This is a genomic window from Catellatospora paridis, from assembly GCF_009720365.1.
GTDB lineage: Bacteria > Actinomycetota > Actinomycetes > Mycobacteriales > Micromonosporaceae > Catellatospora > Catellatospora paridis.
Genome location: NZ_ML769312.1, coordinates 345331 through 401902, shown reverse-complemented (window position 1 = coordinate 401902; position 56572 = coordinate 345331). Strand labels below are relative to the sequence as shown.

General features: G+C 72.3%; 52 protein-coding genes and 1 pseudogene (2 of these 53 running past the window's edge). 23 read left to right on the top strand and 30 right to left on the bottom strand.

Annotated elements, in window-relative coordinates:
* Positions 1 to 645, top strand: the 3' portion of a protein-coding gene (locus F9C41_RS01675; protein ID WP_155384782.1) for an NAD-dependent epimerase/dehydratase family protein. 276 nt of this gene lie to the left of the window's left edge; only the last 645 of its 921 coding nucleotides appear in the window; its start codon lies off the left edge, out of view; it ends in the stop codon at positions 643 to 645.
* On the opposite strand, the gene F9C41_RS01670 is transcribed toward F9C41_RS01675, so the two are convergent.
* Positions 642 to 1601 (bottom strand): helix-turn-helix transcriptional regulator, encoded by a 960-nt coding sequence (locus F9C41_RS01670; RefSeq protein WP_155384781.1) that lies wholly within the window; start codon positions 1599 to 1601, stop codon positions 642 to 644. The genes F9C41_RS01675 and F9C41_RS01670 overlap by 4 nt on opposite strands.
* 89 nt (positions 1602 to 1690) lie before the next feature.
* Between F9C41_RS01670 and F9C41_RS01665 the strand changes: the two genes are divergently transcribed.
* Entirely contained in the window at positions 1691 to 2245 is a 555-nt protein-coding gene (locus tag F9C41_RS01665) for a mycothiol transferase (protein WP_155384780.1), read from the top strand.
* A gap of 13 nt (positions 2246 to 2258) precedes the next feature.
* Here F9C41_RS01665 and F9C41_RS40565 read toward each other — a convergent pair whose 3' ends face one another.
* Positions 2259 to 3827 carry a hypothetical protein gene (locus F9C41_RS40565; protein ID WP_196279582.1) on the bottom strand — a complete coding sequence of 523 codons (1569 nt, stop codon included), beginning with the start codon at positions 3825 to 3827 and terminating at the stop codon, positions 2259 to 2261.
* Between the two features lie 40 nt (positions 3828 to 3867).
* On the opposite strand from F9C41_RS40565, the gene F9C41_RS40560 reads away from it, so the two are divergent.
* Both F9C41_RS40560 and F9C41_RS42115 read left to right on the top strand, forming a co-directional pair.
* Positions 3868 to 4299, top strand: a complete 432-nt coding sequence (locus tag F9C41_RS40560) for a GNAT family N-acetyltransferase (RefSeq protein WP_196279581.1) — start codon at positions 3868 to 3870, stop codon at positions 4297 to 4299.
* A gap of 44 nt (positions 4300 to 4343) precedes the next feature.
* A pseudogene (locus tag F9C41_RS42115) lies at positions 4344 to 4568 on the top strand (transposase); the annotation flags it as partial.
* A gap of 144 nt (positions 4569 to 4712) precedes the next feature.
* On the opposite strand, the gene F9C41_RS41035 reads toward F9C41_RS42115, so the two are convergent.
* On the bottom strand, positions 4713 to 5258 hold the full coding sequence (locus F9C41_RS41035) for a hypothetical protein (protein WP_230689204.1): 546 nt from the start codon (positions 5256 to 5258) through the stop codon (positions 4713 to 4715).
* Positions 5259 to 5681: 423 nt separating this feature from the next.
* Between F9C41_RS41035 and F9C41_RS01645 the strand changes: the two genes are divergently transcribed.
* The 3 genes from F9C41_RS01645 to F9C41_RS01635 all read left to right on the top strand — a co-directional run bounded on the left by F9C41_RS01645 (position 5682) and on the right by F9C41_RS01635 (position 8853).
* The gene (locus F9C41_RS01645) at positions 5682 to 6659 is read left to right on the top strand and encodes a LacI family DNA-binding transcriptional regulator (RefSeq protein ID WP_155384776.1); all 978 of its coding nucleotides are present in this window, start codon (positions 5682 to 5684) and stop codon (positions 6657 to 6659) included.
* A 68-nt stretch (positions 6660 to 6727) separates the two neighbouring features.
* Entirely contained in the window at positions 6728 to 8290 is a 1563-nt protein-coding gene (locus F9C41_RS01640; protein WP_155384775.1) for an FGGY-family carbohydrate kinase, read from the top strand.
* Positions 8284 to 8853 carry a DUF1349 domain-containing protein gene (locus F9C41_RS01635; RefSeq protein ID WP_155384774.1) on the top strand — a complete coding sequence of 190 codons (570 nt, stop codon included), beginning with the start codon at positions 8284 to 8286 and terminating at the stop codon, positions 8851 to 8853. Before F9C41_RS01640 ends, F9C41_RS01635 begins: the two co-directional genes overlap by 7 nt.
* 45 nt (positions 8854 to 8898) lie before the next feature.
* Here F9C41_RS01635 and F9C41_RS01630 read toward each other — a convergent pair whose 3' ends face one another.
* From F9C41_RS01630 to F9C41_RS01605, 6 genes are all read right to left on the bottom strand, one after another.
* Positions 8899 to 9300 (bottom strand): GNAT family N-acetyltransferase, encoded by a 402-nt coding sequence (locus F9C41_RS01630; protein ID WP_155384773.1) that lies wholly within the window; start codon positions 9298 to 9300, stop codon positions 8899 to 8901.
* A 22-nt stretch (positions 9301 to 9322) separates the two neighbouring features.
* Complete coding sequence (locus F9C41_RS01625; RefSeq protein ID WP_155384772.1) at positions 9323 to 10411, bottom strand: phosphotransferase family protein; 1089 nt, start codon at positions 10409 to 10411, stop codon at positions 9323 to 9325.
* Positions 10412 to 10509: 98 nt separating this feature from the next.
* On the bottom strand, positions 10510 to 11136 hold the full coding sequence (locus F9C41_RS01620; RefSeq protein WP_155384771.1) for a response regulator: 627 nt from the start codon (positions 11134 to 11136) through the stop codon (positions 10510 to 10512).
* On the bottom strand, positions 11133 to 12167 hold the full coding sequence (locus tag F9C41_RS01615) for a sensor histidine kinase (RefSeq protein WP_155384770.1): 1035 nt from the start codon (positions 12165 to 12167) through the stop codon (positions 11133 to 11135). Before F9C41_RS01615 ends, F9C41_RS01620 begins: the two co-directional genes overlap by 4 nt.
* Positions 12157 to 12729: a hypothetical protein gene (locus F9C41_RS01610; protein WP_230689203.1), complete on the bottom strand. Its 573-nt coding sequence runs from the start codon at positions 12727 to 12729 to the stop codon at positions 12157 to 12159. The genes F9C41_RS01615 and F9C41_RS01610 overlap by 11 nt, the downstream gene beginning before the upstream one ends.
* A gap of 94 nt (positions 12730 to 12823) precedes the next feature.
* Positions 12824 to 13672 (bottom strand): alpha/beta fold hydrolase, encoded by an 849-nt coding sequence (locus tag F9C41_RS01605; RefSeq protein ID WP_155384768.1) that lies wholly within the window; start codon positions 13670 to 13672, stop codon positions 12824 to 12826.
* Between the two features lie 100 nt (positions 13673 to 13772).
* On the opposite strand from F9C41_RS01605, the gene F9C41_RS01600 reads away from it, so the two are divergent.
* Complete coding sequence (locus F9C41_RS01600) at positions 13773 to 14219, top strand: YybH family protein (protein WP_155384767.1); 447 nt, start codon at positions 13773 to 13775, stop codon at positions 14217 to 14219.
* Between the two features lie 6 nt (positions 14220 to 14225).
* On the opposite strand, the gene F9C41_RS01595 is transcribed toward F9C41_RS01600, so the two are convergent.
* A complete protein-coding gene (locus F9C41_RS01595; RefSeq protein ID WP_155384766.1) occupies positions 14226 to 14801 on the bottom strand; it encodes a DUF3159 domain-containing protein in 576 nt (191 codons plus the stop codon).
* A gap of 256 nt (positions 14802 to 15057) precedes the next feature.
* Here F9C41_RS01595 and F9C41_RS01590 point away from each other — a divergent pair, with 256 nt between their 5' ends.
* The 5 genes from F9C41_RS01590 (at position 15058) to F9C41_RS01570 (ending at position 22957) form a co-directional block, all read left to right on the top strand.
* Positions 15058 to 16635, top strand: coding sequence for a right-handed parallel beta-helix repeat-containing protein (locus tag F9C41_RS01590; RefSeq protein WP_230689202.1), 1578 nt, complete (start codon positions 15058 to 15060; stop codon positions 16633 to 16635).
* A 218-nt stretch (positions 16636 to 16853) separates the two neighbouring features.
* Entirely contained in the window at positions 16854 to 18101 is a 1248-nt protein-coding gene (locus tag F9C41_RS01585) for an SGNH/GDSL hydrolase family protein (RefSeq protein ID WP_155384765.1), read from the top strand.
* 191 nt (positions 18102 to 18292) lie between these two features.
* On the top strand, positions 18293 to 19336 hold the full coding sequence (locus tag F9C41_RS01580) for a sulfotransferase family protein (protein ID WP_155384764.1): 1044 nt from the start codon (positions 18293 to 18295) through the stop codon (positions 19334 to 19336).
* Between the two features lie 112 nt (positions 19337 to 19448).
* Positions 19449 to 21191: an ABC transporter ATP-binding protein gene (locus F9C41_RS01575; RefSeq protein WP_230689201.1), complete on the top strand. Its 1743-nt coding sequence runs from the start codon at positions 19449 to 19451 to the stop codon at positions 21189 to 21191.
* A gap of 14 nt (positions 21192 to 21205) precedes the next feature.
* Positions 21206 to 22957: an ABC transporter ATP-binding protein gene (locus F9C41_RS01570; protein WP_155384762.1), complete on the top strand. Its 1752-nt coding sequence runs from the start codon at positions 21206 to 21208 to the stop codon at positions 22955 to 22957.
* A 147-nt stretch (positions 22958 to 23104) separates the two neighbouring features.
* Here the strand turns inward: F9C41_RS01570 and F9C41_RS01565 are convergent, their stop codons facing one another.
* From F9C41_RS01565 to F9C41_RS01545, 5 genes are read right to left on the bottom strand one after another with little or no spacing between them, the layout of a single operon-like run.
* Positions 23105 to 24280 carry a macrolide family glycosyltransferase gene (locus tag F9C41_RS01565; protein WP_155384761.1) on the bottom strand — a complete coding sequence of 392 codons (1176 nt, stop codon included), beginning with the start codon at positions 24278 to 24280 and terminating at the stop codon, positions 23105 to 23107.
* Entirely contained in the window at positions 24273 to 25589 is a 1317-nt protein-coding gene (locus F9C41_RS01560) for a condensation domain-containing protein (RefSeq protein WP_155384760.1), read from the bottom strand. Before F9C41_RS01560 ends, F9C41_RS01565 begins: the two co-directional genes overlap by 8 nt.
* Positions 25586 to 25819 (bottom strand): acyl carrier protein, encoded by a 234-nt coding sequence (locus F9C41_RS01555; RefSeq protein WP_230689200.1) that lies wholly within the window; start codon positions 25817 to 25819, stop codon positions 25586 to 25588. The genes F9C41_RS01560 and F9C41_RS01555 overlap by 4 nt, the downstream gene beginning before the upstream one ends.
* Entirely contained in the window at positions 25816 to 28683 is a 2868-nt protein-coding gene (locus tag F9C41_RS01550; protein WP_230689199.1) for a non-ribosomal peptide synthetase, read from the bottom strand. Before F9C41_RS01550 ends, F9C41_RS01555 begins: the two co-directional genes overlap by 4 nt.
* The gene (locus tag F9C41_RS01545; protein WP_155384759.1) at positions 28680 to 30173 is read right to left on the bottom strand and encodes a class I adenylate-forming enzyme family protein; all 1494 of its coding nucleotides are present in this window, start codon (positions 30171 to 30173) and stop codon (positions 28680 to 28682) included. Before F9C41_RS01545 ends, F9C41_RS01550 begins: the two co-directional genes overlap by 4 nt.
* Before the next feature lie 143 nt (positions 30174 to 30316).
* Here F9C41_RS01545 and F9C41_RS01540 point away from each other — a divergent pair, with 143 nt between their 5' ends.
* Together F9C41_RS01540 and F9C41_RS01535 are read left to right on the top strand one after the other, a co-directional pair.
* Positions 30317 to 31873 (top strand): condensation domain-containing protein, encoded by a 1557-nt coding sequence (locus tag F9C41_RS01540; protein WP_155384758.1) that lies wholly within the window; start codon positions 30317 to 30319, stop codon positions 31871 to 31873.
* Between the two features lie 210 nt (positions 31874 to 32083).
* Complete coding sequence (locus F9C41_RS01535; RefSeq protein WP_155384757.1) at positions 32084 to 33400, top strand: cytochrome P450; 1317 nt, start codon at positions 32084 to 32086, stop codon at positions 33398 to 33400.
* 64 nt (positions 33401 to 33464) lie between these two features.
* On the opposite strand, the gene F9C41_RS01530 is transcribed toward F9C41_RS01535, so the two are convergent.
* The gene (locus F9C41_RS01530; protein ID WP_230689198.1) at positions 33465 to 35096 is read right to left on the bottom strand and encodes a pectate lyase family protein; all 1632 of its coding nucleotides are present in this window, start codon (positions 35094 to 35096) and stop codon (positions 33465 to 33467) included.
* Positions 35097 to 35476: 380 nt separating this feature from the next.
* On the opposite strand from F9C41_RS01530, the gene F9C41_RS01525 reads away from it, so the two are divergent.
* Positions 35477 to 35845, top strand: coding sequence for a YciI family protein (locus F9C41_RS01525; RefSeq protein WP_155384756.1), 369 nt, complete (start codon positions 35477 to 35479; stop codon positions 35843 to 35845).
* Between the two features lie 91 nt (positions 35846 to 35936).
* Positions 35937 to 37283, top strand: coding sequence for a family 43 glycosylhydrolase (locus tag F9C41_RS01520; RefSeq protein ID WP_155384755.1), 1347 nt, complete (start codon positions 35937 to 35939; stop codon positions 37281 to 37283).
* 55 nt (positions 37284 to 37338) lie between these two features.
* Here the strand turns inward: F9C41_RS01520 and F9C41_RS01515 are convergent, their stop codons facing one another.
* A complete protein-coding gene (locus F9C41_RS01515; protein WP_155384754.1) occupies positions 37339 to 38730 on the bottom strand; it encodes a M1 family metallopeptidase in 1392 nt (463 codons plus the stop codon).
* Between the two features lie 74 nt (positions 38731 to 38804).
* Positions 38805 to 38993, bottom strand: a complete 189-nt coding sequence (locus F9C41_RS01510) for a hypothetical protein (protein WP_155384753.1) — start codon at positions 38991 to 38993, stop codon at positions 38805 to 38807.
* Between the two features lie 177 nt (positions 38994 to 39170).
* On the opposite strand from F9C41_RS01510, the gene F9C41_RS01505 reads away from it, so the two are divergent.
* Entirely contained in the window at positions 39171 to 40112 is a 942-nt protein-coding gene (locus tag F9C41_RS01505) for a hypothetical protein (protein ID WP_155384752.1), read from the top strand.
* A 52-nt stretch (positions 40113 to 40164) separates the two neighbouring features.
* Here F9C41_RS01505 and F9C41_RS01500 read toward each other — a convergent pair whose 3' ends face one another.
* Positions 40165 to 41088, bottom strand: coding sequence for an AraC family transcriptional regulator (locus F9C41_RS01500; protein WP_155384751.1), 924 nt, complete (start codon positions 41086 to 41088; stop codon positions 40165 to 40167).
* Between the two features lie 90 nt (positions 41089 to 41178).
* Here F9C41_RS01500 and F9C41_RS01495 point away from each other — a divergent pair, with 90 nt between their 5' ends.
* Positions 41179 to 42108, top strand: a complete 930-nt coding sequence (locus F9C41_RS01495; protein WP_196279580.1) for an NADP-dependent oxidoreductase — start codon at positions 41179 to 41181, stop codon at positions 42106 to 42108.
* Between the two features lie 63 nt (positions 42109 to 42171).
* Here the strand turns inward: F9C41_RS01495 and F9C41_RS01490 are convergent, their stop codons facing one another.
* Together F9C41_RS01490 and F9C41_RS01485 are read right to left on the bottom strand one after the other, a co-directional pair.
* Positions 42172 to 43152 (bottom strand): MBL fold metallo-hydrolase, encoded by a 981-nt coding sequence (locus F9C41_RS01490; protein WP_155384750.1) that lies wholly within the window; start codon positions 43150 to 43152, stop codon positions 42172 to 42174.
* A gap of 154 nt (positions 43153 to 43306) precedes the next feature.
* Positions 43307 to 44188, bottom strand: a complete 882-nt coding sequence (locus F9C41_RS01485; RefSeq protein WP_155384749.1) for a serine hydrolase — start codon at positions 44186 to 44188, stop codon at positions 43307 to 43309.
* Positions 44189 to 44210: 22 nt separating this feature from the next.
* On the opposite strand from F9C41_RS01485, the gene F9C41_RS01480 reads away from it, so the two are divergent.
* Positions 44211 to 45176, top strand: coding sequence for a LysR family transcriptional regulator (locus F9C41_RS01480; RefSeq protein WP_155384748.1), 966 nt, complete (start codon positions 44211 to 44213; stop codon positions 45174 to 45176).
* 98 nt (positions 45177 to 45274) lie between these two features.
* The gene (locus F9C41_RS01475) at positions 45275 to 46606 is read left to right on the top strand and encodes a sensor domain-containing phosphodiesterase (RefSeq protein ID WP_155384747.1); all 1332 of its coding nucleotides are present in this window, start codon (positions 45275 to 45277) and stop codon (positions 46604 to 46606) included.
* Positions 46607 to 46666: 60 nt separating this feature from the next.
* Here F9C41_RS01475 and F9C41_RS01470 read toward each other — a convergent pair whose 3' ends face one another.
* Both F9C41_RS01470 and F9C41_RS01465 read right to left on the bottom strand, forming a co-directional pair.
* Positions 46667 to 47614, bottom strand: a complete 948-nt coding sequence (locus tag F9C41_RS01470; RefSeq protein WP_196279579.1) for a methylenetetrahydrofolate reductase — start codon at positions 47612 to 47614, stop codon at positions 46667 to 46669.
* A 127-nt stretch (positions 47615 to 47741) separates the two neighbouring features.
* Positions 47742 to 48272 (bottom strand): hypothetical protein, encoded by a 531-nt coding sequence (locus F9C41_RS01465; protein ID WP_155384746.1) that lies wholly within the window; start codon positions 48270 to 48272, stop codon positions 47742 to 47744.
* 130 nt (positions 48273 to 48402) lie between these two features.
* Here F9C41_RS01465 and F9C41_RS01460 point away from each other — a divergent pair, with 130 nt between their 5' ends.
* Positions 48403 to 49803 carry a BTAD domain-containing putative transcriptional regulator gene (locus F9C41_RS01460; protein ID WP_230689197.1) on the top strand — a complete coding sequence of 467 codons (1401 nt, stop codon included), beginning with the start codon at positions 48403 to 48405 and terminating at the stop codon, positions 49801 to 49803.
* 13 nt (positions 49804 to 49816) lie between these two features.
* Here the strand turns inward: F9C41_RS01460 and F9C41_RS01455 are convergent, their stop codons facing one another.
* A complete protein-coding gene (locus tag F9C41_RS01455; RefSeq protein WP_155384745.1) occupies positions 49817 to 50737 on the bottom strand; it encodes an RNA polymerase subunit sigma-70 in 921 nt (306 codons plus the stop codon).
* Between the two features lie 136 nt (positions 50738 to 50873).
* On the opposite strand from F9C41_RS01455, the gene F9C41_RS01450 reads away from it, so the two are divergent.
* Entirely contained in the window at positions 50874 to 51575 is a 702-nt protein-coding gene (locus F9C41_RS01450) for a DUF899 family protein (protein ID WP_155384744.1), read from the top strand.
* A 19-nt stretch (positions 51576 to 51594) separates the two neighbouring features.
* Here the strand turns inward: F9C41_RS01450 and F9C41_RS01445 are convergent, their stop codons facing one another.
* The 6 genes from F9C41_RS01445 to F9C41_RS01420 all read right to left on the bottom strand — a co-directional run.
* Complete coding sequence (locus F9C41_RS01445; protein ID WP_230689196.1) at positions 51595 to 52413, bottom strand: hypothetical protein; 819 nt, start codon at positions 52411 to 52413, stop codon at positions 51595 to 51597.
* A gap of 82 nt (positions 52414 to 52495) precedes the next feature.
* Positions 52496 to 52909, bottom strand: coding sequence for a cupin domain-containing protein (locus tag F9C41_RS01440; RefSeq protein WP_155384743.1), 414 nt, complete (start codon positions 52907 to 52909; stop codon positions 52496 to 52498).
* Between the two features lie 72 nt (positions 52910 to 52981).
* Entirely contained in the window at positions 52982 to 54373 is a 1392-nt protein-coding gene (locus tag F9C41_RS01435) for a peroxidase family protein (RefSeq protein ID WP_230689195.1), read from the bottom strand.
* Positions 54374 to 54432: 59 nt separating this feature from the next.
* On the bottom strand, positions 54433 to 54690 hold the full coding sequence (locus tag F9C41_RS01430) for a hypothetical protein (RefSeq protein WP_155384741.1): 258 nt from the start codon (positions 54688 to 54690) through the stop codon (positions 54433 to 54435).
* 131 nt (positions 54691 to 54821) lie between these two features.
* Entirely contained in the window at positions 54822 to 55577 is a 756-nt protein-coding gene (locus tag F9C41_RS01425; protein ID WP_155384740.1) for an SDR family oxidoreductase, read from the bottom strand.
* Between the two features lie 147 nt (positions 55578 to 55724).
* A protein-coding gene (locus F9C41_RS01420; protein WP_155384739.1) for an RNA polymerase sigma-70 factor crosses the window boundary here: on the bottom strand, positions 55725 to 56572 show its 3' portion. Its footprint extends 94 nt past the window's final position; only the last 848 of its 942 coding nucleotides appear in the window; the start codon falls outside the window, past its right edge; the stop codon is at positions 55725 to 55727.

The following is a 56572-nucleotide window of genomic DNA, read 5'->3' as shown; positions in this document are numbered from 1 at the left end:
CTGTTCACCGCCGCCCGTGCGGAGGGCCTCACCCGCGGGGTCATCATGGGCTCGTACTACACCTACTTCGACCGGCTGCACCCCGAGTGGCGGCTCCCGCAGCGCCACGTCTACATCCGGTGCCGGGTCGAGCAGGCCCGCGAGGCACGCGCGGCCGCCGGGCCGCAGCTGCCGGTCGCGGTGCTCGAACTGCCGTTCGTCTTCGGCCGGGCCGGTGACCGCCTGCCGAACTGGGCCGGTCCGCTGGACGGCTGGGCCAGGTCCCGCGCACCGCTGGCCGTCCCCCTGGGCGGGACCGCGGCGACGTCGGCGCGTAACGTGGCCGAGGTCGCGGTCGACGCGCTGGAGCGGGCCGACGGCACCGACATCCCGGTCGCCGACGAGAACCTGACCTGGCACGACCTGATCGCGCGCATCGCCGACGCGGTCGGCCGACCCCGCCGGGTCCGTCACCTGCCTGCCGGGGTCGTCCGGGCCGCCATGCGATCCGGGGGTGTGCTGCAGGCCCTCGGGCGCAAGGAGTCCGGCATCAACCCATCCCACTTCGCCGGACTGATGCTCGCCAAACTGTTCGTCGACCCGCCGTCCGGCCGCCCGCTGGACGCGGCCCTGCGGGAGACGTTCGGCCGGCAGGCGGGCGATTAGCCCGGCTCGGCGGCGGCGAGCAGTCGTCGGCCGAGCACCTGGGCGGTGTGGCGGATCTCGGGGCCGCCGACGATCCGGAACGCCACGGGGACGGCGGTGAGCTGCTGGGCGTACCACCAGGGATTGCTGGTGGTGCCGACCAGCCGGCAGCTGTCGGCGTCGACGGGCTCGACGCGTCCCAGGTTCGGCGGCACGTGCCGCGCGGCGTCGGCCGCGGGCGCGTCGATGATCACCTCGACGGCGTACTCCCAGCCGACCGCGAGATGCTCCTCCAGCGTGGCGACCGGATCGAGGTCGGCCGGGGGGACGAAGCCGTCGTCGAGCACCTCGACGCCGCGGACCCGGTCGATCCGGTATGCCCGCCGCCCATCGGACGTGTGCGACCAGCACAGCAGATACCAGCGGCTGTGCCGCACGACGACCGCCCACGGGTCGACGTCCAGGTCCCGCTCCACACCGGCCTCGGAGCGGTAACGCAGCCGCACCCGCCGCCGGTCCGCACCGGCGCGCACGAGTTCGGTGGTGGTCTGCGGGTCGGGCCGGGCGGCCCCGCGGTCGGGCGCCGGGGCGGTGGCTCGGCGGACGGCTTCGGCCTGCGCCGCGACCTGCTCGGGCAGCGCCCGCACGATCTTGCCCAGGGCGCCGCCGACGGGACTGGTCGGGTCGCCCGCGTCGTGGTGGCCGTCGAGGACCGCCATGACCAGGCCCAGCGCCTCCGCCGCGCTGAACACCAGGGGCGGCAGCCGCAGGCCGCGGCCCACCCGGTAGCCGCCGTACGGGCCGCGCACCGACTCGATCGGGATGCCCGCCTCGCGCAGGATGCCGACGTAGCGGCGGGCGGCCCGCTCGGACACGCCCAGCTTGTCGGCGATCCGCTCGGCGGTGATGCCGGGGTTGCCCTGCAGCAACTCCAGCGCCATCAGGGCCCGCGCGGTGGGGCTCACGTCGGGTGTCACGGGGTGTCCTTCCTGCGCGTGCCGCATCCGGCGCGGCCGCCGTGCGGTTCCGGACGTAGAACGTCCGGAACCGAACTTAGCCTGCTCCCATGACCGACGACATCGTCCTGAGCACCGTGATCCACGAACCGTCGATGACCGCCGGCGAGGTCGAGATGCTGATGTTCGCCCTCGACCGCTCCCGCGCCACTTTCGCCTGGAAGTGCGGCGGGTTGGACGCGGCCGGGCTGAACCGGCCCCAGCCGCCGTCGACGCTGACCCTCGCCGGCCTGCTCAAGCACATGGCAGCTGTCGAGGAGCGGTACACCATCGACTTCACGGGCGAGGCGCCCGGACCGCCGCTGGACGCTCCCGAGGCGGCCGACCCGGGGTGGGTGTGGCGCAGCGCGGCCGATGACTCGCCTGCTGAGCTGTACGGGCTGTGGCAGGGTGCCGTCGAGCGCTCGCGGGCCGCGATGGCGAAGGCGCTCGCCGACGGCGGGCTCGACCAGCCCGCGAAGTACACGGCCGCCGCCGACGGCACGTCGCCGAACCTGCGCCGCATCGTGGTGGACCTGCACGACGAGTACGCCCGGCACGTGGGCCACGCCGACCTGCTGCGCGAGGCCGTCGACGGGCTCACCGGAGAGGACCCGCCGCAGTGACGGCGACCGGTGCTCAGCCAGGCAGCCGCGTGCCCGGCGGCACCCACTCGGGGTCGAGTTCGAAGACGAAACGGTAGCCGTCGCCGCGGTCGGCGGGGCCGAGCGTCTCGATCGGCCCCGCGGGCACACCGTCCACGAACTGTTGCCGGTACGCGGTCCCGTCGCGCCACTGGTACACGCTCACCCACAGGCTCAGCGCCGCCGCGACCCCTACCCCGTATGCCGGGCGGTAGTTGTACGGCCCCCAGGCGATGAGCTCACCGACATCGAGCCGCCCAGCCTCGACGCCCGTCGCGGCGGCGGAGAACCGCAACGGCCCTTCGACCTCCACTGCCACCTCATCGGACGACACGACGTCCAACAGCTTCCGCAGCAGATCCGGATCGGTCCGGGCCGCGCTGATGAACATGTGGGGACTGTTTCTGATCGACCAGGTCGGCATTGACAGCAGGATCCCGGCGGCGCTGTAGGTGGGACGGCCTGCGCTGTCGAGTGCAACGGGAACGCGCACTTCGCGCCACCGCTCGCGGTCGTGCGGCAGGTCGGCCGCGGCGAACATCTCGGCGACCCCGGCACAGGTCCCATCCCAGAGCTCGTCACGGTCCGCGACCACGCGGGCGAAGCGCTCCTGCTCGGTCGACGCCGTGTCATCGTCCACCAGCCCGGAGGGAAAGGCGTGGCGCAGGTACGGCCCGAACTCGGCCATCGGCCCCACGACGCCGCGCAGGCCTACCGCCGCCAGGGCGGCATGCACCAGCCGGCCGAAGTCGCCGGTCCGCTCGCACACGGTGCGGATGAGCACCCTGTGCGGCAGGTCGCGCAGCTGGGGAAGGGTCATCATGCGGTACGCCGGAGGCACGAACGGCTCGGTGAACGAGTGGTCGAATGCGCGTGGACGTTCGGCCGCCCGCACCAGCACCTCGGTCGCGTCCGGATCGTCGGAGAGCACCGGTGCGAGCGCGGCGCAGGTCCGCACGGCGAGTCTCGGATCGTCAAGCCAGTCCCGTGGCGCGACTCCCAGTTCGCCGAGCCCGAGGGCCAGACTCGCGCACTCACGGCGGTCGGCGGTCGCCTGCGCGGTCTGCTGGTGGTACGCGATCAGATCGGCGCGACGGGCGGCCAGCCGGGGATGCCTGACCAGCGTCGCCGCTGTGCTGGCGGCCATCGTCCGGGTCCACGACGGCCAGCCGGGCCGGATCGGCCACACCGCGTCGAACACCTCCGGCAGCAGCTCGAAGCAATCGGACAGCGCCCCGCGGGGCGGTACCTGCCCGGCGTCGGCGTGCGCGTCCCCCGCCACTCGCGCGATCTCGCGCATCAGGAACAGGACGCCTTCGCGGATGGTGGCGTCACCGGCGCCGAGCGCGGGATCGTCCAGCACTGCCACGAGCCGGCGGACGGCTGGAGCCGTCTCCGGGGTGAGGCGCCCACCGGCGAACAACCGTGGCCACAGCGAGGAGAACGCGTCACCGGCCCGGTCGGGGTCCGGGCCGCACAGCGCGGTGAGCATCGCCGAAAGGTCGGCCGCCGGGCCTTGCGCCGGGAAGTGCCCCGCCGCGCCGGTCTCGTCGGAGATCACCACGAGCGGAGGCTACCCGCGGCGCTGCGGCTACGGTAGCTGCGTGGACCTGACGGACGTCGCCGTGGAGCGGACCTATCGGCTGCGATCGGAGGTGCTGGGCTGGACTTCTCCTGAGACTCGGATCGACGACGGCAGCGCAGGTCATATGGCGCTGCTCGACGGTGGCACTGTTGTCGCCGCGGTGTCCCACGCGACCTGGCCGTGTCCTGATGAGCCGAATGTCCCGGCGCGCTATTTCTGGGCGATGGCGGTCGACACCGCCTACCAGGGGCGCGGGTATGGGCGGCGGCTGCTGGCCGCGGTCGCAGACCGCGCCCGGGCCGACCGCGAGCGGGTGGTGTGGGCGGACGCCCGCGAGACCGCCGTCGCCTTCTACACCGCCTGTGGTGCGCGCGTCGCAGGCGAGCCCTACGTCGACGACGGCACCGGCCTGCTCGTCCGTCACGTGGTGTTCACGCTCGGCGCGGCTTAGGGCGTGTCTCTTGGATCTGGACGCACGCGAGTATCACGTGTGTCGTGTCCGGACGCTTCGAGCTCACCGATGCTGAGTGGGAGATGCTGAAGCCGCTGCTGCCCGTGGATACGCAGCATGGTGGCCGGTGGCGTGATCATCGGACGACGATCTCGTGGATCTTGTGCCGGGAGCGGACCGGGATCACCTGGCGGGACCTGCCGGCACGGTTCGGCCCGTGGAAGACGGTGTACCAGCGCAAACGCCGCTGGGCCCTGGATGGGACCTGGGCGACGATCTGCGACGCGCTGCGCATCGACTGCTACACCGACGAGCGAAAGAGTTCATGTACCAGGCCGCGGGTCGACGTCGCCACGATGAAGATCTGGCTACGCGACCTCACCCGAGATCCACGACAGTCGGGGCGGCGCGGGTCACGCGTTGGGATCATCGTCGCTGGGCAGCCAGGCCCACCCGGGATCGGCGTCGAGCACCTCAGGGTCGGCCAGCGCCGCCTCATATGCGGCGCGATCGAAGGTGTACGGCCCGATCAGCAGCTCGCCCCACTGCTCGCGGCGCGGCTGAGCGAACTCCGACCAGGTCACGATGCAGTCGTCGGCGCTAATCACGGCAAGCAGCGGCCAGCATTCCCAGTGGCCGCACGAGCCGCAGCCCAACAGGGGTGTGCGGCCATCCCACAGGCCGTGTGTCCGCCGGTGGTCTTCGTCCGGCTCACCGAGCAGCAGCCTCGACGGCACGCTCAGCTCAAAGGCCCACAGGTCCGTGTACTGATCGAGCACGAACCGCCACAACTTCTCGCCGTCATACCGGCCAGAGAGTTCGGTCCGCCAGAGATCACGGGTCGCCTCGGCCGCGATGAGGCGCAGGTCCTCACCATTTACCTGGATTCCCAAGCGTCGTAGGGCTGCCCCCGGGCCGTGGGCACGGTTGGGGTGGGTGAAGAACACGGCCTGATCCACCCGGCAAGCGAACCAGTCTTGCCGGGGCGCTGTCGAACCCATATCGCAGCCCGCGGCGGAGATCCGTAGGCAGTCGATCGGCGGTACGGGAGCCGCTGTTGAAGTTCACCGTGACGCGGGTCCAGGCTCCCACAGCGCGGAAGTTGGTTTCGGCGATGAGGAACCACCTGCCGACCCGTCGAAGTCCTCCGGACTGATCGAGCGGGTCTGCACGGCCCGCAGCCGTGCGATCGTACTGGGGTCCACGGTGACCGCACACTCTCCTCGAAGATTCGGGGCAGGCTCGACTGCGGGCAGAGGACACCGCGTGCAATCGATTTCATTAGGGTACGGTGAGGGCGCCGCCGTGTCGACGGGTCGCCGATGCCCCGAGCCCGGACCCCAGCTCCACCGGCGGGCAGCCGGCCGATCGACGAGGAAGCGATGCCAACGATCTACGAGGTCGCCGCCGCGGCCGGGGTCTCCCCTGCCACCGTGTCGCGCGTGTTCAACGGCGCCAACGTGTCCCCCGAGAAGGCCGAGGCGGTGCGCAAGGCGGCCAAGGCGCTGGCGTTCACGCCGAGCCGTACCGCGCGCACCCTGCGGTTGCAGAGCTCCGAGGTGATCGCCCTGGTCATCCCGGACATCGAGAACCCGTTCTTCACCGCGCTGGCGCGCGGCGTCGAGGACGTGGCACACGCTGCCGGCTACTCGGTGGTGCTGTGCAACACCGACGAGGACCACGAGAAGGAACTGCGCTACCTCGACATCGCGCTGAGCGCCACCATGGCCGGCGTGATCATCGCGGCCGCGGGCGGCGACAGCGACCTGAGCGGCCTGCTCGCCCGCAGGTGCCCGGTGGTGGCGGTCGACCGCAGCCCGCACGGCGTGGACGTCGACGCGGTCACCGTCGACAACCGGGCCGGTGGCCGCGCGGCCACCCAGACCCTGGTGGAGCAGGGTTTCCAGCGCATCGCGTGCATCACCGGCCCGAGCGACGTCGAGACCGCCACCCAGCGCGCCGACGGCTGGCGCGACGCGGTCACCGGCGGCCGCCCTGCCGAGGCCGACGACCACTACCTGCGCTTCGCCGACTTCCGCGGCGACGGCGGCGCCGCGGCGATGAGCGAGTTGCTGGCCCTGCCGGAGCCGCCGGACGCGGTGTTCGTCGCCAACAGCCTGATGAGCGCCGGCGCCCTGCGGGTGCTGTCCGAGCAGGGCAGACTGCCCCCGGCCACCGGCGTGGCCGTCTTCGGCGACCTGCCCTTCCTGCCGCTGGCGCCGATCCCGATCACCGTGGTGCACATGCCGGCCCGGCACCTGGGCATCACCGCCGCGAAACTGCTGCTGGAGCGGATCGGCGGCGACGACCAGCCGGCCCGCACCATCGTGCTGCGCAACCAGCTGACCCGCGTCGGCTGAGACCGTGCGCGACACCCGCGGTGTCGTCGGTGCTTGACGGTGAAATCGATTTCTGCCAGGGTACGGGCATGTTGCGGCAAGCCTGTGTCCTCGGCGTCGACATCGGAACGTCGAGCAGCAAGGGCGTGCTCGTCACGCTCGACGGCACGATCGTCGCCACCGCAACCCGCGAGCACGACGTGCAGCGGCCTGCACCCGGTCACGTCGAGATGGACGCCCGCGTGTGGTGGGACGAGGCCGCGGGGATCGTCCGCGAGCTGCTGACCGCGCCCGAGGCCGGGCCGGTCCAGGCGGTCGGAGTGAGCGGGATGGGCCCGTGCGTGCTGGTCACCGACCTCGCGGGCGAGCCGCGCCGACCCGCGATGCTGTACGGCATCGACACGCGCGCCACCGCGCAGATCGAGCGGCTGACCGGGCTGCTCGGCGGGGCCGACGCGATCCGCGAGCGCTGCGGCTCGTCGCTGAGCACCCAGGCGGCCGGGCCGAAACTGGCCTGGCTGGCCGAGCACGAGCCGCAGGCCGTCGTAGGCGACTGGCGCTTCTTCCAGCCCAGCACATGGCTCGGCTGGCACCTCACCGGCGCCTACTACCTGGACCACCACTCGGCCAGCCAGTGCACCCCGATGTACGACGCGGGCACGCAGGACTGGTACGGCCCGTGGGTGGGCGAGGTCGCCGCGGGGCTGCAGCTGCCGCCACTGGTCTGGCCCGGCGACACCGTCGGCGGGGTGACGGCCGCGGCCGCCGCCGAAACCGGTCTCACGCCGGGCACCCCGGTGATCGCGGGCACGATCGACGCCTGGTCGGAGGCGATCAGCGTCGGCGCGCACCGGGTCGGCGACCTGATGCTCATGTACGGCACCACGATGTTCCTCATCAACACCGTGGACCGGCCGCTGACCTCGCCGACGCTGTGGGGCACCGTCGGCGCACTGCCCGGCACCCGCAACCTCGCCGGGGGTATGGCCACCTCCGGCGCGATCACCGGCTGGCTGCGCGAGCTGTTCGGCTCGCCCGGCTATCCGGAGTTGCTGGCGCTGGCCGAGCAGGCCGGGCCGGGCGCGCACGGGCTGCTCATGCTGCCGTACTTCGCCGGAGAGCGGACCCCGGTCGCCGACCCCGACGCGCGCGGCGTGCTCGCCGGGCTGACCGTCTCGCACACCCGCGGCGACCTCTACCGGGCGGCGCTGGAGGCGACGGCGTTCGGGGTGCGGCACAACGTGGCCGCGATCGAGCAGGCGGGCGGGCGCGTCGCGCGTATCGTCGCGGTCGGCGGCGGCGCGCAGGGCAGCCTGTGGACGCAGCTCGTGTCCGATGTGACCGGGCTGGCGCAGGCGATCCCCGCCCAGACCATCGGGGCCGCGTTCGGCGCGGCGTTCCTGGCCGCGGGCGCGGTCGGCAGCCCCGACATCGACCTGTGGAACCCGATCGTCGAATCGCGGACCCCGTCGCCGTCGGCCCACGCCGACTACGACGAGCTGTACGCGCTGTACCTCGCCCTGTATCCGGCGACCGCGCCGGTCGTGCACGCCCTCGCCGCCCGTGAGCGGCACGCTGCCGGTCTCGGCATGAGCGACGGTCCAGGGGTGATTGCGGATCGCGCCCTGCGGATACGCTCAGCACCGTGCTGACGGGGATGTCCTGGCTCAACGAGCCGGGTGAGTGGTCGCAGGAGGACGGTGTCCTGCGCGCTGTCACGGATCTGCGCACGGACTTCTGGCGTGAGACGTTCTACGGGTGGACCACCGACAACGGGCACTTCTACCACCGGCCCGTGACCGGGGACTTCACCGCCGAGGTCGTCGTGTCCGCCACGCATACGACACTGTTCGACCAGGCCGGCATGATGGTCCGGGCCGACGAGCGCAACTGGCTGAAGACCGGGCTGGAGGTCACTTCGGGGACGCTGCACGTCAGCACGGTCTACACGCGCGAGTTCTCCGACGTGTCGATGGTGTCGATGCAGGGACACCGGGGCGAGGTCGCGATGCGGGTCACCCGGTTCGGTGCAGCCGTGACCGTCCACTGCCGCAGCGCGGACGGCCCGTGGCAGCTGCTGCGGCTGGGACACCTCGACCTGCCGCCCACCGTCGACGTCGGGGTCATGTGCTGCTCGCCGGAGCGCGCCGGTCTGGAGGCCACGTTCCGGGACTTCCGGATCGGCCCGCCGATGTCCCGGGAGAACCTCGAGTAGCCGGCCGGACGACGGCAATCGGCGGCCCGCGATCCCGGCGGCGGGCTACAACGGCTTGGTGCAGAGGACGTCGGGCATGGGCAGGTAGCCCAGTCCCTGCCAGAATCGCAGTCCAGCCTCGTTGTCGGGCATGACCAGCAGGTTCACCCGCGGGCAGCCGAGCAGCCGGAAGCGCCGCTCCAGCTCGCTCACCAGCTGACCGGCTATGCCCCGGCGGCGGTGCTCCGGCCGCACGGCCAGCCGAAGGATCCAACCCCGCCGCCCGTCGTACGTGCCCATCACCACCCCGGCCACGTCCGCGTCCGTCTCCGCGACGAGGAACAGCTCAGGGTCGCGGGTCAGCTTCGCCGCCAGCTCGGCGCGCGGCACGACCTCCCGGCCCGCCGCCGCCCACACCGCCACGACGGCGTCGTAGTCGCTCCACCCGAACTGCCGAATCTGGATCACCGCACGATCTTCCCAGGCCACGTCAGGTTCGGAAGGCGCGGGCCGGCGCCAGCGGCACCTCGCCCCATCGGGCGACCAGGGCCGCGCGCAGCTCACCGGCGAACGCCGCGATCTCCGGCGCCGCCGACGTCCGGTCCGCGAGCTCGAGGCGGTGCAGCAGCAGCGCACGGCGGCGTGGGGAGTCCCGCCTGCCCGCCGCGAGCGGGTCGCCGGACAGCGTCAGCGGCAGGAACCACGACGAGTACAGCACCGCCCACAGATCCGTGGCCGCGCCCAGGTCGAGATCGAATTCCGGCGTGGCCACGTACGGCAGGCCGGTGGCGGCGGCCTGCCGGTAGCGGGCCACCGCGCGGTCGGCGACCTCGTCCGGCAGCCGCCAGGAGCACCAGCACGACGGCCACGGCACCCGCAGGTACGCGACATCCCAGGCGACGTGCCGCCACTCGGCGTGCTCGAAGTCGATGAGGGCGAGGCCGTCGGCGGTGAACACGTTGTTGTCCGGGCACGCGTCACTCGGCGACAGGGCCGAGGCGGCGTCGTCGTCGAGGCGGGCCGCGTGGGCCCGGAACGCGTCGGCCAGCGACTCCGGCACCGCGACGCCGAGCGGTCCGCACGCCTGCCGCAGGTCGGCGATGTTCTGGTCGAGGGTCGCCGCGACGGAGGTCAGCGGCGCCGAACCCGGCTGCGCCCGCGCATCCAGCTCGGCGCGGAACGTGTCACGCATCCCCAGCGTCGCCTGGTGCACGGCCGCGATGGCGTCGGTCCACGCGTACACGGCGGCTTCGGCGGCGGACGGGTCCGCACCGAGCAGGGCGTCGGCCACGTTCGTACCGGTGCCGAGGTCGGACATGACCACGACGGGCGGCGATACCCCGGCGGCCAGCAGCCGCGGCGCGGGCGTGCCCGCGGGCAGCACGGCGAGGGCGGCGGATTCGCGCGCCCAGCTCTCCGGATGGCCGAACGTCTTCACGATCACCGTCGTCGGCGCTTCGCCGGGGCGGGTGATCCGTGCACGGCGCACCGCCGAGCGGTCGCTGCCGCCGAGGGCGTCCACCGGGGAGACGGTCACTCCGGGCAGCAGGGCTCGGACTTCGTCCAGATCGTCGACCACCGCGCCAAGCTACCGCGTCCCCCGGACCGGGGCCGCGGAATTTCGGTGCGGGCGCTTCGCCCGTGCGGGCGGGAGTGGAACTGCTCCAGCGGCAGGCGTCAGGACGGCAGTCCGTGGTCGCGGGCGTAGACGGCGGCCTGAGTACGGTCGCGCAGGCCGAGCCGGTCGAGGATGCGCGACATGTGGTTCTTGACGGTGCCCTCGCTCAGGTGCAGCTCCCGGCCGATCTCGCGATTGGTCATACCTCGGGCGACCAGCCGCAGGATGTCGGACTCCCGGATGCTCAGGGCGACGGCCGGTGATCGCTGCGGCACGGCGGCGGTCAGCCGCGCCGCCACGACCGGGTCGAGCGGGAGCACGCCCGCGTGGGCGAGCTTCACCGCGGCGGCCAGGTCCCGTGACGGCAGGTCTTTGAGCAGGTACCCGGCCGCGCCCGCCTGCAGCGCCCGGACCACGTAGTCCTGATCGTCGAAGGTGGTCAGCATGACCACGCGGCACGCCGGCAGCTTCACCGACAGCGCGGCCACCGCCGCCACGCCGTCCATACCCGGCATGCGCACGTCCATCAGCACCACGTCGGGGCCGGTGCGCAGGGCGACCTCGACCGCCTCGCGGCCGTCGGCCGCCGTGCCCACGACCTCGACCCCGTCCTGGATGCCGAGCAGGGACGCGATGCCCTCCCGGATGAGCTGCTGGTCGTCGACGACCACCACCCGTGTCGTCACCGCGGCACCGTCACTGCGATCCGGGTGCCCGACGAACCCGCGCTACCCACCTCGATGTCGCCGCCGACCCCGCGGACCCGCTGCCGCATGCCGCGCAGCCCGTACCCCTCCCGGTCCGGGGCGAACCCGGGGCCGGTGTCGGTGACGATCAGCAGCGCCCGGTCCGGACCCAGCTCGGCGTGCACCTCGACGACGCCGTCCCCGGCGTGCCGGCGGGCGTTGGTGATGGCCTCCTGCGCGGCGTGGAACAGGGTGCGCAGCACCGGCTCGGGGTAGCGGCTCTCGTCGCCCGCGAACCTGAGCACGACCGTGTCGGTGCACAGCTCACGCAGCGCCGTGCCGAGGTGGAAGTCCCATGTGCGCACCGCGGTACGCACGTCGGCCAGCGCCCTCCGGGCCGACCGGGTCGCGTCGGCCAGGGCGCGCTGCGCGGCCTGCGGGTCGCGCTCACCGAACGCCTCCACCTTCTCCAGCAGCACGATGACGGCCGTCAGGTGATGGCCCAGGTCGTCGTGGAGGTCGCGGGCGAGCCGCTGCCGTTCGGCCGCGGCGGACAGCGCGGCGATGCGCTCACGTCCCTGGCGCTCCTCCACGGCGACCGCCGCCATCGCGACGGCCAGGGCGATGGCCAGGGCGAGCATGAGCAGGTCCGACACCTGCTCGCTGTCGGACGTCCAGCCGGGGCTGCGCAGCTGCAGGGTCGTGGCCACCCCGGCCAGGCAGCCGGCGCCGAGCGCGATGCCCGCCGTCCGGCCGAAGGCGAAGTACGCGGTGAACGGCAGCAGGGTGAACAGCACGCGGGACAGCCCCGAGCCGTCGGCCCACACGACGGCGACGATCAGCGCGATGCGGCCGAGCAGGGCGACCAGGTCGTGCCGCACGAACTCCAGCGCGAACAGCGCGGCCATCCCGCCGAGGAAGAAGGGCAGGCGGGTGTCGCCGATGCCGACCAGCCAGGCGTGCAGACCGGCGGCCAGGACCGCGGCGTACAGCACCGGCGACACCCACCGGACGGAACGGTCAGGATTCACGGGTCGAGGGTACGGGCCAGACGGCGGCGGACAGCCACACCAGCGACGCGGCGGCCGCGACGTGCACGGCGCTGCCGAGCAACGAGTCCGGCAACGACGCGAGCACGGCGAGCAGGACCAGCGAGACGGTGTAACCCACCGCCGCAACGCGGGGCAGCACCCGGGCTCGGATCATGGAGGATCCGAACAGGACCGTGCCGATCACGAAGACGGCCGCGCTCGCGAGGATCGCCCACCGGGTCGGCCCGTCGAGCACGGCGGAGACGGTGGCCTGGTCGAGGAAGAACAGGACCAGGTTCAGCGCGAACCCGACCCCGGCGAACAACCCGAGCCCGATGACGTTGACGGCGAACGCGAACGCGCCGAACCGGCCCGCCGCGTCCGCCTGGCGCAGCTGGTACGCGTACAGCGCGGGAGCGCCGAAGGCCGCGCCCAGGCCGATGACGAAGCTGGTCACCGCGGTCTCCCCGGTGAACGCCTCCACCACGCCGGGCACCCCCAGGGACAGGCCGAGCACGATGCCGCAGACCGCGCCGAAGCGCGACAACCATTGCATTGACATGCCGCGCACGCTAGGCATGCCATTGGTCACTGCGGCAGTGCCGACCGTCCACAACACCTGGACTCGCCGGGAGGGGCGGCGGCGGCTCGGCCGATCAGGCCTGGGCCGGGCCGGCCGGGTCTGCCAGCAGCGCGAGGACGAGTTCGACGACCTCGTGCGGGGTGTCGGTGATGGAGAAGTGGGCCGCGCCGGGGATGGTCTTGAGCGTCACGTGCGGGGCCCCCGTGATGGCGGCCTGTTCCTGCGCGGTGAACCCGACCTCGTCTCGGTCGCCGCGGGCGACCCACACCGTGTTGCCCGTGCCGGCCAGCCGCGAGGCGAGGTCGCCGTGCCGCCGCAGGTTGTCGAAGAACCCGGCAACCAGGCGCCGGTTGGCGGCATGCGGGTTGCGTTTCATCTGCGCGAACAGCTCGGTGAAGCGGTCCGAGGGCAGCCGGTCGCGCATGCCCTTCTTCAGGGTCGGGTTGATGCCGAGCCAGACCAACGTGCCTACCACCGGCACGTGTCCGGCCTCGTCGAGGGCGATGAGGTCGTGCTCCTCGTCGTCGCGGGAGAACGACGGTGACAGCAGCAGCAGGCGGCCCGGGTAGTCGCCACGCGCGGCGATCTCGATGCCGACGTTGGCGAAGTACGAGTGACCCACGATCACGTCGACGGCCTCCCGGGCGGCGAACTGCTCGACCAGGTCGGCGTACCGCTCGATCGTGTAGTCGAACCCGGACGGCACGGGGCGGCCCGCGAATCCGGGCGGGTCGGCGGCCATGGCGAGCACATCAGCTTCGGCCAGCGCCGGGTCGGCCAGCATGGCGGTGTAGAACTCGGCGGTGCAGAACAGGCCGGGCAGCATGAGCACCCGGTGCCGGACCGCGGCGGGCTCGTTCTCGATGATCGCCCAGCCGCCCTGCTCGCGCCGCCGCAGGGGCGGGTGCTGTGTCGCGGTCATGGCACTCCTTCCGCATACCCATGTTGATCATAATTTGATGCCGCGGTCAGGTGGCGCGTTTTCGCGGTTCCGCCGCAGCGCCCGGCCGTAGGCTGCGGTCATGGCCGGTTTCACGGGCAGTCCGCAGGACGAGGACGCGATCGGCGCGGTGATGGCGCGACTGGGGCACGCGTTCGGCAGCCTGTCCGCCGACGGGGTCGCCGACCTCTACACCGCGGACGCCGACTGGACGAACGCGTTCGGCACGACCCGCACGGGCGGCGCGCAGATCGCGGCATACCTGACCGAGCTGTTCGCCGACCGGCACTTCGCCGCGGGCCGGCCGCTCGGACCGCCACGGGCCGACATCCGCTTCCTGAGCGCGGACGTGGCGGTGGTGAAGACCTATCTCGAACGCGAGGGGCAGCAGCGCGCCGACGGGTCGGCGATGCCGGTGCGGCGCAACTTCTCGCTGAAGGCGTTCGTCCGCGAGCCGGACGGCTGGAAGATCGCGTCCGACATGTACATGGACGCCCGCGACGACACCACCCTGCCCGCCGGGGCGTGACCGCCCTCAGGCGGCAGCCGTCCCCGCGGCACGGGTATCGGCCTTCACATGCTCGGGATACCAGGCGGTGAACTTGAACGCGCCGACCAGCAGCGCGATCGGAATGATCCAGTTCAGCCAGGCGGAGCCGCCGTGATCGGGCTGCGCGAGCATGCCCAGCACCGCGCAGACGGCGAACGTCAGGCCCCAGACCAGGGTCAGCATCCGGTTGACGTGCTTGAACTGCGGCGTGGACCAGAACTGCTGCGGCACCTGCTCGCGGGCGTACTGCTCGGTGAACGGCACGAACGCCAGCGAGCCGAGCACGACCACGGCGAGCACGGCGCTGGAGATCGCCTGCGCGTACTCCTCCAGCCACATCAGTCTGCTGTGGTCGAGCACCAGCCCGGCGATGGTCAGCGCGCCGAAGAACAGCACCGACACGATCTCCAGCAGCTTGATCCGACCGCGCTCGTGCGACGGGATGAGCAGGATCAGCGCGGCCACCAGCGCGCCGCCGGCCGCGAACTCCCACGTGCTCGGCCCGCTCACCACCCAGAAGATGATCCACGGCACGAAGCCCAGGAACGTCTTAGCCCCCATTGTCCAAATTTCTCACACTCCCCCTGCGCAGGCGGTCGAATCCGGATCTGGGCGCCGTCCCGATCGGAGCCCGATCGGCCTGCAACAAATCTGCAACCGTCAACCCTTGCCTTTTGGCAAGCGCTTTCCAGAGACTGGGGTCGCATCGACGTTCCGGGTCCCCTCCGGGCGAGGACCCTCGCGCGTCACCCCGCCCCGCGGCGCGTGATCCGCACTGCCGTGCGCTCGCACCACGCCGCTCCAGCTTGGGAGACCCATGAGAGTCACATCATTGGCCGCAGCCGCCGCGCTGACCCTCGGCGCGGTGCTGGCGCTGCCCGCACCCATGGCGGCGGCCGCGCCGACCCGCCATGAGGCCGAGACCTCGCCCGCCGTCTGCGTCGGCACCGTCGACAGCAACTGGGCCGGGTTCTCCGGCAGCGGCTTCTGCAACGGCAACAACAACACCAGCGGCTACGTGCAGTTCACCGTCACCGCGTCGGCCGTGGGCACCGCCACCCTGGGCGTACGGTTCGCCAACGGCACCACGACGGCCCGGCCCGCCGCCCTGGCCGTGAACGGGGCCACGGTGCAGACCGTGTCGTTCGAGGGCACCGGCACCTGGGACGCCTGGACGACCAAGACACTGACGGTGAACGTCAACGCCGGCAGCAACACCGTCCGGCTCACCCCCACCACGTCGACGGGCCTGGCGAACGTCGACTATCTCGAATTCGAGACGGGCACCACCACCCCGCCCGCGACCGCGCTGTACGTCGCGACCACCGGCAACGACGCGAACGCGGGCACGCTCAGCGCTCCGCTCAAGACCATCCAGCGGGCGGTCGACCTGGCCCAGGCGGGTTACACGATCCACGTCCGCGGCGGGACGTACGCGCCGAGCACCAACGTGCAGTTGCTCAAGAACGGCACGTCGAGCCAGCCGATCACGCTGCGCAACTACGGCAGCGAGAAGGTCGTGCTGGACGGGGAGAACATGTCCTACACGCCGGGCGCGGTGGACTCCACGATCCCCCGCGCCGAGCGCGGCGCGATCCACATCGAGGGCGACTGGTGGCGCATCGTCGGCCTGGAGATCATCCACGGCCCGTACGCCGTCTTCGGGCTGGACACCAACAACAGCGTGTTCGAACGGCTGATCACCCGCGACAACTACGAGAGCGGCCTGCACCTGCAGGGTGCCTCCAGCAACAACCTGATCCTCAACCTGGACAGCTACGGCAACCGCGACCCGCGCAAGAACGGCGAGAGCGCCGACGGCCTGGCCATCAAGGAGGGTTCCGGCAGCGGCAACGTCGTACGCGGCGCGCGCCTGTGGAACAACTCCGACGACGGGCTGGACTTCTGGATGTTCTCCTCGCCGATCCTGCTGGAGAACAGCCTGTCCTGGGGCAACGGGTTCAACCGGTGGAACCTGCCGAACTACACCGGCGACGGCAACGGGTTCAAGCTCGGCGGCAACGCCGTGTCCGCGAGCCACACCGTACGCAACTGCATGACCTGGGACAACGCGGTCGGTGGCGTCATCGACAACAACAACCCCGGCCAGCATCTGATCGACCGCTGCACGGCCTGGGACAACCCCGGCACCGGGTTCAACGCCAACCGCTCCGACAGCACGCTGACCAGGAACCTCGCGGTGGCCAACGGGACCGCGGTCTCGCTCGGCGCGAACTCCAGCGGCTCGGGCAACTCGTGGGACCTCGGCGGGACCTGGTCGCTGCAGAGCACCGACCCGTCCACGATCACCGGAGCGCGGGCCGCCGACGGCTCGATCCCCTCCTCCACGTTCCTGCGTCCGACCAACGGCGCTGACGTCGGAGCACGCTTCTGACCGCGCTGCGCAGGTAGGCCGGCGGGCCGCCCGGTGCCCCTGGGCTGCCCGCCTCACCGCGCGACCCCGCCCGGCCGCCGGACGGCCGGATAAATCAACCGAACCGGCAACCACGACAGTAGATTCGCGTATCTACATATTACGTATTTATTGACATCGTGGTGCCGGTGGCGGAGCGTCCGCCCCATCCCCCTCGGGAATCGACGGAGGTTCCACCAATGATGATCAAACGTAGCCGCGCCGCGGCCACGCTCGCCGGGCTCTGCCTGGCCGCGACGACCATGGTCGCCGCGGCAGGCCCGGCCTCGGGCGGGTTGCCGCCACGCTGGGTGGGCACCTGGGGCACCGCGCTGACCGCGCCGAGCCTGGCCAACACGGGCAGCTCGCTCAACGGCTTCGCCGATCAGTCGATCCGCCAGCTGGTGCGGGTCTCGCTCGGCGGGCAGAAGGTGCGGCTGCGGTTCACCAACGCGTACGGCACCGGGCCGCTGAGCATCGGCCGGGCCAGCGTCGGCCTGCCCGCCGCGCCCGGCTCGCCCACCCTGCAGCCCGGCAGCATCCGGCCGGTCACCTTCGGCGGCAGCGCGTCGGCCGTGGTCTACAAGGGTGCCGAGGTGATCAGCGACCCGGTCGACCTGCCCGTCTCCGCGCTGCAGGAGCTGGCGGTGACGCTGTACCTGCCGGTCGCGACCGGCGCGACGTCCTGGCACTGGACGGCCCGGCAGACCTCGTACATCTATGCGGGCGACAAGGCCGGCGAGATCGACGGCAGCGGGCAGACCGCCGCGTACAACCACTTCTACTACCTGGCCGGCATCGAGGCCTTCACGCCGACGGGTCTGGGTGCCGTGGTCGTGCTCGGTGACTCGATCAGCGACGGGTCGGGCGCCACGCTCGGCGCGAACACCCGCTGGCCCGACTACCTCGCCGGCCGCGTGACCAGCACCTGGCCCGCACTGGGCGACCCCGGCGTGCTCAACGTGAGCCTCGCCGGAAACCAGGTCACCCGCGACGGCCTGGCCATCAACTCCCCCGCCCTGGGCGACAGCGCCCTGGCCCGCCTCGACGACGACGTGTTCAGCCAGCCCGGCGTACGCACGGTGATCGTCGAGCTGGGCATCAACGACGTGCACCTGTCGGGATACCCGGCCGACCGGATCATCGGCGGGCTGCGGCAGCTCGCGGTCCAGGCCAAGGACCGCGGCGTACGGGTCGTCGTGGCGACACTCGGCCCGTTCGAGGGCTACTCGTCCTGGACGCCCGAGAAGGAGGCCGTCCGCCAGGCGGTCAACACCTGGCTGCGCGGGAACAACGAGTTCGACGCGCTGCTCGACTTCGACCAGATCCTGCGCGACCCGGCCGCCCCGAGCAAGGTGCTGCCCGCCTACGACAGCGGCGACCACATCCACCCCAACGACACCGGCGCCCAGGCTCTCGCCGCCGCCGTGCCGCTCTGGCTGCTGTGAGCCGGTGACGCCGGAATTGGCGCTATCCACCCGCTTTGATGTCATGCAACAAATCTGCACATGCACATGCTTGTTTGCGGAAAGCGCTTGCCCTTAGCGTGGGGTCGCGTGGTTCGGTCTCGTACCGAGACCGAGAGGTGCAGACGGGGGCGGCCGGCATGCCGCCCCCGTCTTCTTCCCTGGACGGTGTGATGGCCCAGCTGCTCGCCCTCATGGAGAAGACCAAGCCCTACCCCCTCGCGGTGGCGGGCCCCGCCGACTTCCGCTGCGAGCCGACGGCCTCCGTCGACCCGCGGGTCGTCCTGACCGAACCGGGGCACAGCCTCTACTGCCTCGACCACGACACCCGCCGCGCCCTGTTCACCAGGACGGACGTCGACCCGGGCGGCGCGCCCTTCTACTTCCAGGCGCAGTACGCGCACGCGACCGAGGTCGTCGCCCTGTCCTACGACGAGCTGCACGCGCTGCCCACGCCCGAGCAGCCGAGCGGCGTGTTCCTCTACTCCACCGGGCGGTGCGGCTCGACGCTGGTCGCCGCCGCGCTGGCCGAACGCGGCGGCCTGGCCGGGCTGTCCGAACCGGACGTGCTCACCCAGCTGGTCATGCTCGCGCCACGGCTGAGCGGGCCAGAGCTGCGCGAGCTGACCCGAAGCTGCGTACGGGTGCTGTCGCGGGGACGCCCCGTCGTGATCAAGCCGCGTAGTTTCGTCATCGAGCTCGCCTGGCTGCTGCACGAGGAGTTCCCGCAGTTCGCCTCCGTCTTCCTGTACCGGGAGCCGCTGTCGTGGGCACGGTCGACCGCGCGGGCGTTCGCCGGGTACGACCCGGCCCTGAACACCGACCCCGCGGCCGTGCAGGACCGGCTCGGCCGACTGATCCCGCTGGTCGCCCGATGGCGGCAGCGGGTCGGGCGGCTGCTGTCGCCCGAGGAGGTCATGGCCTGCCAGTGGGTGGTGCAGCTGGAACGGGCGCTGGCGCTGCGGCACCGCGGCGCTCACCTGTTCACGGCGACCTACGAGGACCTGCTCGCCGACCCGCGGGCCGTGCTCGATGCGCTGTTCGCCCACTGTGACCTGCCCGCGCCGTCCGGGCTCGACGAGGTCCTGGCCAGGGATTCCCAGCAGGGCACGACCTTGTCCCGGTCGGCCACCGCCGCCCGCACCGCCGGGCCTGGCTTCGACGAGGCCGCGCTCACGCGAACCGTCGCCGAGCTTTGGGTGGAGGCGCTGCGGTGACGGCAGCCGGGCACGGTGGGGCGAAGGCGCACCTGCGACGTGCTCCGGGCCGGGCACGCGCTGTGGAACCGCGATGCCCGCACGCGGGCGGCGTGCTCGCGGAGGTGGGCCGGTGAGGACACGTGAGCTGATCGCCCAGGGCGCCGGGCTCTGCGGGCGCATGATCCGGTCCGAGCCGCGGCTGTTCCTGGTCTCGCTCGGCGGCGCGGCCCTGGTGGTGGTCCTGTCGATCGGCAGTGCGTTCGCGATCGGCGCGGTGGTCGCCGACGTGGTCGCGCCGATGCTCGACCGCGGGCGGGTCGACGCGGGGCTGCTGGCCGCGGCGGCCGCCGCGCTGCTGGGGCTGAGCGCGCTGAAGGTGGTCGGCATCTTCAGCCGCCGCCTGGGTGCGGTCTACCTGCAGCAGAGCCTGCAGGCGCGGCAGCGCAAGGCCATCGTGCGCAAGTACCTGCACCTGCCGCCCGCGTGGCACCGCGACAACCCGACCGGGGCGCTGCTGTCGAACGCGTCGTCGGACGTCGACGCGTCGGCATCGCCCGCGGGCAGCCTCGCGTACGCCATGGCGACGGTGTTCCTGCTGGTCGGGGCGCTCGTCGCGCTGTTCGCGGTGGACTGGACGCTCGGCCTGATCGGTCTGGTGGTCTTTCCGGGCCTGCTCACGGTGTTCGCCGTCTACTCGCGCCGGGTCGCGCCGCGTTACCGGCTCGCCCAGTCGCTGCGGGCGCGGGTGACCGCGCTGGCGCACGAGAGCTTCGACGGCGCGCTGACGGTCAAGGTGATGGGCCGCGCGGATCACCAGACGCGACGGTTCGCCGACCAGGTCGGCGAGCTGCGGCAGGCGCTGGTGTCGATCGGCCGGACCCGTGCCTGGCACGATCCGGTGATCGACGCGCTGCCCCAGGTGGGCACGCTGGCCGTGCTGGTCGTCGGGGCGTGGCGGTGCGAGCAGGGCGCGCTCGGCCTGAGTGACCTGACCGCCGCGGCGTTCCTGTTCGCGCTGATGGACATGCCGATCCGGGCCATCGGCTGGCTGCTGGGCGCGATGCCCCGGGCGGTGGCCGGAGCGGAGCGGGTGGACCGGGTCCTGGCCGCCGCCGATGGCCTGCCGCACGGCACGGCCTCGCTCGGCGGCGGACGGGCCGAGCTGCGATTGCGGCAGGTGAGCGTGCGGAAACTGTGTGACGTGTCGTTCCGGGTGGCCCCGGGCCGGGTGGTCGCACTGGTCGGGCCGACGGGCTCCGGCAAGTCGACGGTCGCGGCGGTCGCGGCACGGCTGCTAGCGCCCGAGTCGGGAGTGGTCCTGGTCGACGGGGTCGACGTGCGGGAGCTGACGGCGCGGGCGTACGCGGCGGCGGTGGCGTACGTGCCGCAGGTGCCGTTCGTCTTCGCCGACACGGTGCGCGGCAACGTCGCGCTGGGGCGGGCCGGCGTCGACGACGACGCGGTCTGGCGGGCACTGGCCGTGGCGCGGGCCGACGATTTCGTCCGGCTGCTGCCGCAGGGCCTGGACACCGAGCTCGGCGAGCGCGGCGCGGCCCTGTCCGGCGGGCAGCGCCAGCGGATCGCGCTGGCCCGCGCCCTGGCCGGCGGCCCGCGGCTGCTCGTGCTCGACGACGCGACCAGCGCCGTCGATCCGGTCGTCGAGGCGGCCGTCGTCGCGGGCCTGCGCGCAGCCCCCGGCGGCCCGGCCATGCTCGTCGTCGCGACCCGGCGGCCGACCATCGCCCTCGCCGACGAGGTCGTCTACCTGGCCGGGGGCCGCGTGGTGGCGGCCGGGGCGCACCACGAGCTGATGCGCGACGTGGCGGGCTACCGGGAGCTGCTGGCGGCGTACGACCGGCGGGTGGGCGTGTGAAAGGCGGCGGCACGATGTGGGACACGCTGCGACGGGCGATGCGCCTGTCACCGGAACTGCGGCAGGGCCTGACCGTGACGCTGCTGCTGGCGGTGGGCATGACCGCGGGGCGGGCCGCGGTGCCGGTCGCGGTGCAGCGCGGCATCGACGACGGGCTGCGCGGTCCGGGCGGCCCGGACGCCGGGGTGGTCGCGGTGATCGGCGCCGCCGGGCTGGGCGTGCTGTTGCTGTCCATGGTCTGCGGGTACGCGATGATGCTGCGCCTGTTCGACGTCAGCGAGACGGCGCTGGCGGCGGTGCGGGTGAAGGTCTTCCGCCACGTGCACGACCTGCCGGTGCTGCACGTGGGCGCGCAGCAGCGCGGCGCGCTGGTGGCGCGGGCGACCTCCGACGTGGACCAGATCACCTCGTTCCTGCAGTGGAACGGCGTGGTCCTGTTCATCTGCGTCGGGCAGACGCTGGTCACCGGCACGGTGATGTTCTTCTACTCGTGGCCGCTGGCCCTGGTGGTGCTTGTGGTGTTCGCGCCGGTCGGCTGGGTGGTGCGGGCGGCCATGCGTGACCTGGCCGACGCCTACGGGACGGTGCGGCAGCGGTCGGCGCAGATGCTCGCGGTGGTGTCGGAGAGTGTCGTCGGGGCCGAGGTGATCCGGTCCTACGACGTGTCGGCCCGTACGGTCGCCCGCCTGGACGGGGCCGTCGACGCGCACCGGCTGGCGTCCCAGCGCGCGTCGCGGCTGACGGTCACCGCGTACTCCGCCGGGGAGATCGCGACCGGGGTGGCGATGGCGGCGACTTCCGCGGTCGGCGTGCTGCTGGGCGTCGGCGGGCAGATGACGGTCGGCGAGATCGCCGCGTTCCTGTTCCTGGTGGCCCAGTTCGCGCTGCCCGCGCAGGTCGCCGGGGAGATGCTCAACGGGCTGCAGAACGCCGTCGCCGGGTGGCGGCGGGTGCTGGACATCCTCGACGTCGAGCCGGACCCCGCCGACCATGCCGAAGCAGTCGACCTGCCGCCGGGCCCGGTCGCGGTGACGCTGCGCGGGGTCGGCTTCGTCTACCCGGACACGTCGGCCGAGGTGCTGCGCGACGTGGACCTGGAGATCGCCGCGGGCAGCCGGGTGGCGGTGGTGGGCCAGACCGGCGCGGGCAAGACCACGCTGGCGAAGCTGGTCGCCCGGTTGGCCGCACCCAGCCAGGGGCAGGTGCTGCTCGCGGGAGTGCCGCTGGACCGGGTGCGGCTGCGGTGCCTGCGCGAGCGGGTGGTCATGGTGCCGCAGGAGGGTTTCCTGTTCGGCGGTTCACTGGCCGACAACATCCGGTTCGGCCGCGCGCTCACCGACGACGAGGTGGCCGGGGTGCTGCGTGAGCTGGGCCTGCTGGACTGGGCCACGGGCCTGCCCGACGGGCTCGGCACCGTGGTCGGCGAACGCGGCGAGGGCCTCAGCGTCGGCGAGCGGCAGTTCGTCGCGGTCGCGCGGGCCCATGCCGCGGGCGCGGACCTGCTGATCCTGGACGAGGCGACCAGCGCCGTGGACCCGGCCACCGAGGTGCGACTGCGTACGGCGATGGACCGGGTGTCGCGGGGGCGTACCACGATCACGATCGCGCACCGGCTGGCCACCGCACGCGGCGCCGACGAGGTGATCGTCGTCGACGACGGGCGGGCCGTGCAGCGCGGCCCCCACGACGACCTCATCGCGGTGGCGGACTCGCCCTACGCGAAGCTGCACGCCGCCTGGCTGGCAGGCGAGACCGCTCTGGCCTGACCCGCCCGAGCGGGCCTACGGCCCGCCGGTACTCCGCTTTCCATAGACGCTGGCCTATCTAGATGAAAATTAATAGATCGCACTCATCGTGATAGGCCAGCGTCTATGCAAAGCGAGGTGCCGGCCGCGACGGCGGCACTCGCAGGGTCAGGGCAGGCACTGCTCGATGATGTCGGCTGCCCGGGACGCTCCACCTGCGGCCGTGATCGCGCGGCGCATGTGGTCCACCCCGTCCATGATCGACGGGTCCTTGACCATGAGTTCGATGGCGGTCTTGAACGCGCCGGGGTCGGCATGGTCGTCGGGCAGCCGGGCGCCCAGCCCGAGCTGCTCCACCCGCAGCGCGTTGGCCTCCTGTTCGAGGGTCTGCGGTGCGGCGAGCACCGGCACGCCCAGGCTCATCGCCTCCATGACGCCGCCCATCCCGGCGTGGCTGACCATGGCCGTGGCGTGGGCGAGCACGTCGAGCTGCGAGACGAAGCGGTGCACCTCGACGTTGGCTGGCACGCGGCCCAGCGCGGCGAAGTCGATGCGCTCGCCGACGCCGAGCACCACGTGCCAGTCGCTGCCGCCGAACGCCTCGATGCAGTGCCGGTAGAAGTCGGGCCGGGCGTTGTAGACGGTGCCGAGGGTGACCAGCAGCACGTCGCGGTCGCGCGGCGGCCGCCACCGGGCCGGGGGGCGGCGCAGGCACGGGCCGACGAACCGGTAGCCGGGCCCGAACCGCTCCCCCGCGTACTGGAACGAGCGCGGGTAGAACGCCAGGTGCGCCTCGGGCTGCGGGCTCAGGAACTGCGCGGGATCCAGGGCCGGGCAGTGCACGGCGAGGAACGCCTCCAGCCGGGACAGGTAAGTCAGCAGCACCGGGTCGGCGGGGTCGAAGGCGTTCAGGGCCTGGCCCATCGACCAGTGCTCGTTGGAGACGAGCATCGGCCACAGCTGGATCGAGGGCACGTCGAGCCGGGCGGCGAGCACCCGCCCGGCGAACGCCATCCGGTCGAAGACGACGAGATCGGGGCGGTCGTCCCGGTAGCGGGGCGCGAGCTGCGTGTAGGTCGCCTCGGCTTCTTCGAGGAAGCTGAGCAGCGTCTGGCTGATGTAGCCGTCGCGGCAGGGCACCCGCAGCGACGGGTCGTGGTCGGCCGGCCGCAGCGACCGGTACGGCTGTACGACCGCGCCGGCCGCCTCGACGGTCGCGCGGCGGTCCTCGGTGGTGCAGTAGGTGACCCGGTGCCCGCGCCTGGTCAGCTCCTCGACCACCGGCAGGGTCGGGTACACGTGCCCGATGGCGGGAATGTTGAAGAACGCGATGTGCCTACCCACGGCAGGCCGCCAGTTCGGACAGCCGGTCTCCGGGCCGGGCGACCGCGGCGGCGAGGATCTGCTCGTACCGGCGGGCCAGCTCGTCGACGGTGTCGGGCCGGAACAGGGCGGTGTCGTAGCGGATCCCGGCGCGCAGCCCCGTCTCGTCGAGCCGCCAGATGTCGAACACCAGGTCGTGCAGCACCTTGGCGTGCCCGTGCGGGAACCCCTCGACCAGCACCGGGCCGAGCTGCGAGACGGACGCGGGGGTGTCGTTGCGCATGCTGAACACCACGTCGAACAGCTGCGTCCGGCCCGGGTCGCGGGGCACGCCCAGTGCCGCGATGACCCGGCCGAGCGGCACCGACTGGCGTTGCAGTCCGGCGATGACCGAACTCCGGGTGCGTCTGAGCAGGTCGGAGAAGCTCGGGTCGGCGGACAGGTCGGCGCGCAGCGCCAGGGTGTTGGCGAACAGCCCGACCACCGGCTCGAACTCGGCGCGCACCCGGCCGGCGACGGGGGTGCCGACGCAGAAGTCGTCCTGGCCGCTGCGCTCGCCGAGCAGCACCTGCAGCGCGGCGAGCAGCACCATGAACGGGGTGCACCGGGATTTGCGGGACAGCTCGACGACCTGCGCGGCCAGTTCCGGGCTCATCTGGCGCAGGTGCTCGGCGCTGTGCGCGGACTTCTCGGGTGGCCTGGGCAGGTCGGTCGGCAGTTCCAGGGGCGGCACCCCGGCCAGGCGCTCGCGCCAGTACGCCAGGTCGCCGGCCTGGTCCTGCTCGGACTGCCACTGCGCGAAGTCGCCGTACTGCAGTTCGAGTTCGGGCAGGTCGGGCTTGACCCCGTCGAGCGCGGCCAGGTATGCGGCGCGGATCTCGCGGCCGACGATGCGCAGCGACGCGCCGTCGGCCAGCAGGTGGTGCATGGTGAAGCACCACACGTGGTGGTCGTCGGCCAGGCGCAGCAGGCTGGAGCCGACCAGCGGGTCCGCGGTGAGGTCAAGCAGCCGGTGGGTACGGGCCGACAGCAGTTCGGCGGCCCGGTCCTCCCGCTCGTCGGCCGGGAGCCCGCACAGGTCGGCGACCTCGGTGTCGATCCCGGCGGGCGGCATGACCACCTGGACGGGTTCGCCGTCGCGGAGCACGAAGCCGGTGCGCAGGCTCTCGTGCCGGTCGACGACCGCGCTCACCGCGGCCTGCCAGGCGGGCACGTCCAGCGGCCCGCGCAGCCGCCAGTTGAGCACCAGGATCGGCGACGCGTCGCCGGGGTAGGCCGTACACAGGTACCAGAAGCGCTGTTGCAGCGCGGACAGCGGCAGGTGTCTCATGACCGGTCCTCCACCATCCTGGTGATCGCTTCGAGGGTGTCCGACCCGGACCCGAGGTCGATCTCGACGCCGAATTCCAGGTCGATGGCGTCGATGAGCCGCAGCGCGCCCAGCGAGTCCAGGCCCAGGGCGCGCAGCGAACCTCCGGTGAGCGCCTGTCCGGCGGTGACCGCACCGCCGGTGACGTCCTGGACCAGTGCGGCCACGCGCCGGTTCAGTTCGGCGTTCACGGCTGGGCCCGCAGGAACGCGGCGATGTCGGCGATGGTGGGGGTCTCGAAGAAGACCTCCAGCGGCACGTCGCGGCCGAACTGCTGCAGGATGCGCACGTTGATCCGGGTGATGGTCAGCGAGTGCCCGCCGAGGTCGAACAGATCCTCGTCGAGGCCGATGTCGGCGACGGACAGGACCTCCTGCCAGATGCCTTGCAAGACCCGCACGAGCTCGTCGTCCTCGCCCGGGACGGGGGTGCCCGACGGCGCGCGGGCCGGGGCCGGTTCGGGCAGTGCGGCCCGGTCGAGCTTGCCGCTGGGGGTCACCGGCAACCGGTCGAGCAACGTCCACGAGGTCGGCACGGTCGCCGCCGGCAGCTTCGACGCGAGGTGGCGGCGCAGCTCCGCGGTGTCCGGGGCGGTGCCGGTGGACACCAGGTAGGCGGCCAGGTCGCCGCCCCGCAGCGCGACGGCGGCCTGGGTGACGCCGGGAAACGCGCGCAGGTGGGATTCGATCTCCTCCAGCTCGATCCGGTGCCCGCGCACCTTGACCTGGCTGTCGGTGCGCCCGCCGAAGACCAGGCGGCCGTCGGCCGACCACCGGCACCGGTCGCCGGTGCGGTAGAGCCTCCCGCCGGTGTACGGGTCGGGGCCGAACCGCTGCTCGGTGAGGTCAGGGCGGCGCAGGTAGCCGTCGGCGACGCCGTGGCCGCCGATGTACAGCTCGCCCCATACGCCGATGGGCAGCGGGTGTCCGGCACCGTCCAGGAGGTAGGTCTGCGTGTTGGCGATCGGGCGGCCGATGGTGATCCGGTCGGGCTCGGCGGGAATCTCCTCGGCGGTCGACCAGATCGTGGTCTCGGTCGGGCCGTACACGTTGACGAGCCGGGTGACCCGCGCCCGCAGCCTGCGGGCCAGGTCGAGCGGGAGGGCTTCGCCCCCGGCGAGCGCGGTGACCGCGGACCGCCCGTCGAAACCGGCTTCGAGCAGGACCTGCCAGGCCGACGGGGTGGCCTGGACGTGGGTGACGCCCTCGCGGGCGACCAGCGCGCCGACGGCGCGGCCGTCCAGCGCCCCGGCCTCCCCCGCGATCACCAGGCGGCCGCCGGTGACCAGCGGCAGGAACAGCTCCAGCGCGGAGATGTCGAACGACAGCGGGGTGAGGCCGAGCCACCGGTCCCCCGGCCTGCTGCCGACCGTCTCGGCCATGCCCAGCAGCAGGTTGGCCAGCGCGGTCTGCGGCACGACGACGCCCTTGGGGCGGCCCGTGGTGCCCGAGGTGTACATGACGTACGCGGTGCCCGCGGGTACCTCGCCGCCGGTCGACGCGGCCGGAACGGCGTCGAGGCCGTCGAGGACCAGCGCGGGCCGGGCGTCTTCGAGGATGAGCTCCTGCCGGGCCATGGGATAGGCCGGGTCGACGGGCACGTACGCCGACCCGGCACGCAGCACCGCCAGCATCGCCACGAGCGCCTGCCGGCCGCGGGGCATCCGGATCGCGACGAGTGCGCCCGGACCGGGCAGCCGCGCGGCCAGCTCGGCGACGGCGTCGTCCAGTTCGGCGTAGGTCAGGCGGTGGTCGCCGTCGACGACCGCGATGTCGTCCGGGCGCAACCGGGCCTGGGTGGCCAGCAGCTGCGTCACGGTGCCCCGCTGCTCGCGGGCGGTGCGGTTCCAGCCGTGCAGGACCGATTCGCGCTCGGCGGCGGGCATGACCGGCATGGACGCGACGTCGCTGTCCGGGTCGGCGGCGACGGCGGCCAGCACGGTGCGCAGGTGTTCGCCGATCCGTTCCACCGCGGCGGTGGGCAGGTGGGCCGGGCTGTGCTGGAGGCTGACGGCGAGCTCGCCGTCGGGGCCGTCGACGAACTGCAGGTGCAACGCGTTGCGGGCGGCGCCGTGGAACAGCGCCCACTGCACGTCGGCGGTGACGCCCGGGAAGGCGGGCGCCGGGCCGCGCCGCCGGTAGCCGACCGACACCGGGGTGAGCGCCGGTGCGGCGCGCAGGCCGCTCACGACGTGGGCCAGGGGCACGGTGCGGTGCCGGTACAGCTCCCGCAGGCGCGTACGCAGCTCCCGCGCGTAGTCGCCGAACCGCCCGACGGCCGGTGCCACGCTGACGGGCAGCTCGTTGACGTGCAGCCCGATCCGTGGCGCGGTGTGCTCGTCGCGGGTGGACAGCCCGACGGCGACGGGCAGGCCGGCGTTGCCGTAGCGGGCCAGCAGCACGTGCACGGCGGCGAGCACCGTCTCGAACCGGGTGAGGCCGGCGACGTCGGGCAGGCGCAGGGTGAGTTCGACGGTGTGCCCCGGCTCGGCGGCGGCCGGTGTGCCGGTCAGGTCGGGCAGCACGGCCTCGCCCGGGTCCGTCCAGTGACGGGCCCAGTACTCCCGCGCGGATGCCACGGCGTGCTCGCCGGGTTCCCCGTCGGCCAGGGCGGGCAGCGGCGTGAGCTGTGCGCCGCGGTAGGCGGCGGCGAGGTCGTCGAGCAGCAGGTCCTTGGACATGCCGTCGAAGACCAGGTGGTGCGCCGTGAACAGGAGCAGGTGCCGGGTGGGCGTGTCGCGCAGCAGCACGAACCGGGCCAGCGGCCCGCGGCTCAGGTCGTACGGGCGGGCGATCTCCTCGCGTACCCGCGCCTCGCTGTGCGGCGCGTCGCTCAGCGTGATCTTCTCGGCGGCGGGGACCAGGCGGGGCAGGTCGCCGTCGAGGGCGACGGCGCAGCCCAGGACCGGGTGCCGGGCGACGGTGGCGGCGCACGCCTCGCCGAGGGCGTGCCGGTCCAGCTCGCCGTCGAACCACACCCCGAGCGCCATGTGGTACGCGGTGCCCGCGATCGCCGCCTGCTCGGTGAACCACACGCCGTGACTGATCGGGTTCACGCGTCACCTCCGGTGCCGGCGGGGAAGAGTCCCACCAGCTGTCGTTTGAGGACCTTGCCCGCGTCGTTGCGCGGGAGCTGATCGAGCACGAGCAGGTCGCCGGGCAGCTGGTGGTCGGCGAGCCGCTCGGCGAGGAACGCCCGGATGCCGGGCAGGCCGACGTCGGCGGCGTCCGGGCGGGGCACGATCACCGCGGCGAGCCGTGCGCCGAGCACCGGGTGCGGCACGCCGACCACCGCGGCCGCGGCGACGCCGGGGTGCTCGTGCAGCGCGGCCTCCACCTCCAGCGTGGAGATCTTGTACGCGCCCGACTTGACCACGTCGCTGTCACGGTCGGACAGGAACAGGAAGCCGTCGCGCAGGCGGCCCAGGTCGCCCATGCGCACCCAGCCGTCCCGGAACGTGTCGCGGGTGGCGGTCTCGTCGCCGAGGTAGCGGCGGGCGTGCGGCGAGCGCAGCCACACGTGGCCGACCTCGCCGTCGGGCACGGGCCCGCCGTCGGCGTCGGTGATGCGTACCGCGCCGGTCGTCACGCGGCCGACGGCGTCGGGGCGGGCCGGGTCGAAGACCATGTTGGTGTGGGCGGGGGCCGCCTCGGTGGAGGTGTAGTGGTTGACGATCGCCGCGTTGGGAAATGCCTGGTTGAGCCGCAGCGCGACGGCCGGGGGCAGTGGGGCGGCGGTCGAACCGACCAGGTGCACACCGGACAGGTCGACGCCGTCGAGCGCACCGGATTCGAGCAGCTCGATCGCCGTCGCGGGCACCAGGAAGACCGTGCCGACCTCGGGCAGCCGGGCGGCGAAGCGCCGGGGCGTGAAGCGCGGCAGGGTCAGCGCCGAGGGCCGGGCGGTCAGCGCGTTGACGAGCATGGTCTGCGCGGCGTTGGTGCCGATCGGGAAGGCGTGCAGGAAGCGCCGGGAGTGGGCCAGCGCCAGCCGCTTGGGGTGGATCAGCGCACCGTCGGTGAGGTTGGCGTGGGTCGCGGCGACGGCTTTGGGCTGTCCCGAGGTGCCCGAGGTGAACAGGATCTGGGCGATCTCACCGGGGCGGGCGGCGTCGAGCGGGTCCGCCGCGGCCAGGCGGTCGGCGTCCGGCATACCGGTCTCGACGAGCGCGTCGACGTCGCCGCGCCCGTTGATCACGAGGTCGGCGCCGCATCCGGCCAGCAGCTGGGACAGCCGGGCCGGGGGCAGCTGGTCGGGCAGCGGCACGGCGACCGCGCCCGCCCGCTGCACGCCGCAGTACGCGACGGCGAAGCTCGTCCAGTCGCGGCCGGCGAAGACGAGCCCGACCGGCGCGCCCGGGGCGAGGCCTTTGGCGCGCAGCGCCGCGGCGACCGCGGTCGCGGCGTCGTCCCACTGGGTGAAGGTCAGCGTGTCGACGCCCGCGACCTCGATGGCGACGTCGGAGGGGTTGCGGGCACGCCGCCACGCCAGCAGCCCGGGGACTGTCCGGCATGGTTGTAGCGGTGGTTCGCCGATCCCGGGCATGGGAGAACGTCTCCTAACGCGACCTGGAGCGGGGATCGGCATCTCGCCCGCGTATCGACACGAGTCTGCATCCGGGGGCGGCGGGCAGGGATCGGCCGAACGGAGGAAAGCGCTTTCCGCCATCGACGTCCTACGCTGGCGTGATGTCCACCCACGGCCGCACCGCCGACGCCGCAACCGCGCTCCGCGACATCGTCCTGCCCCCCGGCGGCGTGGCCGTCGCCGGCGACGGCCTGCCGGAGATGACGACCAGGCTCGACGTGCCGGGCACCGCGCACGCCGCGTACCTGTCAGCGACGTTCGACGGACCGGCCGACCCGGGCGCGCCGCTCACCTGGGGCCAGCGCGCCCTGTGGATCGCCATCCGCCGCCACGGCGCCAGCCACGCGATGTTCAGCCTGCGGCGCGTGGTCGCCGCACCGCGCCGCGCCGCCCTCGACGTGCCGTCGGCACTGCGTGCGGTGAGCGCCCTCGTCGGCCGGCACAGCTCGCTGCGCACCCGCGTCCAGGAGGTCGACGGGCAGCTGCGCCAGGTCGTCGCCGAGCAGGGCGAACAGCCGGTGCTGGTGATCCCGGTCGGCGAGCCGCCCGGCGACGACGGCGCGGCGCTCGCGGCGCAGGTGGCGGCCGAACTGGCGAGCACCCCGTTCGACCACGACCGGGAGTGGCCGCAGCGGGTCGCGCTGCTGGTGGCGGGCGAGCGGGTGTGCCGGATCGTCGTCGTGTTCAGCCATACCACCGTCGACTTCCGGGCCGCCGAACTCGTGCTGCGCGACCTGCGGCTGCTCCTGCTGCGCGGGGCGGTGCCGACGCCGCCACCCGCGCAGTCGGCCGACATCGCCCGACTGGAGGACAGCGACCGCCTGCAGCGCCGCAATGCCCGCGCGGTGCGGTACTGGCTGGACAGCCACCATCGCCTGCCCGCCGACACGCTGCCCAGCGTCGGGCCCGTGCACTCCCCTCGTTTCCAGCGCTGCGTGCTGACCTCACAGGCCGCCGACGCGGCCGCACGCACCGTCGCCCGGCGTGAGCGGGTGTCCAGCTCCACGGTGCTGCTGACCGCTGTCGCCGGGGTCATCACGGCCTGGTCCGGGCAGGACACGTGCGGGATCTACACGATGGTCAACAACCGGTCCGCTGACGAGTACCGGGAGGCGATCTCGAAACTCAACCAGCTCGGCCTGCTGGTGATCAGCGTGGCCGACCGGCCCGTGTTCGCCGAGGCGCTGCCCCGGGTCTGGCACGCGGCGGTGGAGGCATACCGGCACGCGTACTACGACCCCGACCAGATGGCGCGGGCGCACGAGGCGGCCGGGCTGCCGTACGCCACCGGGGTCAACAAGCACTGCTACTTCAACGACATCCGGCTCGCCCCCGAGGCCGAGCTGCCCGGCGACGACCTCGACGCCGTCGCGCTGCGTGCCGCCATGGACGACACCAGTTTCGCGGTCGCCGAAGGCCTGGACACGTTCACCTGGCTGATGCGGGTGGAGGTGATCGACACACCCGGCGGGATGGGCCTGGCCGTCACCGGCGACACGGCCCACCTACCCCCCGACGTCGCCGAACGCTTCCTGCGCGCGGTCGAACGGCTGCTGGTCGATGCGGCGCTCGGCCATCTCCCCTGGCCCTGGACGTCGGCCGCGAGCCCGGACCTGCCCGCGACGCCCGAACCCGTTGCACCCGTCCGCCGCGCATGACACGATGCACATCAATACACGCCTCTCTATATAGGAGGGTTTCCATGGCACGTGTGCTCCGCCACGTCGCCGCTCGCCTGATGGGCAGGTCCCAGGTCAGCGGCCGGTATCCGTACTGGTTCTACAACTACCCGGAGTAGGCCGACCGGCATCTCGGAACCCCGGTCGCGGGACCTCGGTCCGGGGACCTGCGGCCGTGGGGAGACGGCGATGGCACAGGCCGAGCAGCGCACCCGGCCACCGGGGCCGCGCGGGCACTGGCTCATGGGCAACACGCCCGCCTACGACGACGACCGCATCGGCTTCCTGCGGCGCACCCACCACGAGTACGGCGACGTGTTCGCCTTCGACGAGCGCACGGTCTTCGTCACCGCCCCCGAGACCGCCCACGAGGTGCTCGCGCGCACCAACACCGACTTCCTCACCGAACTCGCGCCCTTCGACGCCCGGCCCGACCTGGGCGACGCCGCCGGCCAGGCCGCCGCCTGGATGTCCGCGCGCCGCACGGTGTGGCCGGGACTCAACCACACCGCCGCCGCGGCCGCCGACACCCGCACCGTCGCACTGCTCGACGAACTGACCCGGCCCGCCGCCGCAAGCGAGGTCGACGTCCTGCCCCTGGCGCGCGCGTTCACCGCCCACGCCATCGCCGAATACTGCTTCGGCCGCGACGCGCCCGGGCTGGCGGAACTGCTCGCCGACAACCTCGACATCACCGAGCCGTTCACCGCGTCGTCGTACCAGTTCCCCGCCTGGCTGCCGCTGCCCCGCCACCGCCGCTTCTTCCGGGTACACCGGCACACCGTGCAGACCCTGACCGCCCTGGTCCGGCGGCGACGCGCGGACCCGCGCCCGGCGACTCCGGCCGACCTGCTGGACTTCCTGCTCGACGCCGACCCGGCGATGCCGGACGGCACGGTGATGGCGACGTTGCGCGGCATCCTCATGGGCGGACACGGCATTCCGGCGGCCGCCGTCGTCTCCATCGTCCGGGAACTGGCCCTGCGGCCGGAACTGGCCGCCGACCTGCGCGACGAGGCGGGACCCGGCGATGAGCTCCCGAAGGCGCGGCTGCCGCTGGCCGAGGCGGTGGTCAAGGAGGTGCTGCGGCTGTATCCGCCGGTGTGGCTGATGACCCGGACTGCGTACCGCCCGACGACGCTCGGGAACTGGACGCTGAACCCCGGGGACGAGGTGCTGGTGAACCCGTACCTGATCCACCGCGATCCGCGCTGGTGGGAGCGCCCCGACGAGTTCGACCCGGGCCGCTGGCTCACCGGACGGCCCGCACCGCGGACGGCCTACCTGCCGTTCGGCGCCGGGCCGCGGGTGTGCGTCGGCTCGGCCCTGGCCATGCGCCAGCTCACCCTGACGACCTCGCGGCTGGCCCAGGCCTACACCGTCGCGTCGGCGAACGCCGTCACGGCCGCACCCAGGTTCCTCGGCCGGCTCGCCCCGTCGGGCCTGCGCGCGCGGTTCGCCCCGGCGCGCGGCTGCCCGGTCACGGGAGCTGGCGGCACCCGGTGACACAGGACGGGCCGGCGACCGGGTTTCTCCGGTCGCCGGCCCTCGGTGACGATTCACCGGCAGGTCAGAGCTTGCCCGCGCCCGCACCGGCGGTGACGGACGACTTGACCGCGCCAGAACTCTGCGCGGTGTAGCCGTAGGGCACCGAGGCCACGGAGCCGTTGGTCTCGCACGGCCCCGAGTTGGTGAGCAGGTTGTCGCGGGCCACCAGGCGGCCCGGGTCGGAGTCCGCGTAGCCGCTGGCCGACCAGCACGCCTGCACCACGTTCTCGAACACGTTGCCCTCGACGAGCACCCCGGCGTTCATGGTCGACGCGATGCCGTACGACGAGCTGTTGTTGTCGATGTTGGAGTAGTAGTTGTTGAAGACGTGGACCGTCTCGCCGAACCGCACCCGCGGGTTGCGTTCGAAGGTCCGGTCGAACCAGTTGTGGTGGTACGTGATCCGCAGGTGGCCGACGTCCTCACCGGCGTTGCCGTCGGAGTGCCCGACCAGCGAGTCCTTCCAGTGGTTGCGCAGGATGTTCCACGACACCGTGACGTAGTCGCCGGCATGCGTGATGTCGATCATGCCGTCGTAGAAGTCGACGTCGCTCTCGATGGTGCTGGACATCGTGTTGTGGTCGATCCAGATGTGGGTGGCGTTCTCGATCTGGATCGCGTCGCCGCCCGGCACCCCGCGGATGTTCATGTTCTGGATGATGACGTTGGCCGGGTGCATGTCCTCGATGTTGAGCGTGGTCGCGGAGATGCCCGAGTTCGCGCCGACACCCCGGATGGTCTTGTTGGCGGTGACCTCGACCGTGCCGGATCCGCTGAGCATGCCGTTGACCAGGATGGTCCGGGTGCCTGCGGCCTGGGCCTGGGTCCGGAAGTCGGCCCACGTGCTCACGGTGACCGTGGCTCCGCCCGCGCCTCCGGTGGTGCCGCCCGCCTGGGTCGCCCAGCCGACGATGCCCGTGGGCACCGGCGGTGGGCTGGTGCTCGGCGACGGCGGCGCGGAAGGCGACGGCGAGGCCGAAGGCGGGGTGGACGGCGAGCTGGACGCCGACGGCGGGGTCGACGGGCTCGGGCCCGCCGCGTCGGTCGCCACCACGTCGTCGAACGAGGCCGCGGTGTAGTTGGCCAGCAGCCCGGCGCGCCCGGTCGGATACGAGCCGTCCGAGACCGACACCACCTGGCTGCCGTTGACCGACCCGACCAGCGAGCCGCCGGTCGCGCTCAGGGCCAGGGTGTACCAGGTGCCGGTCGCCGCGGAGAACGGCGCGGTGGCCAGCACGGTCGTGCTTCCCTTGCGGATCTGCACCGCGGTCGAGGTCAGCACGAGGGCATAGAAGTTCGACGTGCTCTGGACGCGGGCCGCGACGCCGAGCCCGCGCGAGGCGGAGCCGCTGAAGGTGTTGGCCCGGACCTTCGCCGACACCGTGGCGGTCGACCAGGACGTGGAGCCGGCCAGGGCCTTGGCGCTGGCGCCGGTGCTCGACTGGGCGTAGGCGCCGGACGACACGGACCAGCTGCCACCGGACGTGGTCCAGCCGTTGGCGTTGCCGTCGTTGAAGTCGTCCGACAGGAGCGTGGCCGCGTTCGCGGCCGCACCGATGGTCAGGATCAGCGCCGTGACGGTGAGGCTGACCCCGGCGGCCAGGGCGCTGCGAGCGCGCCTGCTCCGCCGAAGGGGGACGTGCGCTTCCTGCACTGTAGGACCTCCCTGTGTTGGAATGCGCTTTCCCTCCAACGTAGGAAGACGTACTTAAAACAGTCAATGGCTTCTATGTGCAGTTTTGTTGCATCAAATCCGCCCGAACGCCAATGGCCGACGGTCGGTCGGCCCCGATAGGTCTGCTATGGCGAACTTTGCGGCGCGGGTGGACATCCCTCCGTTCGCAGGAATGGCACCGATCCTATGGCAAGCGCTTTCCCAGCCGCCAGTGCCGCGTCGGAGTAGCCGGTGTGCCCAGTCGGCGGGAATGTCGCGCACGGTGCCGGAGATTTCCCGCCGGAGAGTGTCGGATCCGCCGGGCACCGTTCGTAGTGAAGGCGAAGCCGGACGCCGTTCGGCCGACCAGAGGAGCAGACATGACCGAGTACCTCATCTACTTCAACCAGCAGTGGGTGGGCGACCACAGCGAGGAGTGGTTCCGCGCGCGCGGGCCACTGGCCAGGGCGGTCGTCGACGAGATGAAGGCCGCCGGGGCGTACGTGTTCGCCGGGGGGCTGGAGGAGGACAACGCGGCCTTCACCGCCGACGCCACCAGCGGCACGGTGCTGTTCACCGACGGGCCCTACGTCGAGAGCAAGGAGTTCCTGGGCGGACTGACCGTGGTGAACGTGCCCGACGAGGCGGCGGCCCGCATGTGGGCCGGCAAGATCGCGCAGGCGTGCGGCTGGCCGCAGGAGATCCGCCGCTTCAAGCCGCACGGGCCCGGCGGTGGAGCCGGGGCATGACGGCGAGCGGATGACTATAACGTCATACTTCGATACGCTCCCGTTTCTGGATGCTTTGTTTCCAGTTCCGGAAACGACCTGAGGAGGAGCGATGCCCCGCTCGCCATCGTCTGTCGTCGCTACGTTCCTGGCGCTCGTGTCGATCGCCGCCGCCCTGACCGTCCCGCTCGCCGTCGCCGCCCCGGCCGCCGCGGCCGCCGCCACGACCGCGCCGCAGCTCGTCATCGGCAGCGACTTCCCCGACCCCGACGTCTCGCGCTTCGACGGGGTCTACTACGCCTACTCGACCAACAACGGCTTCGGCAACGTGCCGGTCGCCTCGGCGTCCTCGCCGACCGGGCCGTGGACCCGGCGCGGCAACGCGCTACCCACCCTGGGCGCATGGGCGAGCGGCGGCCTGACCTGGGCGCCGGAGGTGTCACGCCGGGCCGACGGACGGTACCTGCTCTACTACACCGCCCGCAGCAGCGCAGTGGGCAGGCAGTGCATCGGCGCGGCGCTGGCCACCTCCCCGATCGGGCCGTTCACGCCGGTCGGCACCCAGCCGCTGGTCTGCAACGGCGGGGAGGGCGGCGACATCGACGCCTCCAGCTTCGTCGACAGCACCGGCGCGCGTTACCTGCTGTACAAGGACGACGGCAACGCCATCGGCCAGCCGACCAGCCTGTGGCTGCAGGGCGTGGCCGCCGACGGCCTGACCTTCCAGGGCGGCCGCGTCGAGCTGCTGCGCAGCGGGCTGCCCGAGGAGGCGGGTGTCATCGAGGCCCCGCTGCTGACCAAGGTCGGCACGCAGTACGTGCTGTTCTACTCGCTCGGCGGGTACGGCGGCGACGCCTATCAGACCAGCTACGCGACCTCGGCGGCGCTGACCGGGCCGTACACGAAGGCGTACCGCTCGCTGATCACCACCGAGAGCGTCGACGGCGCCGTACGCGGCCCGGGCGGCGCGGACGTGGTGCGCGACGCCGCCGGAGACAGCATCGTGTTCCACGGCTGGATCAACAACTACAGCGCCCGCGGCATGTACGTGGCGGCCCTCGGCTGGGCCGGCGGCTTCCCCGTGGTCCGGGGCAGCCGGGTGCGCACCGAGGCCGAGCGCGGCACCCTGAGCCGCTGCTCGATCCGGGCGACCACAACCGCGTCCCAGGGCCAGGCCGTCGCGTACATCGACTACGCCGACAGCTGGGTGCAGCTGAGCGTTTTCGCGCCGCGGGCCGGGGCCTACACGGTCCACGTCGGCTACGCCGCGGGTTTCGGCGACGCGCAGCACACGCTCACCGTCAACGGCGGCGCGCCGACGACCGTCAACTACCCGAACACCGGCTGGGAGACCTGGCGGCAGGCCCCGGCCGGCGTCACCCTGGCCGCCGGGTGGAACACCCTGCGGCTGACCTACCTGAGCCGCTGGGCCGAACTCGACTACATCGAGGTGGCCTGAGCAGAGGACTGCCCCGGCGGATGTCCCCCGCCGGGGCAGTCCTTCGGCGGGCCCGTCAGGACGGGCGGCCGGTGGTGTAGAGCCACTGGTCGAAGAAGCCGTCCAGCTGGCGGTCCGAGGCCTTCTCGGCCAGGGCGATGAAGTCGGCGGTGCTCGCGTTGCCGTCCTTGTGCTGCTGGGTCCAGGTGCGCAGGATGCCGAAGAACGTGTCGTCGCCGACTAGCCTGCGCAGCGCGTGCAGGGTCATGCCGCCGCGCTCGTACACGCTGTCGGAGAAGATCTCCTCACGGCCCGGATCGCCGGGCGGCACCTTCCACAGGTCGGACTTCTTGTCGGCGTAACGCTTGTCGTACTGCTGCTGCACGCTCGGCCCGCCGTCGTGCTCCTGCCACAGCCACTCGGCGTAGGTGGCGAAGCCCTCGTTGAGCCAGATGTCGCGCCAGGTGTCCACCGACACGCTGTCACCGAACCACTGGTGCGCCAGCTCGTGCGCCAGGATCACCGTGTCGGGGCCGTCGGCCCAGGTCTCGGCCGTGTACACCGGGCGGGTCTGGCTCTCCATCTCGTCCTCGACCCGCTTCTCGGCCACCACGATCCCGCCGTACGCGTCGAACGGGTACGGCCCCGCGATCGTCTCCAGGAAGTCGGCGACCTCCGGGGTCCGGGCCAGGTTGCGGTCGGCCTCCCCCACCGGCACCTTCTCGGCGATCGCGGTGATCATCGGCTTGCCCTTGTGCTCGCCCTGCATCACCCGGAACTTGCCGACGGCCATCAGCGCCAGGTAGGACGCCATCGGGGAGGTGACCTCCCAGCGCCAGGTGCTCCAGCCGCCGTCCTCGGTGCGCCCGCGCAGCAGCCCGTTGCTGATCCCGCTGTAACCCGGCGGCACCGTCAGCTCGATGTCGTACAGCGCCTTGTCGCGGGGGTGGTCGTTGACCGGGAACCAGGCCGCCGCCGACTGCGGCTCGCCGACCGCGACCGCGCCGCGGCGACTGGTGAAGAAGCCGTTGCCCTCGGCGTCGCGGTCGGGCGTGTCGGCGGGCCGGCCGCCGTAGACGACCTCGGTCGTGAACGCCGCGCCGGAGGCGATCGGGGCGGCCGGTGTGATCACCAGCTCGTCGCGCTCCCGGGCGGTCTTGGCGGCCCGGCCGTCGACCTTGACGCCGCTGACGGTCAGTCCGTACAGGTCGAGGTGGAACTCGTCCAGGGACTGGGTCGCCTTCGCACGCACCGTCGTGGTCCCGTCCAGCTGCCCGGTGGCCGGATCGAACTTGACCTTCAACTGGTAGCGCTCGACGTCATACCCGCTGTTGCCGTAGGTCGGGAAGTAGGGATCGCCGATGCCGGCCAGGCCGACCTGCCCGGTCAGGCTCGGGGGAAGGAGGCCGCAACCGGCCAGCAGGGATGAGGTGACGACCATCATCCCCACGATTCGGGCTTTTCGCATGGAATCACGTTAAGTGAGACGCGGGCTCCCCGCCGACGGTCGGCGAAGCTGAGAAGAACCTGAGATTCGCGGCATCAGAGCCCCGAGTAGCCGCGCGCGAAGTCGGCGGCGAGTTCCCGGCTGTAGACGTGGGTCGCCGCTGGGCAGGGCGCGGGCCGGCCGCAGCCGTCGCAGACGGGCTGGTCCACCCTCGGGTCGCCCTCGGCGAGCGGTTGGTCCAGCGCCGGGCGGGTCATCACGGTGCCGGGTTCGAGCGCGTACATGGTGTGCCCCCTCGCGTGCCGTGGACCGGCTCCGGACGAGGACGGCCTGATGACGTCGATTCCCGCGGGGACTTCGACACAAACCTGGGCCGTCACCTGCGACCCGATCGGATGATCGACGCCTTCCATCGTCCACATACGATGTGCGCACCATCCCTCTCCCCAGACAGGTGTGCGATGTCCACAGCAGACCCCACGGCCGTACCCAAGATCGCCTGGTCGCAGCGGATGGCCGGAATCCTGGCCAGCTCCATCGCGCTCCCGCTGGTCTTCGAGATCCTGCTGGCGCTGCTGGGCGACGATCCGTTCAACTTCGGCCGGGCGGGCGTGACCATCGTGGTGGTCGGCATCGCCGCGGGCGGGCTTTACCTGTTCCGGCCCGGCTGGCTCAACATGCAGCGCGCCCGTGCCACGTTCCTGGTCCTGGCAGGTCTGGGCACGGCGATCCACGGGTTCCTGGTCACCGCCGCGTTCGACCTGTTCAAGAACAAGGAGCTCGTGCAGGACGTGGTGGGCATGACGACCCTGCTCCTCGGGGTGACCGTCTTCGCCATCGGCTGCTTCTACTTTCGGGTCGAGGACGTGCAGGAGGTCATCGAGAATCCGACGACGACCCGGGTCCCCGTCGAGGAGATCGCCGTCTCGCCGGTGACGGGCGTCTACCAGGCCGACTCCACCGACCGTGCCTTGCTGGAGGCCTGCCGTGACGCCTTGAGCGTCGAACGGCTGCACTACATCGCGTTGTACGAGCCGCCGGACGCCGACCCAGCCGCACCGGCCCAGCGGGTCTTCAGCGTCGACACCTTCGAGCAGGCCAGGTACCGGGTACGCCAGCTCAGCGCGCACCAGCGTCGCGAGCTCTACCACGCCCAGGGCGAGCAGGTGTGCCGACTGCGCCACACCCTCGACCCGCAGCTTGCCCACCTGCACACCGGCCCGCTGGTCCGGCTCGTGCTCGACGTCGAGCAGGGCGCGATCTACTACTACGAGATCAGCCGCAACCCCAGCCGGCACCTCGTCGCGGTCACGCTCGACCAGAACCACGTCTACACCACCGACGCGGAGCTGGAGATGCTCAAGGGGAAGCTGCGCAGGGAACTCGGCCTGCCGCGCGCCTGACGATCGACTTTGCGCGGCGTCGATGGCCAGGCCTTCGATGCGGGTGCCGTGCTCACGATTCGCGGCGGTACCTGCCGGGGGACGTGGCATGGCTGCGTTTGAAGGCGGTGGCGAAGGCGAACTCGGAACCGTAGCCCACCTGTTCGGCGATGGATCTCAACGGTGCGTCGGAGGTCCGCAGCAGGCGCTCCGCCGTGGTCATCCGCCACCAGGTCAGGTAGGCCAGGGGTGGTTGACCGACCAGCGTGGCGAAGCGCCTGGCGAACGCCGCCCGGGACAGTCCCGCCTGGGCGGCGAGTTTCGCCACCGTCCAGCCAGCTGCCGGATCCCCGTGGATGGCGTGCAGCGCCGCGGCGACCGGCGGGTCGTTGAGCGCCGCCGCCCAGCCTGCGGTGCCGCCCCGTACGGGCTGTTCGTCGAACCACACCCGCAGGATGTACAGCAGCAGCGTGTCCAGCAGCGCCCGCCTGGCCGCGTCCGCGCCCAGGCGAGGATGCCGCACCTCGGCGGCGAGCAGCCGCACGGCCGAGGTGAGCTCCGGGTTGCGGCGGGACCGCGCCGGTAGGTGCATCACCGAGGGCAGGGTCAGCAGGAGCGGGTGAGCTCGGGAGACGTCGAGTTGGTACGCCCCGCAGAGCACCACGGTTTCGGGACCGCCCTGCCCACTGCGGTCGACGGAGTCCGACACCGACAGCGGGTCGCCGGGAACGCAGCCGGGCGCCACGACGGGGGTTTCCGGACTGTCGGCCAGGGTGTGCCCCGTGCCGCGGGGCAGGAACACCACGTCGCCTTCGCCGAGCGGAACGGGCTGCGCGTCCGGTGGCAGCAGCCAGCACGAGCCCTGCAGGATCACCTGGAAACCGGCCGACCCGGGCACCGAGGCGAAGTGCTGCCCCCAGGGAGCATGCCAGCGTACGTGGGCCGAGCGGGCCCGGCCGGTCCGCGTCACCGTGATCACGTCACTGAGCACATCCACCACCCGAGGGTACGGGTCGCGAGACGTGCGCTTATGAACCGGGCAGCCTCACACATGGATCGTCTCAGGACACGATCGTAGGTTCGTCGTATGACCATGATGACCGCACGGATCCACGAGTACGGCGCAGCGTCCGTGATCCGCTACGAGATCAGCGCCCGCCCCCGGCCCGGCGTCGGCGAGGTGCTCCTCCGCGTCGCGGCGACGTCGTTCAACCCGACCGAGGCCGCGTTGCGTGCCGGGCTGCTGCAGGGCTTGCTCCCCTTGGACCTGCCCTACACGCTCGGCTGGGACGTTTCCGGCACTGTTACCGAGGTCGGTCCCGGCACACCCGGAATCGTGGTGGGCGACCAGGTCATCGGGCGGCTGGATGACGCGGGTGCGGCCGCCGAATACGTCCTGGCACCCGCTGCCGCGCTGGTCCCGGCCCCCAGCCGGATCCCGCTCGCGCACGCGGCGGCCCTGCCCGTGGCCGGCCTCACGGCGTGGCAGGCGGTGTTCGAGCAGGGGAAGGTGGCCGGCGGCCAGCGGGTGCTCGTCAACGGCGCCGGTGGAGGTGTCGGCGGCTTCGTGACACAGCTGGCCAAGCACGCCGGAGCGCAGGTGACCGCGACGGCGAGTGCCCGCAGCGCCGACACGGTCCGCGGGCAGGGCGCGGATCACGTGATCGACTACACGGCCGTTCCGGTGGTCGCCGCGCTCGACGGTCACGTGGACACGCTGCTCAATCTGGTCCCACTCCGCTCGTCGGACACCGCGGCGCTGGCTTCGGTGGTGCGCCCCGGCGGGCGGATCGTGTCGATCGCGACACCGATCGAACCGCCCGCCGGCGCCGGAATCACCGCACTGCACCTGGTCGCCCGCAATGACGTCGCGCACCTGGCCGCGCTCGTGGATCTGGTCGACGCGGGCGTCGTCACCGTCGACATCAGCCAGACCCGGCCCCTGGCCGATCTTGCTGAAGTCCACCGCCTCAGCGAGGCCGGCCTGCTCCGGGGCAAGGTCCTCCTCATTCCGTGAGCGTCGGCCGACGCGCGGGGCGGCCTCGACCAGGCAAGCCGGGCCTGGTCGAGGCCGCGTCGATCAGAAGGTGTACGGCGTCGCGTACTGCGGCCGCAGGATGGTGGTGCGCGGTGCGGCCTGCCGGATCGCCGCCTCGAACGCGGCCAGCCGCTCGGCGTCGGCGGGCGCGACCGTGGGCGGGTTCTGCAGCGGCGTCTCGAAGTTGTCCCAGTGCACCGGCACCACGACCGCCGGGCGGTCCAGGGCCTCGATCAGCCGGGGCACGTAGTCGTGGGTGTTGCCGGTCGACGGCAGGGCCAGCATCGCGACGTCCGGGTTCAGCCCTCGCAGGTTGCGCTCGACGAAGTCGCTGGCGCCCATGAAGAAGACCGACGGTCCGTCCTTGACGGTGACCTGGTAGGACAGCGTGTCGCCTTCGGGCAGGTCGGCGATGGTCCGCGGGGCCGGGACGCCCGGGCTGGTGCGCACCCCGGGGAAGGCCATCGAGTACGCCGCGTTGCGGCTGTGCAGCGCGGACACCACCTCCACGGAGTAGTCGCCGAACTCCAGCACCTCGCCGCCCTTGACCGGGCTGAGCTGCCCGGCGGCCACACCCGACGCGAGCCCGAGGTGGTACGCGGTGAGCGTGCCGAAGACCCGTGCGCCGGTGCTCGTCGCGACGTGCGGCACGTCGTTGAAGTGGTCCCAGTGGGTGTGCGTGACGAACACGTTCTCCGGCTTGCCGACGTGCGCGGCGACCGTGGCCGCGTCGACGGTGAGCGCGGTGGCGGGGTCGAACGCGCCGGTGAACAGGCCGGTCGGGAACCGGGTCAGGTACGGGTCGATGAGCAGGGTGCGCGCGCCGACGTCGATGCGCCACCCGGAGGTGCCCAACCAGCGCAGCGTCGCCGCCTGCCGCTTGGCCGTGCCGGTCCGGGGACTGGGCGCGGCGGCGGCCGGGGCGGCGAGGGCCGGGGCGGCGGCGACCGGGATGGCGGCGATCGCGGTGCCCGCGGCGGCCGTACGCAGGAAGCGGCGGCGGTCGACCGAATGCTCGGACATGGGTGTTTCCCCTCGTGCGGTGGATCAAGATGACCACCGCAGCGAAACACCCATCCCGCGGCACCGTCCAAGATCGAAAGACGGCACCCGCCATATCGATCCGGATATCAGCGCAGTTCAGCCGATGCCCGGCGAGCCCGACAAGTGGCCCATGTCACTCGCCACGAAGGTCGTCCACGGCCAGCTTCGCCGCCCGTCCGAGCACCAGGTCGAGCTCCAGCCGCGGCATGGACAGCCGTTCGGTCTTGGCGAACACGGCCACCGCGTAGCGGCCGCCGTCGGGGTACTCCACGACTCCGGCCTCCATGTGCAGGCCCGGAAGCGTGCCGGTCTTGCCCGCCACCCGCACGCCCGGCGGGAACCCAGCGGCGAGCCGGGTCCAGAACAGCTGCCGGAACATCAGCTCGCGAACGGTCGCGCAGGCCTGCGCCGGGCCGGCCTCGTCCCGCCAGATGAGCCCGAGCAGCCGGGTGATCTCCTCCGGCGTGCTGGAGTTCGTGTGCCCGGGGTCGAACACCCGCAGTGCCCGGACCTGCGCGTCGGGCAGGGTCGGGAAGATCCGCGCGAACTCCGCGTCGTCCCGTGCCCCGACGTCGGTGATCATGGTTTCGAGGATCTCGCGCGGCCCGCCGACCAGGCGCGTGCGGGCTAGGCCCAGCTCCTGTGCGAGCAGTGGCAGCAGGTCCGGGCCGACGCGACGCAGCAGCAGGTCGGCGGCGGTGTTGTCGCTGACGGACATGGTGAAGTAGGCCAGGTCGCGCAGCGACAGCTCGACGTCGTCGGCGCAGCCGGCCGTGCCCCAGCCGCCGAGCCGGTCGGCGGCGCGCACCAGCATCCGGTCGGCCGGATCGAGGGAGCCCGCGGCGGTCTGCCGGGCGAACTCCAGTACCAGCAGGATCTTGAAGATGGACCCGATGACGACCTGGTCGTCCGCGCCGACCGCGACCTCCCGGCCGGTGTCGAGGTCGCGGGCGTGCAGCCACCCCTGCATGTCCGCGCCGGCGAACAGGTCCGCGATCCGGTTCGTGATCAACATCCGGTCAGCCTATGGTCGGACGGTGGATCTCTCCAAGCACCTGCGCTACTTCCTGGTCGTCGCGGAGGAACTGCACTTCAGCCGTGCCGCGGCGATCCTGGGCATGGCCCAGCCGCCGCTCAGCCAGGCGATGCGGCGGCTGGAGGACGAGCTCGGGGTGACCCTGTTCGACCGGCTGCCCCGCGAGACCGCCCTGACCGCCGCGGGGCACGCGCTGCGCGACGAGGCACGCGAGTTCCTCGCCGCGGAGCAGCGGATGCGGACCCTCATGAGCACCATCCGCGACGGCACGCTCGGCACCCTGCGCGCCGGGGTGCCGCCGGAGACACCGGCCGCGGCCCTGGGCGAGCTGCTGCGCCGGCTCGCCGAGCAGGCCCCCGGACTCGACGTCGACCTGCAGGAGCTGACGACCGCCGAGCAGCTGGAACTGCTCGCCGCCGCGCGGCTCGACGTGGGCCTGGTGCACCAGCCGATCGACGACGTGGACCTGCACGCCGGCCCGGTCATCCGGACCCGCCTGGGCGTGGTCCTGTCCCGCACCAGCCCGCTGGCCCGGTCGAACGAGGTCGCCCTGGCCGATCTCGCCGGGCACGGCCTGGTCGTCTTCCCCCGTGCCACCGCCCCCGCCTGGCACGATCACCTGCTCGCGGTATGCCGCGAGCAGGGCTTCACGCCGAGCCGGGTCCGGCACGCCCGCAACCCCGAGTTCCTGTGCGGGCTGGTGCTCGCCGGGCAGGGCGTGGCGCTGGAGCGGGAGTCCGCGACCCGCCGCGAGCCTCGGGTCACCTGGCGGCCGCTGACCGGCGACCCGCTGTGGCAGCAGGTCACCGCGGTGTGGCCGCGCCGGTCACCGCACCCGGCGGCACAGCGCTTCGCCACCGTCGCCGGCGAGGTCCTGGCCCGGACCGGGGCACTGCCCGCGACGGAGCGAGCGGCAGGGGCGCCGGCGCCGTGGTCGGTCGTCTTCCACACGGCCCCGGGCGTGTGACGGCCTCTGCCCGAGGGCGACCCGGCCGCCGCGGCGGGCGGGCGAGCCGCAGATGCCCATAACCCGCAGGTCAGGACCGCTTGCCGATAGGCTGGCAGATGAAGATCCAGACTGTCGCCACCCAGCTGGCGGATGCGGTCAGGGGGTCGGTGATGGCGGTAGGCGGTGCGGCCGACGCGAGCGCGGACGCGGCTTTCGACGCAGTGCTCGACCGCGGGCAGATCCATGCGGTCTATCAGCCCATCGTCGCGCTGGGCAGCGGCCAGACCGCCGGGTACGAAGCACTGGCCCGTGGGCCCGACGGCAGCGCGTTCGCGACGCCGGAGGTGCTGTTCCGGCACGCCGCGCAGGTCGATCGCCTCGCCGAACTCGACTGGGCCTGCGGGTCGGCATCCTTCCGTGGTGCCCTGGCCGCCGGAATGCCGCGCCGGGTGCCGCTGTTCCTCAACGTCGAGCCGGCCACGCTACGCACCCCGCCACCACCGGACGTGCTCGCCGTGCACGAAGCCGCACTGGCTCAGCTCCAGGTCGTGGTGGAGCTGACCGAACGGTCCCTGGCCGCCGACCCGGCCGCGCTGCTGGCGGCGGTCCTCGCACTGCGCGAGCGCTCGATACGCATCGCCCTGGACGACGTCGGCGCCGACCCCACGAGCCTCGCCTTGATGCCGCTGCTGAGCCCTGACGTGATCAAGCTGGATCGCAGCATCGTGCAGGGCCGCGTCACCCCGTCGGTATCGGCCGTCGTCAACGCGGTGCTGGCCGAGGCCGAACGCACCGGCGCGGCCGTGCTCGCCGAGGGCATCGAGACACCGCATCACCTCGCCGTCGCGAGATCCATGGGGGCAACCCTGGGCCAGGGCTGGCTGTTCGGCCACCCCGGTGCCCTCCCAGGCACGTTCGCGCCGGTCGACCTGGTGCTGGCGCACGTGGACGCGCCCTCCGTCACCGGGAGCACCCCGTTCGAGGTCGCCCGCAAACATCGGCCCGTCATCCGCACCACCAAGCAGATGCTCAAGTGCCTGAGCAGGCACCTGGAGAACAAGTGCCTGCAGGTGGCCGAGACCGCGGTGCTGATGGCCACCTTCCAGCACGTCCGCAACTTCGACGAGCACGCCCGGCGGCGGTACACCCACCTTGCCACGAGGTGCGTATTCACGGCGGTATACGCACAAGGCGTGCCTGCGCTGCCCGCCGACGGGATCCGCGGCGGGCCGCTGCAGCCCACCGATCCGCTGATCAACGAGTGGACCGTCGTCGTCCTCGGCAACCACTTCGCGGGCGGCCTGTTCGCCTACGACCGCGGCGGCCCTGGTGAGCACGACGATCGGGAGTTCGACTTCGTCCTCACCTACAACCGTGAGCTGATCATCGAAGCGGCGAAGCCGCTGCTGCATCGGCTGACTCCCGCCGAACCGGACACCTACTGGTAGGTCCATCACCGAACGGGCCGAAGCCGCCCCGCAGCGTGCATGCGGCTGCCCGGCTGGGGTTCAGGCGTTCAGCAGCGCGCGGACCTCGCGGGCGAGCTCGACCGACGCCTCGATCTCCACCTTGCGGATGGACACGCTCTCGACGTTGAACCCGAACGGCACGCCCAGCCGCCGGCAGAACGCGGCCAGCTCGCGGGCGGTCGCCAGACACTGCTGGTACGACTCGGTCAGCGGGTCCTCGGAGTAGCGCAGCGCGTTCTCCAGCCAGCGCGGCACGTTCACGCCCAGCCAGTGCAGAAACGACAGCGTCTTCAGCGAACCGCACACCGACAACGTGAAGATCACCGGGCGGGGCGCGACGCCCTTCTGCGCGCAGGTGTAGTAGTAGTCCGACAGCAGGCTCTTGGTCGCGTCGACGTCGTACACCACCTGCGTGATGAAGAACGACGCGCCGCGGTCCTGCTTGGTCAGCATGCGCAGGTGCTCGTCGCCGGTGCGGGTGTAGCGCTCGGTGATGGCGACCGCGCCCAGCGGCAGGTCGGCGCGCACCCGGTCACGCAGCGCGTACGCCTGCGTCAGCCCCGTGCGCACGCCCTTGTCCCGTGACGACGCGCCGACGAACACGCCCAGCACCCGGTCGGTGTCCACGTCGCCGAGCCAGTCCGCCAGCTCCGGCTCGGTGTACTTGCCGACGCACCGGTAGATGACCGACGGCAGTTCCCACGAGCCCAGGTGGTCGCGGTGGAACGCGACCGGGTCCATCGTCGGCAGGTACGGGAACGGGCGCTCCTGCGGGTTGCGGTCGCTCTCGTCGTCGATGTCGTAGAGGATCAGCCCGTCGAGGTCCACCGTGGCGAGCCGGGCGAGGGTGACCTCGGCGATCTGGGCGGCCTGCTCGGCTGTGACGCTGCGCCGCGGCGGCGTGATGCCCAGCAGCAGCACACCCGCCTCGGCCTGCGCCAACATCGCCCGCAGGGACCGGCGGGCAGGCGCACTGTCGTCACTCATGCGATTACGGTATCGAACCCGCTCGCACCGCACCGGCCCGTGCTGAGGCGATCCGTGCCACAACACGCGCGCGAGGGCGTCGAGCGGCGCGTGGCCGGGTGCGCGGGGCCACCCGGCCACGTTTCGCTCAGTCCACGAGCGTGCAGAGGTTGGTCGTCGTGCCGTGGACCATCGTGAGGGTCTTCTGGAACGTGGGCGTGAACGCGACGCTGTAGACGCCGTCGATCAGCCACATGCCGCGCGGCAGGGTGCTGCCGTCCGCCCGGAACCCGAAGATCACCGGGCCGACCACGTAGTAGGTCATCGACCCGTCCGTGCCGTACTCGACCATCGCCGTGCCGCTCGCGTCGACCTCCGTGAACGCCCCCGTCTCCAGGTTGGTGTACTTGACGATGAGGTCACCGGCGTACAGGTCGCGCTTCGGCTTGCCGTCGGCGTACGTGTCCAGGACGAGCTTGCGCACCTCGTCCCGGATCGGCTCACTGCGGATGGCGAAGTCGCAGCGAGCCCCGGCAGGCTGCTCGAAGGCGGTTGACGGGGCCGGCACCCAGCCGCCGTGCGCACCGGCTCCGCCGGCCAGTTCGGTGGCCTGGGCCGGCGCGGCCCCGGCCAGCAGCGCGGTGACCATGACCGCGGCCGCGATGACTGCTCGACGCATGAACGCTTCCTTCCTGTTGCTTCGTCACGTGCCGGGACAGCCTGGCGCGGCCGACTCACCACGGCCTGACCATCGGAAAAGGACTAATAGGACGACTCACCCAAGCCGGCGGCGGCGACACGCCGGCTTCGTGGCACGCCTCACCACCTCCTCGACACGCGGCAAGGTCAACCACTCGGGTGGGGCCGAGCGTCCTACCGGTATGGAGTTCCGCCTGCTCGGCCCGTTCGAGGCCTGCCACGACGGCCGTCTCGTGGAGATCGCCAGCCGCCGCCAGGAACGCTGCCTGCTGGCCCTGCTGCTGCTCGACCTCGGGCACCTGGTCACCATCGACCGCCTCATCAACCTGCTGTGGAACGGCAGCGCTCCGGCCTCGGCGCGCGGCGCCGTGTACACCTACGTGGGCCGCCTGCGGGCGGCGCTGAGCCCGTACGGCGTGCGCATCACCACGCGCGCGGACGGATACCTCGTCGAGGCCGACGACCACCGCGTCGACGTCACCGACTTCCACCGCACCGTGCAGCAGGGGCTGGACGCCGCCGATCCCGCGGCGCGAGCGGCCCTGCTCGACGGCGCGTTGCGGCTGTGGCGGGGGCCGCTACTGGCCGACGTGGCCGACGAAGCGCTGCGGCACCGGCTCGACGGGCAGCTCGACGAGGCCCGGTTGGTGGCCGTCGAAACGCGCGCCGAAGCGCACCTCGACCTCGGCAGGCACGCCCGCGTCGTCAAGGACCTGGCTGAGCTCGCCGAAGTGTTCCCCCTGCGCGAACGGCTCGTCGGCATCCTGATGACCGCCCACTACCGCGCCGCCCGCCAGGCCGACGCCCTGCTGTTGTACGAGGCCACCCGCAAGGCCCTGGCCACCGAGCTCGGCGTCGACCCCGGCCCCGACCTGCAGGAACTGCACCGGCGCATCCTCCGCAACGATGCGCGCCTCGACCAGCCACGCCGCGCGGTGTACGAGGTGCGGGTCCGCGAGGAGATGCTGCCCTGGACCGTCGGCGGGCATCCCGCGCTCGACTTCTGCAACACCTTCGCCGGCTGGGGCCTCCCGTCGCCGGCCCCGCCCAGCGCCGAGTGGCTTCGCGGCTACAGCACCTTCGCCGTGTGGTCCGGCTACATCGGGCTCGCCGACGACCCGACGGTCAGCCGCCTGCTCACGCTCGCCGGCCGCGACCCGGCCGAGGCCGACCGGACCCTGGAACAGGCGCGGACACTTCGCGCGCAGGTGTACGCCTGCCTCAACGGGCACGCCGACCACGCCGCGTTCGACGCGGTCGCCAGGGCTGCCGAGGCGGCCGCCAAGACGCTGGAGTACACCCGGGACGAGACCGGTGGCGGACGCTGGCGGCCCGGCCTGGACGCCGGACTGCGCCTGCCGCTGCACGCCGCCGCGTGGAGCGCCGCCGAACTGCTCGCCGACCCGCGCCGGCTGACCGTGCGGTCCTGCGCCGAGTCCCACTGCCGGTGGCTGTTCATGGACGAGACCAGCATGCGCCGCTGGTGCAGCCTGGTGACCTGCGCCGCCTGAGCGGAACCTGCGCTCAGGGCTCCAGTGTGGCGGGCATGCCGAAGGCGGCGACGTGGTGCGCGCCGACGAAGGCGTTGCTCTCCGCGATCCTCCCGTGCTCGATCCGGAGCACGTCGACGACCAGGCTCTCGTAGCGCGGGCTGCCGGGCCCGCGCAGGTAGCAGATCAGCGCCGGCCGCCCGTTGGCCGAGCTGGGGAAGGTGCGCCAGTCGAGGGGGCGGCTGAGGAACGCCACGGCCGCGTCGATGCCGACGACCGGCGGCTCGGGCGGCATGGTGATCCGCACGTCCTCGGCGAGCAGGGCGCGCAGCGACCGGGGGTCGCTCGCTGCGGCGTACCGGCGCAGGATCTCCTCGTCCTGGCGGGTCAGGGGCGGACGCCGCCAGTCCCGCGGATCGGCCGGGGCGTGGTGGCGCAGCGTGCGACGGGCCCGCTGCAGGAGGCTGTTGACGGTGGTGACCGGAGTGTCGAGCGCGGTGGCGACCTCCGGCGGTGTCCAGCCGTGCACGTCGCGCAGCACGAAGGCCACCCGCTGCCGACCGGGCAGGAACCTGAGCGCCGCGATCAGGGCCAGTTCGACGGTCTCGCGGGCGGGCAAACCAATCTGCGGATCGTCGGCCAGCAGGGCGTCGGGATAGGGGCCGATCTCGGTGGACCATTCCAGCAGGTCCCCGGACGGCACGGCCCGGTTGGCGGCCGCTTTGCGGCTGTCGAGGAAGACGTTCGTCGCGATCCGGTACAGCCAGGTGCGCACCGACGCCCGCCCCTCGAAGCGGTCGCGTGCCCGCCAGGCGCGCAGGAAGGTCTCCTGCACCAGGTCGTCGGCATCGGGGACGTTGCCCACCAGGTGGTAGCAGTGCAGATGCAGGTCGCGGCGGTGCTCGCCGAAAGCGTGCTGCAGCCGGACCGCCGACTCCCCGGGTACGTCGGGCATGCGGTTCTCCCGGAGTTCGGTCGTCGCCATGACTGTACTGACGATCGAGAAGGCCAATCTTCATCGGTGACCGATGACGGCTGCCGCCCTCGCTCGTCTGAACAGTGACCGATCCGATCCTTGAGAGGACGCCACCATGACGACACATCCAGTGTCCGGCGCCGCGAGCCCGCCGGTCGTCGACCGGCAGACCTGGCTGCGTGCCCGCGACGAACTCCTGGCCCGGGAGAAGGCCCACACGCGCGAAGGAGATGCCATCGCCGCTGCCCGCCGCCGCCTGCCGATGACCCCCGTGCCGCCGGTCGCCGTGCATGGCCCCAGCGGTCGGACTCCGCTGGTGGACGTGTTCGAGGGACGCCGCATGCTCATCGCGTACTTCCACATGTGGCACGACGGCGCGTCGTTCGAGGGGCAGTGCGAAGGCTGCACGTTCTCGACCTGCCACGTGCAGCTGCTGGACTACCTGCACGCCCGGGACGTCACCTACGCCGTGTTCTGCCAGGGCCCCTACCCCGACAGCGCCGCGTTCGCGCAGTTCATGGGTTATCCGTTCCCCTGGTATTCGGCCCGCGACGCCGATCCGGCCCTGGCCGACGGCCGCGACTTCGGGTTCATCGCCTGCTATCTGCGCGACGGCGACCAGGTCTACGAGACCTACTGGACGACCGGGCGGGGCGTCGAGGCGCTCATGACCAGCTATCACGCCCTGGACCTGACGGCGTACGGCCGCCAGGAGAGCTGGGAGGACTCCCCTGCCGGCTGGCCGCGCGCCAGCGGTCACCCGTGGCGGCTCGACGGCCGCCCGACGGCACAGTGGAGCCGCCTGCCCCGGGCCTGATACCACGGTCGCGGCTCCGTCATGGCCGGGGAGCGGTGACACGTCCCAGAGTGCGTGGCAGCGATCCGCCGGGCGGCGCCCAGACGTGCCGGTCGGCGTACGACCAGGCGTAAGTGGGGTTGCCGTCGCGGACGAGGTCGCCGAGCCCCGGCAGGTCCAGCTCCCCGGCCGACCAGTCGTACAGCAGTTGCAGCCGTGGCTGGATCACACCGTAATCGAGCAGCCGCCCCAGGCGGTGTTCGTGGGCGAGGTAGGCCTGCAGGTCCGCCGCGGGCGGGTAGCGGCCGGGCAGGACGCGGCCGAGCGACAGGAACACCCCGGTCATGCCCAGCCGCGGGTCCCCGAGGAATCGGCCCAGCACGGCCAGCCTGCCCAGGGCCAGCTTGGGTGCGGCGACCAGCGCGTGCGCGTACAACACCCGGAGCAGCACGACGTTGAGGAAGAACCGCTCCGGCATCGACTCCCGCTCGGCGAGATCCCGGTTGCCCAGGTATCCGCAGACGATGCTGGCGTTGTGGGCCCGGTACCAGTTGCGGGCCGTCGGCCGATCGACGAAGGCGGTCCACAAGCCGACGGCCGGCGACGACGGCTGCCCCGGCATGCCGCCCGAGCGGGCCATCGCCTCGCAGCCGTCGCGCAGCAGCCGGTCGTTCACGGCGCGCCACCAGCGGCTGCCGGGCGGCCGCGCGGTCAGCGGGTCGAGCACCCCGCGGTCGGCCTGCCAGCGCATGAACGACATCGCGGCCCGCCGGAACGGCAGGTGCCGCGGAGCTCGGCCGTAGGGCCCGCGGTAGGTGCGGGCCAGCAGCGCGATGCGCTGCCGTGGGCTGTCCGCCACCGCCGCGACCTGGGCCGCGGCCCATCGCGCAGCGGTCGGCGGGCGCTCCGGCAGCGCGGCGGCCGGTGCGCCTCCACACGGCTCACGACGGCCTGGGGGCACGCCGGTCCCTGCGCTGGGCCAGTTCCTCCTCGTCCACCAGGACGAGCATCGGCTTGCCCGGTTCGCACAGCATGGTGACGGTGAACCGCACCGCCGTGTCGTCGCGGTTGTTGCCGTCCTGGTAGTGGATGACGTCACCGCCCGGTTCCCAGAACACCTCGCCGGCGCGTACCACCCGCTGGGGCTCTCCTTCCAGCTCGAACACCATCTCGCCCGCCAGCACGTAACCGAATGCCGGGCCGGAATGCCGGTGTGGCGGCGTGCCGGGACTTCCCGGCGGATATTCGACGACGATGGTCATCGCGTGCGCGCCTGCCGGGATGAATGGCGGAACCACCTCCTGAAGCATGGTGAACGCCGTCGATCGCAGCTCCTGCGGGTCGCTGTCTGCCATGGGACGCCTCCGAAACAGATCGTGGTGGATTTCTTCCGCTCGCGTGGCTCGCCCGACCGGGCCGAGACGCAGTCACGCCGTCGGGACGCCGTCGATGCCGAGGGTGAGCAGGTCGGCCATGCCGAAGTCCGGCCCGGCCGCAGGCAGGTTCGGCTGCCAGTCCGGTTCCAGGCTCAGGTAGCTCACCGCATCGGCGCGCTGCAGACCGATGAGGACCTCCGCGACGATGCGGCCGCCGACCGGGCCGAGCCGGTCGCCGCCGCCGCGGTGCTCGGCCTCCTTGAGGATGTAGAACCACAGCGGGGTGCCCTGCGGCCAGCTCTGCTCCAGCTCGTCGGCGGTCAGCGGGTCCACGCCCAGCAGCCGGGCGACCGCCTCGCCGCTGGGCAGCGCCGTGGTGTCGCCGCGTAGCAGGTCACGGACCGCCAGGGAACGGTAGGCGGCGGTGTCGACCGCGCCGGTGACCTGCTCAGGCAGGCCGATGAGGCTGGCGGCGAGCCGCCCGTCGAGGCGCTTGGCCCGCTGCGCCGGTGGGTGGCCGGGCAGGTCGAAGACCTGCGCGAGGTCCAGGCGGCGGTCGGCGGGCAGCGGGCCGAACCCGACCAGGTCGGGAAAGAGCGGCACCGCGGGGCCGCCGTCGACGAGCCGGTAGGTGTGCCGGATCTGGCCGTGCCCGTAGCGGAACGCGGCGTCGGCGAACTCCAGCGGGATGTACGCCTGCCCCGTCGGCGGCGCGAACCACCGGCCGCCCTCGGCCAGCACCTGCTCGACCAGGTCGGCTCCGACCAGGCGCGGCAGGAAGTCGTGCACGACGATCCACTGGTAGTGCCAGGTGAGCGTGATGCGCGCCTTGTCGAACACGTCGGACTCGGGCACGTCGGCCGCGCGGAGCAGGTCGACGATGCGGTTGTGCGCGCGCAGCAACGCGATGTGCAGCGACAGCGCGAACAGGTGCGAGTCGTTACGGGGGTCGCCGATCAGCGCGACACCCTGGGCGTTGCGCTGCACGTCGCCGCCGTCCGGCCCGAGCAGGAACTTGGCCGCGTCGTGCAGGTCGTACAGATACGGCGAGCCGACCGGGCCGTCGGAGTAGAGCATCTCCAGGTTGAGCTTGGGGGCGCGGGCGTTGCGCAGCGCCTCCGGATCGACGCCGCCCATGATGGGTGAACGGTCGGCGGTGATGTCGTGGGCGACGAGCTGGCCGAAGAAGGGCCATCCAGCGGCGTCGGCGGCGTCGTCGCGGCCGGGACCGAGCCGGTCCAGAACCGCGGTGGCGTCGCAGACCCCGCCGTCGACGCCCGCCCGCACCAGCAGCTCCGGGTCGGTGCCCAGCGGGGCGAGGCCCGGGAACATGCGGCCGTAGCGCGCTGCCCCGGTGGGCCGGTCGACCGCACGGGCCATGCTTAGGCAGTGGTCGCGGGCGGCCACCCGGCTGCCGTGCGGGTGTGCGGGAGCGCTGCTCACCTGCCGAGCGTATGCCCGGGTGGGGCCCGGTTCGGACGGGTTGAGCAGATGTCGCGCCGTCATGCCGACCTCGGACGCCCCGGCGCGCGGCCGGTGTCGTCGGGTCGGGCGTCGTCCTCCAGCGCCGCCACGGCGCCGAGCAGGTTGCGGAGGCCGACCTCCTCGCTCTGGGTGTACGCCGGATCGAACATCCACTCGTCCATGGGCACTTCGGCCGCCTCCTCCTCGGACGGGCTGGACTCGGCCACGGTCAGCTCGGCCTTGACTTCGTCGGCGAGATCGTGCAGAAAGGCGTTCTCGCCGGTCGGGGTGCTCATCTATGTCCTCCGTGAGTGCGTGATCGTCGGCCGGTCCGGACGACGGCCAGGTGGTTCGGCCTCACCCGTTTGCACGTGCCGACGGGCGAGGCGTTCGTCAGGTCAGGCCATGGGGCCGTGGTGCGGCCGGGTCACTTCGCGGGCGCGGTCCGGCCCGGCCAGTCGCGGTAACGGGTCTCGCCGATGGTCGCGCCGGGGCTCGCCACGAGGGTCCGCTCACCCAGCTCGGCGCCGAAGTAGTCGGCGTTCGGGTCGGCCACCACTTCCCGCGGGTCGCCACGTTCGGCCAGGGCGTCGCGGAAGAACTCGTCCATCCGCACCTGCTCCGGTCCGCCGACCTCGACCATCCCGTTCAGCGGCGTGCCCACGGCGACCCGGCCGACGGCACCGGCGACGTCGTCGCCCGCGATGGGCTGGAAGAGCACCGGCGCGAAGCGGACCGTGCTGCCGTCGGTCGCCGCGTCGGCCATGCTGCGTACGAACTCGAAGAACTGCGTCGCGTGCACGATCGAATACGGGACCGTCGAGCTTTCGATCAGCTTCTCCTGGGCGCTCTTGGCCCGGAAGTAGCCGCTCTGCTGCAGCCGGTCGGTGCCCACCACCGACAGCGCCACGTGGTGACCGACACCCGCCGCAGCCTCCGCGGCGAGCAGGTTGCGGGTCGACGTCTCGAAGAACTCCATCACCGCGTCCGCCTCGAAGGAGGGCGAGTTCGACACGTCGACCACGACGCTCGCGCCGGACAGGGCGTCGGCGAGCCCCTCGCCGGTGAGAGTGTTGACCCCTGTGTTCGGCGACGCCGCCACCGCTTCGTGGCCCTGTTCCCCGAGCCCCGCCACGAGCTTCGACCCGATCAGACCGGTGCCGCCGATCACCACGATCTTCATGACTGACCTCCTGTGCGCGAGGGGCGGCTCGCACCGTCCCTCCACCAGCTAAGACAGGGCAGCCCGCCGGTCTGTGACAGTCCGGCGCGAGATTCCTCGACGTCGAGGTGTCGTGCGGTGTCGCAGCTGCCCGTCAATCCGCCTTGCTCACGTGTTCTGCGCGGGGTTTTGCCGCGTCGGCTCGGCCGGGGTGGGCCGCGCCGTGGAGATCCGGGCGAGTTTGGCGGGGTTCATCACCCACATGACCTGCTCGACGCCGGCACTGTCGGCGCTGATCGTGACCAGTACGAAGGGGGCGCCGTCGCGTGAGGCCAGCACCGCCGGCCGGCCGTTGGCCTCGATCCAGGTGAGTTCGGCGCCGGTCCAGAAGGTCGGCGCGAACGCCGCGACGAACTTCGCCACCGTGGTCCGGCCGGACACGGGGATCTTCGCGGCGCGGACCGCTCCGCCGCCGTCGGAGTAGCTGACGACGTCCGCCGCGAGGACCTCCTCCAGCGCGGAGAGGTCGCCCTTCCGGGCGGCGTTCAGGAAGGCCGTCAGCATCCGCCGCTGCTCGGTGGGGCGCACGGTTTCGCGGCCCTGGGTCGCGACGCGCTTGCGAGCGCGGCTGACCAGCTGACGGGCGTTGTCCTCGGTCGCCTGCACGATGCCGGCGATCTGCTCATACGGGTAGTGGAAGGCCTCGCGGAGCACATACGCGGCGCGTTCGGTCGGCGACAGCTTCTCCATCAGCACCAGGATCGCGAATTCGAGCGCCTCGCCGGTTTCTGCACCCAACGCCGGGTCTGCACTGGTATCAACCGGTTCGGGCAACCACGGCCCGACATATGTCTCGCGGCGCGCACGAGCGGATCGGAGCGCGTTGATCGCGAGCCGTGTCGTCGTCGTGGCGAGGAACGCCGGCGGATCGCGCACGGTGTCACGGTCGTAGTTCTGCCACCGCAGCCATGCCTCCTGCACGATGTCCTCGGCCTCGGCCGCGCTGCCGAGCATCC

What these genes read in the sequence shown, in the direction of transcription:
- F9C41_RS01425 (WP_155384740.1), bottom strand. Translation starts at nt 55,577, where the DNA reads ATGAAGATCGTGGTGATCGGCGGCACCGGTCTGATCGGGTCGAAGCTC.
- F9C41_RS01505 (WP_155384752.1), top strand. Translation starts at nt 39,171, where the DNA reads ATGTCCACAGCAGACCCCACGGCCGTACCCAAGATCGCCTGGTCGCAG.
- F9C41_RS01665 (WP_155384780.1), top strand. Translation starts at nt 1,691, where the DNA reads ATGACCGACGACATCGTCCTGAGCACCGTGATCCACGAACCGTCGATG.
- F9C41_RS01570 (WP_155384762.1), top strand. Translation starts at nt 21,206, where the DNA reads ATGTGGGACACGCTGCGACGGGCGATGCGCCTGTCACCGGAACTGCGG.
- F9C41_RS01465 (WP_155384746.1), bottom strand. Translation starts at nt 48,272, where the DNA reads ATGCGTCGAGCAGTCATCGCGGCCGCGGTCATGGTCACCGCGCTGCTG.
- F9C41_RS01535 (WP_155384757.1), top strand. Translation starts at nt 32,084, where the DNA reads ATGGCACAGGCCGAGCAGCGCACCCGGCCACCGGGGCCGCGCGGGCAC.
- F9C41_RS01475 (WP_155384747.1), top strand. Translation starts at nt 45,275, where the DNA reads ATGAAGATCCAGACTGTCGCCACCCAGCTGGCGGATGCGGTCAGGGGG.
- F9C41_RS01515 (WP_155384754.1), bottom strand. Translation starts at nt 38,730, where the DNA reads ATGCGAAAAGCCCGAATCGTGGGGATGATGGTCGTCACCTCATCCCTG.
- F9C41_RS01640 (WP_155384775.1), top strand. Translation starts at nt 6,728, where the DNA reads ATGTTGCGGCAAGCCTGTGTCCTCGGCGTCGACATCGGAACGTCGAGC.
- F9C41_RS01495 (WP_196279580.1), top strand. Translation starts at nt 41,179, where the DNA reads ATGACCATGATGACCGCACGGATCCACGAGTACGGCGCAGCGTCCGTG.
- F9C41_RS01520 (WP_155384755.1), top strand. Translation starts at nt 35,937, where the DNA reads ATGCCCCGCTCGCCATCGTCTGTCGTCGCTACGTTCCTGGCGCTCGTG.
- F9C41_RS01605 (WP_155384768.1), bottom strand. Translation starts at nt 13,672, where the DNA reads ATGACCGCGACACAGCACCCGCCCCTGCGGCGGCGCGAGCAGGGCGGC.
- F9C41_RS01470 (WP_196279579.1), bottom strand. Translation starts at nt 47,614, where the DNA reads ATGAGTGACGACAGTGCGCCTGCCCGCCGGTCCCTGCGGGCGATGTTG.
- F9C41_RS01455 (WP_155384745.1), bottom strand. Translation starts at nt 50,737, where the DNA reads ATGCCCGACGTACCCGGGGAGTCGGCGGTCCGGCTGCAGCACGCTTTC.
- F9C41_RS01580 (WP_155384764.1), top strand. Translation starts at nt 18,293, where the DNA reads ATGGCCCAGCTGCTCGCCCTCATGGAGAAGACCAAGCCCTACCCCCTC.
- F9C41_RS01485 (WP_155384749.1), bottom strand. Translation starts at nt 44,188, where the DNA reads ATGTTGATCACGAACCGGATCGCGGACCTGTTCGCCGGCGCGGACATG.
- F9C41_RS01585 (WP_155384765.1), top strand. Translation starts at nt 16,854, where the DNA reads ATGATGATCAAACGTAGCCGCGCCGCGGCCACGCTCGCCGGGCTCTGC.
- F9C41_RS01590 (WP_230689202.1), top strand. Translation starts at nt 15,058, where the DNA reads ATGAGAGTCACATCATTGGCCGCAGCCGCCGCGCTGACCCTCGGCGCG.
- F9C41_RS01450 (WP_155384744.1), top strand. Translation starts at nt 50,874, where the DNA reads ATGACGACACATCCAGTGTCCGGCGCCGCGAGCCCGCCGGTCGTCGAC.
- F9C41_RS01545 (WP_155384759.1), bottom strand. Translation starts at nt 30,173, where the DNA reads ATGCCCGGGATCGGCGAACCACCGCTACAACCATGCCGGACAGTCCCC.
- F9C41_RS01440 (WP_155384743.1), bottom strand. Translation starts at nt 52,909, where the DNA reads ATGGCAGACAGCGACCCGCAGGAGCTGCGATCGACGGCGTTCACCATG.
- F9C41_RS01430 (WP_155384741.1), bottom strand. Translation starts at nt 54,690, where the DNA reads ATGAGCACCCCGACCGGCGAGAACGCCTTTCTGCACGATCTCGCCGAC.
- F9C41_RS01600 (WP_155384767.1), top strand. Translation starts at nt 13,773, where the DNA reads ATGGCCGGTTTCACGGGCAGTCCGCAGGACGAGGACGCGATCGGCGCG.
- F9C41_RS01525 (WP_155384756.1), top strand. Translation starts at nt 35,477, where the DNA reads ATGACCGAGTACCTCATCTACTTCAACCAGCAGTGGGTGGGCGACCAC.
- F9C41_RS01610 (WP_230689203.1), bottom strand. Translation starts at nt 12,729, where the DNA reads ATGTCAATGCAATGGTTGTCGCGCTTCGGCGCGGTCTGCGGCATCGTG.
- F9C41_RS01595 (WP_155384766.1), bottom strand. Translation starts at nt 14,801, where the DNA reads ATGGGGGCTAAGACGTTCCTGGGCTTCGTGCCGTGGATCATCTTCTGG.
- F9C41_RS01510 (WP_155384753.1), bottom strand. Translation starts at nt 38,993, where the DNA reads ATGTACGCGCTCGAACCCGGCACCGTGATGACCCGCCCGGCGCTGGAC.
- F9C41_RS01645 (WP_155384776.1), top strand. Translation starts at nt 5,682, where the DNA reads ATGCCAACGATCTACGAGGTCGCCGCCGCGGCCGGGGTCTCCCCTGCC.
- F9C41_RS01540 (WP_155384758.1), top strand. Translation starts at nt 30,317, where the DNA reads ATGTCCACCCACGGCCGCACCGCCGACGCCGCAACCGCGCTCCGCGAC.
- F9C41_RS01560 (WP_155384760.1), bottom strand. Translation starts at nt 25,589, where the DNA reads ATGAGACACCTGCCGCTGTCCGCGCTGCAACAGCGCTTCTGGTACCTG.
- F9C41_RS01490 (WP_155384750.1), bottom strand. Translation starts at nt 43,152, where the DNA reads ATGTCCGAGCATTCGGTCGACCGCCGCCGCTTCCTGCGTACGGCCGCC.